The sequence below is a fragment of the Rhizobium sp. P2_G2 genome (genome assembly GCF_056403555.1).
Genome location: NZ_JBFUFF010000040.1, coordinates 1 through 57225 on the forward strand (window position 1 = coordinate 1; position 57225 = coordinate 57225).

At 60.6% G+C, this 57225-nt stretch carries 56 protein-coding genes; 26 read left to right on the forward strand and 30 right to left on the reverse strand.

Annotated features, from left to right (window positions below; genetic code table 11):
• The 4 genes from AC1D06_RS24125 to AC1D06_RS24140 form a co-directional block, all read right to left on the reverse strand.
• A partial coding sequence (locus AC1D06_RS24125; protein ID WP_477988342.1) for a hypothetical protein occupies nt 1-267 on the reverse strand: 267 nt, incomplete at its 3' end.
• A 21-nt stretch (nt 268-288) separates the two neighbouring features.
• Entirely contained in the window at nt 289-1125 is an 837-nt protein-coding gene (locus AC1D06_RS24130; RefSeq protein WP_477988344.1) for an AraC family transcriptional regulator, read from the reverse strand.
• 284 nt (nt 1126-1409) lie between these two features.
• Entirely contained in the window at nt 1410-1652 is a 243-nt protein-coding gene (locus AC1D06_RS24135; protein WP_477874398.1) for a hypothetical protein, read from the reverse strand.
• A 155-nt stretch (nt 1653-1807) separates the two neighbouring features.
• Nucleotides 1808-2689 carry a LysR family transcriptional regulator gene (locus AC1D06_RS24140; protein ID WP_477874400.1) on the reverse strand — a complete coding sequence of 294 codons (882 nt, stop codon included), beginning with the start codon at nt 2687-2689 and terminating at the stop codon, nt 1808-1810.
• Between the two features lie 259 nt (nt 2690-2948).
• Here AC1D06_RS24140 and AC1D06_RS24145 point away from each other — a divergent pair, with 259 nt between their 5' ends.
• From AC1D06_RS24145 to AC1D06_RS24200, 12 genes are all read left to right on the forward strand, one after another.
• The gene (locus AC1D06_RS24145; protein ID WP_477988345.1) at nt 2949-3377 is read left to right on the forward strand and encodes a hypothetical protein; all 429 of its coding nucleotides are present in this window, start codon (nt 2949-2951) and stop codon (nt 3375-3377) included.
• 96 nt (nt 3378-3473) lie between these two features.
• Nucleotides 3474-4142, forward strand: coding sequence for a response regulator transcription factor (locus tag AC1D06_RS24150; protein ID WP_477874404.1), 669 nt, complete (start codon nt 3474-3476; stop codon nt 4140-4142).
• The gene (locus AC1D06_RS24155; RefSeq protein WP_477988347.1) at nt 4135-5586 is read left to right on the forward strand and encodes a sensor histidine kinase; all 1452 of its coding nucleotides are present in this window, start codon (nt 4135-4137) and stop codon (nt 5584-5586) included. Before AC1D06_RS24150 ends, AC1D06_RS24155 begins: the two co-directional genes overlap by 8 nt.
• A 180-nt stretch (nt 5587-5766) precedes the next feature.
• A complete protein-coding gene (locus AC1D06_RS24160; protein WP_477874408.1) occupies nt 5767-6183 on the forward strand; it encodes a hypothetical protein in 417 nt (138 codons plus the stop codon).
• A gap of 150 nt (nt 6184-6333) precedes the next feature.
• A complete protein-coding gene (gene ccmI / locus AC1D06_RS24165) occupies nt 6334-7467 on the forward strand; it encodes a c-type cytochrome biogenesis protein CcmI (RefSeq protein WP_477988349.1) in 1134 nt (377 codons plus the stop codon).
• Entirely contained in the window at nt 7464-7916 is a 453-nt protein-coding gene (gene ccmE / locus AC1D06_RS24170) for a cytochrome c maturation protein CcmE (RefSeq protein WP_477988350.1), read from the forward strand. Before ccmI ends, ccmE begins: the two co-directional genes overlap by 4 nt.
• On the forward strand, nt 7913-9928 hold the full coding sequence (locus AC1D06_RS24175; RefSeq protein ID WP_477988352.1) for a heme lyase CcmF/NrfE family subunit: 2016 nt from the start codon (nt 7913-7915) through the stop codon (nt 9926-9928). Before ccmE ends, AC1D06_RS24175 begins: the two co-directional genes overlap by 4 nt.
• A complete protein-coding gene (locus AC1D06_RS24180; RefSeq protein WP_477988353.1) occupies nt 9925-10377 on the forward strand; it encodes a cytochrome c-type biogenesis protein in 453 nt (150 codons plus the stop codon). The genes AC1D06_RS24175 and AC1D06_RS24180 overlap by 4 nt, the downstream gene beginning before the upstream one ends.
• 188 nt (nt 10378-10565) lie before the next feature.
• Nucleotides 10566-12140: a Do family serine endopeptidase gene (locus AC1D06_RS24185; protein WP_477874418.1), complete on the forward strand. Its 1575-nt coding sequence runs from the start codon at nt 10566-10568 to the stop codon at nt 12138-12140.
• 80 nt (nt 12141-12220) lie between these two features.
• On the forward strand, nt 12221-12910 hold the full coding sequence (locus AC1D06_RS24190; protein ID WP_477874420.1) for a response regulator transcription factor: 690 nt from the start codon (nt 12221-12223) through the stop codon (nt 12908-12910).
• Nucleotides 12911-12914: 4 nt separating this feature from the next.
• Nucleotides 12915-14360, forward strand: coding sequence for a sensor histidine kinase (locus tag AC1D06_RS24195; RefSeq protein ID WP_477988355.1), 1446 nt, complete (start codon nt 12915-12917; stop codon nt 14358-14360).
• Nucleotides 14361-14386: 26 nt separating this feature from the next.
• Nucleotides 14387-17338: a bifunctional [glutamine synthetase] adenylyltransferase/[glutamine synthetase]-adenylyl-L-tyrosine phosphorylase gene (locus AC1D06_RS24200; RefSeq protein WP_477988356.1), complete on the forward strand. Its 2952-nt coding sequence runs from the start codon at nt 14387-14389 to the stop codon at nt 17336-17338.
• Here the strand turns inward: AC1D06_RS24200 and AC1D06_RS24205 are convergent, their stop codons facing one another.
• The 4 genes from AC1D06_RS24205 to pepN form a co-directional block, all read right to left on the reverse strand.
• Nucleotides 17339-18301 (reverse strand): calcium-binding protein, encoded by a 963-nt coding sequence (locus AC1D06_RS24205; protein ID WP_477874426.1) that lies wholly within the window; start codon nt 18299-18301, stop codon nt 17339-17341.
• Nucleotides 18302-18487: 186 nt separating this feature from the next.
• Nucleotides 18488-20788, reverse strand: a complete 2301-nt coding sequence (locus tag AC1D06_RS24210) for a sensor histidine kinase (RefSeq protein ID WP_477874428.1) — start codon at nt 20786-20788, stop codon at nt 18488-18490.
• Nucleotides 20789-21001: 213 nt separating this feature from the next.
• Nucleotides 21002-21706 carry a haloacid dehalogenase type II gene (locus tag AC1D06_RS24215; RefSeq protein ID WP_477988357.1) on the reverse strand — a complete coding sequence of 235 codons (705 nt, stop codon included), beginning with the start codon at nt 21704-21706 and terminating at the stop codon, nt 21002-21004.
• An 80-nt stretch (nt 21707-21786) separates the two neighbouring features.
• Nucleotides 21787-24435, reverse strand: coding sequence for an aminopeptidase N (gene pepN, locus AC1D06_RS24220; RefSeq protein WP_477988358.1), 2649 nt, complete (start codon nt 24433-24435; stop codon nt 21787-21789).
• A gap of 361 nt (nt 24436-24796) precedes the next feature.
• On the opposite strand from pepN, the gene AC1D06_RS24225 reads away from it, so the two are divergent.
• The gene (locus AC1D06_RS24225; RefSeq protein WP_477988359.1) at nt 24797-25744 is read left to right on the forward strand and encodes a DMT family transporter; all 948 of its coding nucleotides are present in this window, start codon (nt 24797-24799) and stop codon (nt 25742-25744) included.
• Here the strand turns inward: AC1D06_RS24225 and AC1D06_RS24230 are convergent.
• Entirely contained in the window at nt 25725-26870 is a 1146-nt protein-coding gene (locus AC1D06_RS24230) for an MFS transporter (protein WP_477988360.1), read from the reverse strand. The genes AC1D06_RS24225 and AC1D06_RS24230 overlap by 20 nt on opposite strands.
• A 66-nt stretch (nt 26871-26936) precedes the next feature.
• Here AC1D06_RS24230 and AC1D06_RS24235 point away from each other — a divergent pair, with 66 nt between their 5' ends.
• Nucleotides 26937-27575, forward strand: a complete 639-nt coding sequence (locus AC1D06_RS24235) for a DUF4291 domain-containing protein (protein WP_477988361.1) — start codon at nt 26937-26939, stop codon at nt 27573-27575.
• On the opposite strand, the gene AC1D06_RS24240 is transcribed toward AC1D06_RS24235, so the two are convergent.
• The 5 genes from AC1D06_RS24240 to AC1D06_RS24260 all read right to left on the reverse strand — a co-directional run bounded on the left by AC1D06_RS24240 (nt 27572) and on the right by AC1D06_RS24260 (nt 32333).
• Nucleotides 27572-28321, reverse strand: coding sequence for a hypothetical protein (locus AC1D06_RS24240; protein ID WP_477988362.1), 750 nt, complete (start codon nt 28319-28321; stop codon nt 27572-27574). The genes AC1D06_RS24235 and AC1D06_RS24240 overlap by 4 nt on opposite strands.
• Nucleotides 28322-28541: 220 nt before the next feature.
• Nucleotides 28542-29273, reverse strand: a complete 732-nt coding sequence (locus AC1D06_RS24245) for a hypothetical protein (RefSeq protein WP_477988363.1) — start codon at nt 29271-29273, stop codon at nt 28542-28544.
• Between the two features lie 38 nt (nt 29274-29311).
• Entirely contained in the window at nt 29312-30607 is a 1296-nt protein-coding gene (locus tag AC1D06_RS24250; protein WP_477988364.1) for an Hsp70 family protein, read from the reverse strand.
• A 287-nt stretch (nt 30608-30894) separates the two neighbouring features.
• Nucleotides 30895-31098, reverse strand: a complete 204-nt coding sequence (locus tag AC1D06_RS24255) for a hypothetical protein (protein WP_477874444.1) — start codon at nt 31096-31098, stop codon at nt 30895-30897.
• A 245-nt stretch (nt 31099-31343) separates the two neighbouring features.
• Nucleotides 31344-32333 carry a nitrilase family protein gene (locus tag AC1D06_RS24260; RefSeq protein WP_477988366.1) on the reverse strand — a complete coding sequence of 330 codons (990 nt, stop codon included), beginning with the start codon at nt 32331-32333 and terminating at the stop codon, nt 31344-31346.
• A 91-nt stretch (nt 32334-32424) separates the two neighbouring features.
• On the opposite strand from AC1D06_RS24260, the gene AC1D06_RS24265 reads away from it, so the two are divergent.
• On the forward strand, nt 32425-33297 hold the full coding sequence (locus AC1D06_RS24265; protein WP_477988367.1) for a LysR family transcriptional regulator: 873 nt from the start codon (nt 32425-32427) through the stop codon (nt 33295-33297).
• Nucleotides 33298-33539: 242 nt separating this feature from the next.
• A complete protein-coding gene (locus AC1D06_RS24270; RefSeq protein ID WP_477988368.1) occupies nt 33540-35201 on the forward strand; it encodes an electron transfer flavoprotein-ubiquinone oxidoreductase in 1662 nt (553 codons plus the stop codon).
• A 3-nt stretch (nt 35202-35204) separates the two neighbouring features.
• Here the strand turns inward: AC1D06_RS24270 and AC1D06_RS24275 are convergent, their stop codons facing one another.
• Entirely contained in the window at nt 35205-35579 is a 375-nt protein-coding gene (locus tag AC1D06_RS24275; protein WP_477988369.1) for a type II toxin-antitoxin system VapC family toxin, read from the reverse strand.
• Nucleotides 35576-35815 (reverse strand): type II toxin-antitoxin system VapB family antitoxin, encoded by a 240-nt coding sequence (locus AC1D06_RS24280; RefSeq protein ID WP_477988370.1) that lies wholly within the window; start codon nt 35813-35815, stop codon nt 35576-35578. The genes AC1D06_RS24275 and AC1D06_RS24280 overlap by 4 nt, the downstream gene beginning before the upstream one ends.
• Nucleotides 35816-35905: 90 nt before the next feature.
• On the opposite strand from AC1D06_RS24280, the gene AC1D06_RS24285 reads away from it, so the two are divergent.
• Together AC1D06_RS24285 and AC1D06_RS24290 are read left to right on the forward strand one after the other, a co-directional pair.
• Nucleotides 35906-37021 (forward strand): low temperature requirement protein A, encoded by a 1116-nt coding sequence (locus AC1D06_RS24285; protein ID WP_477988371.1) that lies wholly within the window; start codon nt 35906-35908, stop codon nt 37019-37021.
• An 80-nt stretch (nt 37022-37101) separates the two neighbouring features.
• Nucleotides 37102-37725: a L,D-transpeptidase gene (locus tag AC1D06_RS24290; RefSeq protein WP_477988372.1), complete on the forward strand. Its 624-nt coding sequence runs from the start codon at nt 37102-37104 to the stop codon at nt 37723-37725.
• Nucleotides 37726-37730: 5 nt separating this feature from the next.
• On the opposite strand, the gene AC1D06_RS24295 is transcribed toward AC1D06_RS24290, so the two are convergent.
• Nucleotides 37731-38129, reverse strand: a complete 399-nt coding sequence (locus tag AC1D06_RS24295; RefSeq protein WP_477988373.1) for a winged helix-turn-helix transcriptional regulator — start codon at nt 38127-38129, stop codon at nt 37731-37733.
• Nucleotides 38130-38231: 102 nt separating this feature from the next.
• Here AC1D06_RS24295 and AC1D06_RS24300 point away from each other — a divergent pair, with 102 nt between their 5' ends.
• Nucleotides 38232-39308, forward strand: coding sequence for a zinc-binding alcohol dehydrogenase family protein (locus AC1D06_RS24300; protein ID WP_477988374.1), 1077 nt, complete (start codon nt 38232-38234; stop codon nt 39306-39308).
• Between the two features lie 3 nt (nt 39309-39311).
• Here AC1D06_RS24300 and AC1D06_RS24305 read toward each other — a convergent pair whose 3' ends face one another.
• A complete protein-coding gene (locus tag AC1D06_RS24305) occupies nt 39312-39782 on the reverse strand; it encodes an Lrp/AsnC family transcriptional regulator (protein ID WP_477874466.1) in 471 nt (156 codons plus the stop codon).
• 132 nt (nt 39783-39914) lie between these two features.
• Between AC1D06_RS24305 and AC1D06_RS24310 the strand changes: the two genes are divergently transcribed.
• The 3 genes from AC1D06_RS24310 to AC1D06_RS24320 all read left to right on the forward strand — a co-directional run bounded on the left by AC1D06_RS24310 (nt 39915) and on the right by AC1D06_RS24320 (nt 43256).
• Nucleotides 39915-40817, forward strand: coding sequence for a DMT family transporter (locus AC1D06_RS24310; protein ID WP_477988375.1), 903 nt, complete (start codon nt 39915-39917; stop codon nt 40815-40817).
• 289 nt (nt 40818-41106) lie between these two features.
• Nucleotides 41107-42288 carry an MFS transporter gene (locus tag AC1D06_RS24315; RefSeq protein ID WP_477988376.1) on the forward strand — a complete coding sequence of 394 codons (1182 nt, stop codon included), beginning with the start codon at nt 41107-41109 and terminating at the stop codon, nt 42286-42288.
• A 65-nt stretch (nt 42289-42353) separates the two neighbouring features.
• A complete protein-coding gene (locus tag AC1D06_RS24320; protein ID WP_477874472.1) occupies nt 42354-43256 on the forward strand; it encodes a diacylglycerol/lipid kinase family protein in 903 nt (300 codons plus the stop codon).
• 33 nt (nt 43257-43289) lie between these two features.
• On the opposite strand, the gene AC1D06_RS24325 is transcribed toward AC1D06_RS24320, so the two are convergent.
• From AC1D06_RS24325 to AC1D06_RS24340, 4 genes are all read right to left on the reverse strand, one after another.
• Entirely contained in the window at nt 43290-44036 is a 747-nt protein-coding gene (locus AC1D06_RS24325) for a class I SAM-dependent methyltransferase (RefSeq protein ID WP_477874474.1), read from the reverse strand.
• Nucleotides 44037-44060: 24 nt separating this feature from the next.
• Nucleotides 44061-45563: an AMP nucleosidase gene (locus AC1D06_RS24330; RefSeq protein WP_477874476.1), complete on the reverse strand. Its 1503-nt coding sequence runs from the start codon at nt 45561-45563 to the stop codon at nt 44061-44063.
• A 75-nt stretch (nt 45564-45638) separates the two neighbouring features.
• Nucleotides 45639-45773 (reverse strand): hypothetical protein, encoded by a 135-nt coding sequence (locus tag AC1D06_RS24335; protein ID WP_477874478.1) that lies wholly within the window; start codon nt 45771-45773, stop codon nt 45639-45641.
• A 28-nt stretch (nt 45774-45801) separates the two neighbouring features.
• The gene (locus AC1D06_RS24340) at nt 45802-46002 is read right to left on the reverse strand and encodes a hypothetical protein (protein ID WP_477874480.1); all 201 of its coding nucleotides are present in this window, start codon (nt 46000-46002) and stop codon (nt 45802-45804) included.
• Between the two features lie 194 nt (nt 46003-46196).
• Here AC1D06_RS24340 and AC1D06_RS24345 point away from each other — a divergent pair, with 194 nt between their 5' ends.
• Complete coding sequence (locus AC1D06_RS24345; protein WP_477988377.1) at nt 46197-46673, forward strand: group III truncated hemoglobin; 477 nt, start codon at nt 46197-46199, stop codon at nt 46671-46673.
• Between the two features lie 430 nt (nt 46674-47103).
• Entirely contained in the window at nt 47104-47367 is a 264-nt protein-coding gene (locus AC1D06_RS24350; RefSeq protein WP_477874484.1) for a sel1 repeat family protein, read from the forward strand.
• Between the two features lie 123 nt (nt 47368-47490).
• Here AC1D06_RS24350 and AC1D06_RS24355 read toward each other — a convergent pair whose 3' ends face one another.
• From AC1D06_RS24355 to AC1D06_RS24365, 3 genes are all read right to left on the reverse strand, one after another.
• Nucleotides 47491-48609: a pyridoxal phosphate-dependent aminotransferase gene (locus tag AC1D06_RS24355; RefSeq protein ID WP_477988378.1), complete on the reverse strand. Its 1119-nt coding sequence runs from the start codon at nt 48607-48609 to the stop codon at nt 47491-47493.
• Nucleotides 48610-48771: 162 nt separating this feature from the next.
• Nucleotides 48772-49137: a PilZ domain-containing protein gene (locus AC1D06_RS24360; protein ID WP_477874487.1), complete on the reverse strand. Its 366-nt coding sequence runs from the start codon at nt 49135-49137 to the stop codon at nt 48772-48774.
• Between the two features lie 193 nt (nt 49138-49330).
• Nucleotides 49331-49702, reverse strand: a complete 372-nt coding sequence (locus tag AC1D06_RS24365; RefSeq protein ID WP_477874489.1) for a hypothetical protein — start codon at nt 49700-49702, stop codon at nt 49331-49333.
• A 393-nt stretch (nt 49703-50095) separates the two neighbouring features.
• Here AC1D06_RS24365 and AC1D06_RS24370 point away from each other — a divergent pair, with 393 nt between their 5' ends.
• Nucleotides 50096-51457: an MATE family efflux transporter gene (locus tag AC1D06_RS24370; protein ID WP_477988379.1), complete on the forward strand. Its 1362-nt coding sequence runs from the start codon at nt 50096-50098 to the stop codon at nt 51455-51457.
• Nucleotides 51458-51478: 21 nt separating this feature from the next.
• Here the strand turns inward: AC1D06_RS24370 and AC1D06_RS24375 are convergent, their stop codons facing one another.
• Nucleotides 51479-51892 (reverse strand): MarR family winged helix-turn-helix transcriptional regulator, encoded by a 414-nt coding sequence (locus tag AC1D06_RS24375; protein ID WP_477988380.1) that lies wholly within the window; start codon nt 51890-51892, stop codon nt 51479-51481.
• Nucleotides 51893-51976: 84 nt separating this feature from the next.
• Between AC1D06_RS24375 and AC1D06_RS24380 the strand changes: the two genes are divergently transcribed.
• Nucleotides 51977-52750 (forward strand): alpha/beta fold hydrolase, encoded by a 774-nt coding sequence (locus tag AC1D06_RS24380; protein ID WP_477988381.1) that lies wholly within the window; start codon nt 51977-51979, stop codon nt 52748-52750.
• Between the two features lie 116 nt (nt 52751-52866).
• Here the strand turns inward: AC1D06_RS24380 and AC1D06_RS24385 are convergent, their stop codons facing one another.
• The 4 genes from AC1D06_RS24385 to iolD form a co-directional block, all read right to left on the reverse strand.
• Nucleotides 52867-53106: a type II toxin-antitoxin system Phd/YefM family antitoxin gene (locus AC1D06_RS24385; protein ID WP_477988382.1), complete on the reverse strand. Its 240-nt coding sequence runs from the start codon at nt 53104-53106 to the stop codon at nt 52867-52869.
• 57 nt (nt 53107-53163) lie between these two features.
• A complete protein-coding gene (gene iolB / locus AC1D06_RS24390) occupies nt 53164-53961 on the reverse strand; it encodes a 5-deoxy-glucuronate isomerase (RefSeq protein WP_477988383.1) in 798 nt (265 codons plus the stop codon).
• Nucleotides 53962-54218: 257 nt separating this feature from the next.
• The gene (gene iolE, locus AC1D06_RS24395; RefSeq protein WP_477988385.1) at nt 54219-55136 is read right to left on the reverse strand and encodes a myo-inosose-2 dehydratase; all 918 of its coding nucleotides are present in this window, start codon (nt 55134-55136) and stop codon (nt 54219-54221) included.
• 90 nt (nt 55137-55226) lie between these two features.
• Complete coding sequence (gene iolD / locus AC1D06_RS24400) at nt 55227-57077, reverse strand: 3D-(3,5/4)-trihydroxycyclohexane-1,2-dione acylhydrolase (decyclizing) (protein WP_477874505.1); 1851 nt, start codon at nt 57075-57077, stop codon at nt 55227-55229.
• Nucleotides 57078-57225 lie beyond the last annotated feature (148 nt).

The following is a 57225-nucleotide window of genomic DNA, read 5'->3' on the forward strand; positions in this document are numbered from 1 at the left end:
GTGGTGGTCCACCTCCCGGCCCATTCGCTGCTTTTGCTTCATGTCAGCCTGTTCGAAGGCGGCGAGATCGAAGATGGGGAAGGCGGACATGAGACGCTCCGGAATGCTGGCGGAGCAGAATGTGCAGCCTCCGCAACGGCTTGTCCAGCCGTGATGAATAAAGTGCGGAGTGATCGGGTAGCGCCGGGCAATGGTCGACATTGCAACGCGATGATCGACCGGCCGTTGCGGCAATGAAGAACGATCGAACAAAGCGAGGGCTGTCAAAACCTCGCTCCTCTGGAAAGATCACTTCGCCTTCACCGGCATCCAGATCTCGAAACCGCCTTCGCCGGTCGCGGGATTGAACGATCGGCCATAATATTCGATCATCGGCTTCTCGTCGGCGACATAGGCCGATTGCGGCAGCCAGGTCATCCAGATCGTCGCGATGGTCGGCCGGATCAGTGTGATGTGGCCGGGCTGGCGGAACATCGCATAGGTCGCAGCCGGGATGGTGCGCGACGTCAATTCCCTAGGCAGGTCGGCAGCACTGGAGACTTCGATTCCGCACATATATTCACAGCCATCCTCCTCGCTATAAGAAAGCGAGGCACCATAGGCGGCGTGCTCCACGCCGTTCTGGATATGGGTATGCCAGGCGTTGAATTTCTCCCAAAGCGAGGGAATGCCGCCGATGTCCTTCGTGGCGAAGGTCTGCACCAGTCCTGCGAGCAGGATGGATTTGCGAGCTTCGATTTTCGGTTCGGCCAGTTTGATGTCGGGGGTGGCGTCCATGATCAGGGGCTCCGTCAGGTCAAGGTTTTCGTGGCTTCGGGCGTCGCGCACGCTTTCCGGCGTCACGCCGAAATGCTCGCGGAACGCCCGCGTGAAGGCTTCATGCGATCCATAGCCGGCATCGAGTGCCAGGCTCAGGATGTCGGGAACACCAAGCGCAAGCACACGCGCCGCTTCGGAAAGCCGCCGCGCCCGCTGGTAGCGCATCAGCGATTGGCCCGTGGCCGAGGTGAAAGCGCGCGTCATGTACGACGCGGTCACGCCCGCGCAACCGGCAATGCTGTCGAGCGTCATCGGCCTGCGGAGATTGCTTTCAACCTGCCAGATAGCTTTCTCGATGATGTTCATGCGCCGCCTTTCGTGTTCCGACGGGGAGAGAATTAGCCCGGTGAAACAGGGGCCGCTTGACCGTTCTTGCACTCAGGTCAGGATTTTTCGTTCTTGGACGGAAAATACTCGTGGCCGCAGACGCGATCCTCGTCAGCGTTAAAATGTCACTGCTCAAATAATTGGCAAAATGATCCTGCGCGGCAGACTACGCGTCTGCCTGATATAATATCAGCGACGACCCGTGCGGCAATCTCCGAGACGTCGTCAAAGAAGCTGTTTCCGCTCGCGTGAGCCGAGCTTGATCAGTAGAGCAGCCGGGTGGGGCGCTGGACGCTATAGTGCTGGCCGCTCTGCATATGATGGCAATCGACGCCCCGGGCGCAATCGGAGATCAGCTTTTCCAAAGGCGGCGACTGTACGCAATATCTCTCGCCTGACTGCTCGTAATGGCAAAGCAGCCCGCCATTGTGCCGATGGACGATATAGTCCGCGGCCGAGGCGCCGGCAGGCAAAACCAGGGCGATCAGGAATGCATATTTGAACACCAGCGAAATCCCTCTCAAAACTTTCGCGGAACCATACTTCGGAATTCTTTCAATTGCAAAGCCCCGCCGCCCAGGCGGGGAAATTTCGGCTCTCTGCTTCACGACTTCCCTCGATACATGCCGTCGTCAGTCGCATGTTCCTGCGGACCGGGTGATCATGCCTCGCGCTCGGCCATCGCCTCGAACGCCATCGCCGCCTGCGAGTGATAGTGCTCCTTGTGACGCAATAGATAAAAGGGGCGCGGGAGCACTGGCCAGTCTACTTCGACCAGCAGGCCGCCGCGTAGCGCTGCGGTCGCTGCACTGCGTGATGCGAGCGTCGCGCCGATGCCTGTGCGGACGGCGACCAGCACGGCTTCGTTGGTGGGGAGCACCAGCGGAATATCGAGCACGGCGCGATCGATGTCGTGCCTTTGCGTCAGCGTCTCGAAGGCAAGCCTGGTGCCGGAGCCCGGCTCGCGCAGCACCCAGGCCGTCTTCGTCAGATCGACGTCATCCCGGGGAAGAGTGGCCCAGACGTGGCTGGGCGCGACGACGATGATCATTTCGTCCGTGTCGACAATGCGCGAGGAGATGACCGGCCGATCGACCAGGCCTTCGACGATGGCAATCTCGCAATGACCAGCCTCGATCGCATCCGCCACTTCCTCGGTATTGCCGATATGAATATCGAGCGATATCCCGGGATAGGCGGTGTGATAGCGCACCAGGCGCGGCGGCAGCCAATAGCCGCCCACGGTCTGGCTCGCCCGGATTGAAAGTTCGCCGCGCTTCAGGCCGGCAAGATCGTTGAGCAGCGCTTCGGCGACGCGAGAGCGCGTCAGCACGGCTCGGGCTTCGTCGAGAAAGGCCCGGCCGGTCTGGTTAAGCACGATCGAGCGGCCGACGCGATCGAAGAGTTTCACCCCGTGGCGGCTCTCAAGCGCGTTGATCGCGGCGCTGACGGCCGATGGCGTCATGTTGAGCCGCTCGGCCGCACGGGTGATGTGGCTTTCAGAGGCGACTTCGATGAAGATGCGGAGTTGGTCAAGGGTCATGGTCGATCATGGCAAAATCGTCCAATTTTGTCGAATGATTTGCTTGCTATTGGTCGACGACCCGATTTGATATCTGTTGAATGATGGCAGCGGTCAATAGGGCGGATGCCTGCCCCACTTGCAGGCAATGATGCAGAAAGCGGCTCGATGACACGCTAACCCGCCAAACGCCGCAGCTTTGGCCACATTCATTTGCCATTCATTGTTGTTTCGCTAAATAGGGGTCAAGTTAAGTATTGTCACGGGACACGTGAAACCGATGATAACGAGAATAATAGCGTCGCTGGTCGGCGTGGCGTTGATGGTGACATCCGCCGCCGCGCAAGACTATCCAGACGACGACGACATGCCCCCGGACGCCGTGCCGATACGGCGCATGCACCAGGGCGATGGGATTCCCATCGGCCGTGTGCAGCCCGATGATGATGGCCTGCCGGTCGGTCGCATGCAGCCGGATGATGGCATCCCGCTCCGCCGCATGCAGGCCGAGGATGGCGTGCCCGTCGGCCGGATTCAGGGTGGCAACTGTCAGCGTGCGGTTCAGCAGGCGTTGCAGATGACCGGCGGCGAGCTTCTTTCCGTACGGCCTGCCCGCAATGGCAAGCCGATCTGTGCCGTCACTGTTCTGGTCATCAGTGCGAAGGGCCGGCCGCGCAAGGTGCGGCTCAGGGTGCCGATGGATTTCTGACCTGATTTGTGATCCTGGACAGTTTCAGCAAAGTTGGCACTGTGGTTTCGTCTGCGGACGTCCGGAACGAGTGTGAAGAGGCAGTGAGGAGAGGGCATGCGCATTTTAGTCGTCGAGGATGATCAGAACCTCAACCGGCAGATCACCGACACGCTGAAGGAAGCAGGCTATGTCGTCGATCAGGCTTTCGACGGCGAGGAAGGCCATTATCTCGGCGATTGCGAACCCTATGACGCCGTGGTCCTCGATATCGGCCTGCCGGAAATGGACGGCATCACCGTGCTCGAGAAATGGCGCGAGGCCGGCAAGAAAATGCCTGTGCTGATTCTGACGGCGCGCGACCGCTGGAGCGACAAGGTGGCCGGCATCGATGCCGGCGCAGACGACTATGTTACCAAACCGTTCCACATCGAGGAAGTGCAGGCGCGTCTGAGGGCCTTGATCCGCCGCGCCGCGGGCCACGCGACGTCCGAAATCATCTGTGGCCCGGTGAAGCTCGACACCAAGAGCTCCAAGGTCACCGTCAAAGGCGCGACGCTGAAACTCACTTCGCACGAGTTCCGGCTGCTTTCCTATCTCATGCACCATATGGGCCAGGTCGTGTCGCGCACGGAACTGGTCGAGCACATGTACGACCAGGACTTCGATCGCGATTCCAACACGATCGAGGTCTTCGTCGGCCGCCTGCGCAAGAAGATGGGCATCGACATGATCGAGACCGTGCGCGGGCTCGGCTATCGTATCCAGCCGCCTGCCAATGCTTAGAGAGCGGCTGAACTCCCTCACTGCCCGCATTCTCATCTATACCACGATCTGGTCGGCGGTCGGCGTGGTCATCATCGCCGTCGTGATTTCCACCCTCTATGAGCAGGGCGCCGAAAAGAGCCTGCACGACCTGCTGCGCGCCCAGCTGTTTTCCGCCATCAATTCGGTGTCGATCGATTCCTCGAGCCACAGGCTGACAGGCTCGCCGCAGATGAGCGAGCTCGGCTTCCAGCAGCCGGCCTCGGGCTGGTATTGGATCGTCCAGCCGGTCGGTGACTACAAGGCCGATCCGCTGACGTCGCCGAACTATTTCGGCGTGGCGGTGCCGTCCGTGACCAATGACGTGGCCCCCTTCAATTCACGCTTCGAACGCTATTATGCGACCGCCGACAGCGCCGGCAACCAGGTGCGTGTTGCCGAGGCCGAGATCAGCCTGGACGAAGAGCCGGCCGATGACATCGACCCGACCATGCCCAACAACAAGGAGCCTGTCTACCATATCGTCCGCTTCCGGATGATCGGCAATCACCGGGTCGTCGTCGAGGATGTCGCCGCATTCAACCGCAATCTCTACCTGGCGCTCGGTCTGTTCGGCGCCGGCTCGCTCGTGCTCAACATCATTATCGTCCTGCTTGGCCTGCAGCCCCTGGACCGCGTCCGCAACTCACTTGCCCGCATCCGCAATGGCGACGCCGAGCGGCTCGACGACGACCTGCCGCGCGAAATCCAGCCGCTTGCCCATGAGGTCAACGCGCTGATCGAGAGCAACAAGCGCGTGATGGAGCGCGCCCGCATGCAGGTCGGCAATCTTGCCCATTCGCTCAAGACGCCGATCGCCGTGCTGCTCAACGATTCCAGCCAGATGGCCGCGCCGCATGGCGATCTTGTCCGCAGCCAGGCGGAGATCATGCAGGGCCAGGTCCAGTCCTATCTCAACCGCGCCCGCATCGCCGCCCAGCGCGAGAGCATCCTGGCCCGCACCGAAGTCGAGCCGGTGCTGGAGCGGCTGGTGCGCGTGATGCGCAAGCTCAACCCCGACAAGACCTTTTCACTGGCGGTCAAAACCAGGGGTCTCAGGCTGGCGATGGAGGCGCAGGACCTCGAGGAGACGATCGGCAACCTCATCGACAATGCCAGCCGTTTCGCCAGGCGTAATATCCGTCTGACGGTGGCGGCGGCACCGGCCGCCACGCGTGGCACAGAGGTCTCGCGCAAGACCTGGGCTGTGCTGACAATCGAGGACGACGGCCCCGGACTCGAGCCTGACGAGATCAAGGAGGCCATGAAGCGCGGCAAGCGGCTCGACGAGAGCAAGCCCGGCACCGGCCTCGGTCTCTCCATCGTCTCGGAAATCATCTCAGAATATCAGGGCACATTCTCCCTGTCCCGGGCCGAAAGCGGTGGCTTGAAGGCGGAACTGGTGGTGCCTATGGTCGTTAATTAGCGTTGTTTGCGCGGGCAGGCTGTATAACGTAAACAGACGATATAATCTGTGAATCTTCCGTGCCATATTGCTGCCATGCCCGGACAGCAAGACGGGCACGGACGCGGTGAATGCCAATATTGTGAGATGATCCTGGGGGCGACCATTTCAAGTCGAATTAAACTCTCTCTAGCTCTGCTTATGTCGGCGCTCGCGGCCGGCTGCGCGACGACATCCGGCTCGACCAGGCTCGACAATACCGGCCAGCAAATCGCCGACAGCCAGGACGACGACAGCCAGCCGACGGATTCCGCCTTCTATATCCGGGCGCTGAATGGCGGCCTCGTGTCGCAGATCGCTGGTCTGAAGCTGTCGAAGAACGACAAGGCGCGGGCGCTGGAGGCGGAATATAAGGCGCTCGAAGCAACGCCGAGCGGCGACAAGGTCGTCTGGGACGGCGATGAGACGCATGGTGAAGTTGTCGCCGCTCCGCCATATCAGGTCGGCTCGCAGAACTGCCGCCAATATACGCATGCGGTCAGCGTCAACAGTGCCGCGCCGATGATGGCGCGCGGTGCCGCCTGCCGCAATGCGAATGGCAGTTGGACGCCGCTCTGACGCGCGCGGGATGGAAACCGATCCATGTTTCCACTTCTGCAGATTCCTTCCGCTGATTCTGGGCGAATCTATGCGGCTTATAGCCTCAAATTTCTGTTATTGTTGATCTCGCGCATTGGAATATGGGCAATGTTTGGGTAGAGGGACGGCATGTTCTGGTTTGTCGCTCTTGCCATGGCGGTGCTTGCCGCTCTTCTGATCTCGGCACCGCTCTTCCGGCCGCGGAAGGCCGATCCCGACTCGTCCAACGACGCCGAGGTCTATCGCGATCAGCTTTCCGAGGTCGATCGCGACGAGATGGCCGGCCTGATCGACGCCGACCAGGCCCGGCAGGCGCGCGCCGAGATCGCGCGCCGCCTGATCACCGCAAGCGAGCGCGGCGGCGAGGGGCTGTCGCGTGACCTGAAGCGACCGGCAGCGCTCATACTTGCGCTTTTCCTCTGTCTCATACTGCCGGCCGGCGGCTTTGCCATCTATCAGAGGATGGGCAGTCCCGCCGAGCCGGACGAGCCCTTGGCCGCACGGATGAAAAGCTCTGATCCGGACATCAACATCCTGATCGCCAAGACCGAGGACCATCTCGCTACCAACCCCACCGATGGCAGGGGTTGGGAGCTCCTCGCGCCGATCTACATGCGCCGCATGCGTGCCGACGATGCCGCCAATGCCTACCGCAATGCCATCAAATATCTTGGCGAAAATCCTGGGCTATGGGGCGCACTCGGTGAAGCTCTGACCGCCGGCGCGGACGGGCGCGTGAGCAAGGATGCGCGCACGGCGTTCGAAAAGGCACTTTCGCTCGATCCGAGCGACCCGCGCTCGCGCTTCTACGTGGCGCTCGCCGATGCCCAGGGTGGCGCGCTCGACAAAGCGCTCGCCGAATTCACTGCACTTGCCAAGGATTCGCCCGCGGATGCGCCGTGGCAGGGTGTCCTCAAGGCGCAGATCGATCAGATCACCGCGGCAAAGACCGCCAATGCAAAGGCGCCGGGCAATCCCGATGCCGCCGACATCGCCGCCGCATCGCAATTGAACGATCAGGACCGGATGCAGATGATCCGTACCATGGTCGAGACACTGGACGAACGGCTGAAGACCGACCCGAACAATTTCGAAGGCTGGATGCGACTGATCCGCTCCTATACCGTGCTCGGTCAACGGGACAAAGCCGCGGATGCGGTCAGGCGTGGCCTGAAGGCCTTCCCGGCAGACAGCGACAATGGCAGGGCGCTCGTGGCACTTGCCAGGCAACTGGGCGTTTCGATGGAGGCGACGACCGAATGACCCGCAAGCAGAAGCGTCTCTCCCTGATTGGCGGCGGTGTTGCCTTCCTGATGGCTGCGGTTCTGCTGGTGATGTTCGCCTTCAGCCAGTCGGTTGCCTATTTCTACGTGCCTTCCGATCTTGCCAAGGCGGCGCTGCCGGATGGTACGCGCATCCGGCTGGGCGGCATGGTCAAGCCTGGTTCCTGGAAGCGTGGCCAGGGCATGCATGAGAATTTCGAGGTCACCGACACCATCAACACGGTTTCCGTGACCTATACCGGCATCCTGCCGGACCTGTTCCGCGAAGGGCAGGGCGTCGTTGCCGAAGGCTTGATCAGCGGCAACCCGCCGGCTTTCAAGGCCGACACGGTGCTTGCCAAGCATGACGAGACCTATATGCCCAAGGACGTCGCCGACCGGCTGAAGCAGAAGGGCGTCAAGCTGGGCGGTCAGGAGGTGATCAAGTGATCGTCGAACTCGGCCATTTCCTACTGGCGCTGGCGCTGATCTCGGCGCTGGTGCAGGCGACCGTGCCGGCGCTGGGCGCCATGCGCAACGACAGCCGTCTGATGGAGCTCGCCTCGACCGGCGCGCTGACCACGTTCCTGTTGGTCGGTCTTTCCTATGCGGCGCTGACCTGGGCCTATGTCAGCTCGGATTTCTCTCTGGTGACCGTCTGGGAGAATTCGCATTCAAAAATGCCGCTGGTCTACAAGCTCTCCGGCGTCTGGGGCAATCACGAGGGATCGATGATGCTCTGGCTGCTGATCCTGGTTTTCTTTTCGGCCCTCGTCGCCGTCTTCGGCGGCAACCTGCCCAAGACCCTAAAGGCCAATGTCCTGGTCGTGCAGGCCTGGATCGCGGTTGCCTTCCTGCTCTTCATCCTGCTCACCTCCAATCCCTTCCTGCGCTCTTCCTCCATTCCCTCGCTGATACCGGCGCCGGCGGAGGGCCGCGATCTCAATCCGGTGCTGCAGGACCCGGGCCTCGCCATCCATCCGCCGCTGCTCTATCTCGGCTATGTCGGCTTTTCCGTCTGCTTTTCCTTTGCTGTCGCGGCCCTGATCGACGGCAAGATCGATGCCGCCTGGGCGCGCTGGGTGCGGCCCTGGACGCTGCTTGCCTGGATCTTCCTCACCTGCGGCATCGCCATGGGCTCCTACTGGGCCTATTACGAGCTCGGCTGGGGCGGCTGGTGGTTCTGGGACCCGGTGGAGAATGCCTCGTTCATGCCTTGGCTCGCCGGCACTGCGCTCCTTCATTCTGCTTTGGTCATGGAAAAGCGCGATGCGCTGAAGATCTGGACGGTGCTGCTCGCTATCCTGACCTTCTCGTTGTCCTTGCTCGGCACGTTCCTCGTGCGCTCAGGTGTGCTGACCTCGGTGCATTCTTTCGCATCCGATCCATCGCGCGGCATCTTCATCCTCTTCATTCTCGCGATCTTTATCGGCGGCGCTTTTTCGCTGTTTGCCTTCCGCGCCATGGCATTGGCGCCCGGCGGACTGTTTCAGCCCGTCTCGCGCGAGGGCTCGCTGGTTGTCAACAACCTGATCCTCGTCGTCGCCACGGGCGCGGTGCTGACCGGCACGCTTTATCCGTTGCTGCTGGAATCGCTCACCAACGAAAAAATCTCAGTTGGCCCGCCCTTCTTCAACATCGCCTTCGGCTGGCTGATGGTGCCACTGTTTATCGTGATGCCATTCGGGCCTCTGCTTGCCTGGAAACGCGGCGACATCACGGGTGCCGCGCGCAGGCTCCGCATCGCCTTCGTGCTTTCGCTTTCGCTGGCAATCATCGTCTGGAGCGTCGCCGGCAACGGGCCGATGCTGGCGATCATCGGCATGGCCGCTGGCCTCTGGCTGATCTTCGGTGCGGCAACCGATCTCTGGCACAGGGGTAATTTCGCCAAAGCCGGGATCCCGGGCGGCTTGCGGCGCATCGCCGGCCTGCCGCGCTCGGCGATCGGCACGGCGATCGCGCATGCCGGACTGGGCGTCAGCGTGCTCGGCGTAGTGATGGTCACCTCCTGGTCGATCGAGAACATTCTCGAAATGAAGCAGGGCGAAAAGACCGAAGTCGGCGCTTATACGGTGCGCTTCGATCGCGAGGTGCAGGATAAAGGGCCGAACTATCTCGAAGACGCCGCCGTCTTCACCATCCTGAAGGGCAATGCCGAAGTGGCGACCACCGAAAGCGCCAAACGCGTCTACACCGCGCGCCAATCCGCCACCACGGAAGCCGGCATCACCACATTTGGCCTGTCGCAGCTCTATCTCTCGGTCGGCGACAAGAGCGCCGATGGCAAACTGGTTGTGCGTATCTGGTGGAAGCCATGGATTCTCTGCGTCTGGGGTGGCGCCATCGTCATGGCGCTGGGCGGGCTCATCTCACTCTCCGATCGCCGACTGCGCGTCGGTGCGCCGTCGCGGCGTACCAAGACAGTGCCTGCGGAAACGAGCGCTTTCGGAGCGGCCGAATGAGGACGCTGCTGGCGATCATCTTCCTGTTGCTTGCAAGCCTGCCGGCCTACGCCGTCAATCCGGATGAGGTGCTCGCCGATCCGGCGCTCGAGGTGCGGGCGCGGGCTTTGTCGGCGCAATTGCGCTGCATGGTCTGCCAGAATCAGTCGATCGATGATTCGAATGCCGATCTCGCCCGTGATCTCCGGCTGCTCGTCCGCCAGCGCCTCAAGGATGGCGACACCGATCAGCAGGTCCTCGATTATCTGGTTTCACGTTATGGTGAATTCGTGCTGCTCAAGCCGCGGCTCAGCGAACATACGCTGCTGCTCTGGGGCATGCCGGTCTTCCTCGCCTTGGTAGGCGGGGTGATCATCGTGATTCAATTGAGCAAACGCCGGCGAACAGTGTCTGTCGCAGCACTCTCGAAAGAAGAGCAGGAAAAGCTCGACGCCATCCTGAAGCAATAGCTGGCAAGCGCTTCGTTTCGCATGTCTTTATCCCGAAACCGGTGGCCACTTTCGGGAGACATGCGTATTTCAGCACATTACGAAAAATTCATGTCCCGGAAAGGATGCCGCAAGGTGCGACATTTTAGAACTTTTCCATCCAGACGCGGTTCTTGACTGCACAAAGTTCCAATGGAAGGGAAGTGAAAATGACCGGTAAGATTGCCTCGCGCAAGTCGTTGATATCGATCCTCAAGGCCGGCACGATCGCCGGCGTTGCCGCCGCGGTGGTTGCCACCGGTGCGCCGCAGATGATGATCTCTGCCTTTGCCGCCCCCGTCGAAGTCAAGCAGGCCAACCAGGTTCCGAGCTTCGCCGATGTCGTCAGCGCCGTGACGCCTGCCGTCGTTTCGGTCCGAGTTTCCTCGCGCGCCACACCGGCTTCGAATGACGATGAAGATGGTTTCTTCGGCAATCCCGACTTCAATCAGCTGCCGGATAACCATCCTTTCAAGCGTTTCTTCAAGGAATTCGGCCAGAACCAGCAGGGCCAGCAAGGCGATGATGACCACTGGAAGAAATTCGGCAGCAACGGCAAGCCGCGCCTTCGTCCGACCTCACAGGGCTCCGGCTTCTTCATCTCCGAAGACGGCTATCTGGTGACCAACAACCACGTCGTCGAAGGTGGTGCTGCCTATACAGTGCTGCTCTCCGACGGCACCGAGCTCGACGCCAAGCTGATCGGCCACGACCCGCGCACCGACCTCGCCGTGCTGAAGGTCAATACCAATCGCAAGTTCACCTATGTGCAGTGGGCCGATGACAGCAAGGTCAGGGTCGGCGACTGGGTGGTCGCGGTCGGCAATCCGTTTGGCCTCGGCGGCACTGTGACGGCCGGTATCGTCTCTGCCCGCAGCCGTGATCTCGGTGGCGCCTATGATGACTATATCCAGGTCGACGCGGCCGTGAACCGCGGCAATTCCGGTGGTCCGAGCTTTAATCTGAACGGCGAAGTGATCGGCATCAACACTGCGATCTTCTCACCGAACGGCGCCAATGCCGGTATCGCCTTCGCCATTCCCGCTTCCGTCGCCAAGGACGTGGTTGCCAAGCTGATGAAGGGCGGTGACATCCATCGCGGTTGGCTCGGCGTCAAGATAGAGCCCGTGACCCAGGATGTCGCCGATTCGCTCGGCCTGCCGGAAGCAACCGGCGCGCTGGTCAACGAGCCGCAGGCTGGTTCTCCGGGCGAGAAGGCCGGCATCAAGGTCGGCGACGTTATCACTTCCGTCGATGGCCAAGCCGTCAAGGGCCCGAAGGAGCTGGCCCGCATGATCGGCTCGATGGATCCCGGCAAGACCGTCGATGTCACCCTCTGGCGCGGCGGCAAGTCGATGAACGTCAAGCTGACGCTCGGCACTCTGCCGGATGAGAACCAGATGGCCGACGCACAGTCGGGCCAGAACGCGCCGGATGACCAGCAGCAGTCGCAACAGCCGGATGACTCGCAGGTGGCCAAGACGCTCGACCAGCTTGGCCTCGAAGTTCAGCCGAGCGATGACGGCCACGGTGTGCAGGTGACCAGCGTCGACCCGAACTCGGATGCCGCCGACAAGGGCGTCAAGCCCGGCCAGAAGATCACCTCCGTCAACAATCAGGATGTGAATTCTGCCCGCGATATCCAGCGCCTGGTCCAGGCCGCCAGGAAGGATGGCCGCAAGAAGGCGCTCTTCCAGCTTGAAGACCAGACCGGCAACCGCTTCGTGGCACTCCCGATCGGCTGACCGACCGCTCACAAACCTATGAAAATCAAGGCCCTCTCCCTCAGCGGGAGGGGGCTTTCCGAAGGGATGTGTTCTCGCCTATGCTGCAGTCCATGAAGATTCTCATCATCGAAGACGATCTCGATGCCGCGAGCTATCTCGTGAAGGCATTTCGCGAGGCCGGCCATACGGTGGACCATGCGAGCGACGGCGAGAGCGGGCTCTTCATGGCATCCGAGAACAGTTACGACGTGCTGATCGTCGACCGCATGCTGCCGCGTCGCGACGGCCTGTCGGTGATCATCGAACTGCGCAAGAAGAATGTGAACACGCCGGTGCTGATCCTTTCCGCACTCGGCCAGGTCGACGACCGCGTCACGGGCCTGCGCGCCGGCGGCGACGACTATCTGCCCAAGCCTTATTCGTTCACGGAATTGCTCGCCCGCGTCGAAGTGCTCGGTCGCCGTCGTGGCATGCCCGAGCAGGACATGGTTTACAAGGTCGGCGATCTCGAACTCGACCGCCTGTCGCATGACGTCCGCCGCAGCGGCAAGGAAATCCTGCTGCAGCCGCGCGAATACCGCCTGCTCGAATATCTGATGAAGAATGCCGGCCAGGTGGTCACCCGCACCATGTTGCTCGAAAATGTCTGGGATTATCATTTCGACCCGCAAACCAATGTCATCGACGTGCATGTGTCGCGGTTGCGCTCCAAGATCGAGAAGGATTTCGACAAGCCGCTGCTCAGGACCATTCGTGGCGCAGGTTATATGATCAAGGACGACGCGTGATCCGATGGCGGTCCTGAGCTGGATCAACACCAGGCTTCTCAGTTCCCGTATCCAGACGCTTTACAAGAACACGGCCGTCCGCCTGTCCGCCGTCTATCTGTTGTTATTCTCCGCCTGCGCGGCGCTGCTCGTCTTCTACGTCACCTCGATATCCGAGTCCGAACTGCAGGCGCGGATGAAGGCCTCGATCTCCGACGAGATCGACGACCTCGACAGCGTCTATTCGCAAGGTGGGCTGGCGTCGCTCGTCAACCTGCTCGAGCGCCGCGCACACCAGCCGGGCGCCAACCTCTATGTCATTGCCGGCCCGAATGGCGAAATCCTTGCCGGCAACGTCGCAGCCCTTCAGCCCGGTGTACTCGACGAGGAGGGTTGGACGGACCGCCCCTTTCTCTATGAGCGCTTTGGCGAGAGCAAACGCGGCGGCAAACATGCGGCGATCGCGCATGTCTTCATCTTCGAGAACGGCATCCGGATTCTCGTCGGCCGCGATGTCGGCGAGCCGGAGAACGCGCGGCTCTTGGTCCGCCAGGCGCTGATGCTGGCGCTCGGCGTCATGGGCGTTGGTGCGCTGATCATCTGGTTTGCGATCGGCCGCAACGCGCTGCGCCGCATCGATCGCACGTCAGTCGCAGCGCAGAAGATCATGGATGGTGATCTTTCCGAACGCCTGCCGATCACCGGCGCCGGCGACGAGTTCGATCGGCTTGCCGTGTCGCTCAACGCCATGCTGGCGCGCATGGAGCGCCTGAATGAAGGGCTGCGGCAGGTCTCCGACAACATTGCCCACGATCTCAAGACCCCGCTGACGCGACTGCGCAACAAGGCGGAGAACGCGCTCGGCGGCGATCGCGATGCCCATGAATATCGCGGCGCCTTGGAAGAGGTGATTTCCGAGTCCGACCAGTTGATCCGTACCTTCAACGCGCTGCTGATGATCTCGCGCGTCGAGGCGGGCTCGGCTGCGGCGGAAATGTCCGACCTCGACCTGTCGGCGATCGTCGCTGAATTTGCGGAGCTTTACGAACCGGTCGCCGAGGAGGAAGGGCTCGAGCTGCGCCTTGCCATCGAACCCGACGTGGTGATCCGCGGAAATCGCGAACTCGTCGGCCAGGCGATCTTCAACCTGCTCGACAATGCGATCAAATATGGGGAAAATCCCGGCAACCCCGTCATTGAAATTTCCGTCGCCAAGACCGATACGCAAATCCGTCTCACCGTTGCCGACCACGGGTCGGGCGTGCCGGACGACAAGTACGAGGACGTCGTCAAGCGCTTCTATCGGCTGGACAAGAGCCGGTCCAAACCAGGCACCGGCCTCGGCCTGGCTCTGGTCGCCGCCGTCATGGAACTGCATGGCGGACGTATCGAGCTTCGCGCCACCGAGCCGGAGCAAAGCGAAAATCGAGGTCTTGCCGTCGATATGCTTTTCCCGCAGGAAAAGCCGTAAGGTAGACTTAGGCTGGAGGAGGACAGATGGCGGAACAGGCTGACAGACAACAGGCCGCCCGGCTCGCAGACCTCGAGGAGAGCCCGATCAGGCCGCTGAACGCGTCGGAAATCAAGTCCGTCAACGCCGATCTCAAGGATTGGGCGAAGACGGAGCCAGTGATCGCCGCGCTGCTTGCCGACGGCGGTCCGATGAAGGATTTTGTCACCGCCGCTTTCACTCTGTCGCCCTTCATCCGCGATATCGCCCGTATCAGTCCGCCGCTGCTCGCCGAGGCGCTGCAGAGCGATCTGCGCACGCTCCTCGGTGACGTTATCAATCATGTCCGGGCCAGTTGGACCGCGGCGAGCGAAGCCGAGCTGATGACGCTGTTGCGTAAGGCCAAGCGTCGGGCCGCCTTCCTGATCGCGCTCGGCGACCTCAGCCAGTTGATCGACGGTTCGGAAGCCACCCGTTGGTTGACCGATCTCGCCGAGGCAAGCGTCGCTGCCGCGATCGACCATTTGCTGCTCGCCGCCCATCACGGCGGCAAGCTCGTGCTCAAGGACGAGTCGCAACCGTCGCAAGGCTCCGGATTGATCGTGCTTGGCATGGGTAAGCTGGGCGGCCGCGAACTCAATTATTCTTCCGACATCGATGTCGTCGTGTTCTATGAGCCGGACGCCGAGATTCTCATCGACCCCGAGGACGGAACGGAAACCTTTGCCCGTATCCTTCGCCGCTTCATCCGTATCATGCAGGACCGTACCGGCGATGGCTACGTTTTCCGCACTGATCTGCGCCTCAGGCCGGACCCCGGCTCCACCCCACTCGCCATCCCCGTCGAGGCGGCGATGATCTATTATGAGGGCAGGGGACAGAACTGGGAGCGTGCCGCCTTCATCAAGGCGCGGCCGATCGCCGGCGACCTTGTGGCCGGTGAACAGTTTTTGCGCGAGCTCGTCCCTTTCGTCTTCCGCAAATATCTCGACTATGCCGCGATCGCTGACATCCACTCGATCAAGCGGCAGATCCACGTTCACAAAGGGCATGGCGAGATCGCCGTGAAGGGCCATAACGTCAAACTCGGCCGCGGCGGCATCCGCGAGATCGAATTCTTCGTCCAGACGCAGCAATTGATTGCCGGTGGCCGCATGCCGGAGCTCAGGACCAAGAGCACCGAAATTGCGCTGGTGGAATTGGAAGATGCGAAATGGATCGACAAGACGACGCGGATCGAGCTGACCGAGGCCTATTGGTTCCTGCGTTCCGTCGAGCATCGCATCCAGATGGTCAATGACGAGCAGACGCACAGCCTGCCGGCCACGGAAGCCGAATTGAAGCGCATCGCCTTCATGCTCGGCTTCGCCGATACGGCGTCCTTCTCGCAGCGGCTGACGTCGACGCTGAAGACCGTGGAACGGCGTTATGCGCGGCTGTTCGAACAGGAAAGCAAGCTCTCGTCGGACACCGGAAATCTCGTCTTCACCGGCCAGAAGGACGACCCCGACACGCTGGAAACGCTTGCTCGCCTTGGCTTTCAGCGCCCCTCCGATATGTCCCGGGTCATTCGCGGCTGGCACTATGGCCGCTATCGCGCCACCCAATCGGTCGAAGCGCGCGAGCGGCTGACCGAACTCATGCCGGAACTGCTGCGTATCTTCGGCCAAAGCCGTAGAGCGGACGAGGCGCTGCTTGCCTTCGACCGCTTCATCGCGGGCTTGCCGGCCGGCATTCAGCTGTTTTCGCTGCTTTCCTCCAACCCGTCTCTGCTTTCTCTGCTCGTCACCATCATGTCGGCGGCGCCGAAACTGGCAGAGATCATTTCCGCCAAGCCGCATGTCTTCGACGGCATGCTCGACCCGGCGCTGATTTCCGAACTGCCGACCCGCGGATATCTCGAGGAGCGGCTCACCACCTTCCTAGAAAGCGCCACCCATTTCGAGGACAAGCTTGACCGGTTGCGCATCTTCGCCTTCGAGCAGAAATTCCTGATCGGCATCCGCCTGCTGACAGCGGTGATCGAAGGTCGTGACGCGGCTCGCGCCTTCACCGATCTCGCCGATCTCGTCATCGTCGAAGCGCTCGCCGCCGTCCGCTCCGAACTAGAAGCGGTGCACGGCAAATATCCCGGCGTCGTCGTCGCCGTGATCGGCATGGGCAAGCTCGGCAGCCGCGAAATGACCGCAGGCTCGGATGTCGATCTGATCCTGCTCTACGACTATGATGACGAGGCGCTGGAATCGGATGGTCCGAAGCCGATCGACGCCAATCGCTATTTCTCCCGCATGACGCAGCGCTTGATCGCAGCGCTCTCCGCGCCGACGGCCGAAGGCGTGCTTTATGAAGTCGACATGCGGCTCAGGCCCTCTGGCAACAAGGGGCCGGTCGCCACGCGGCTGCGCACTTTCCGCAAATATCAGTTCGAGGAGGCCTGGACCTGGGAGCACATGGCGCTGACCCGGGCTCGCGCTGTCGCCGGTGACGAGGGGTTTGCCGGCGAGGCGGAGACAATCATCGCCGCGGTGCTAGACCAGGTGCGCGAGCCGAAGAAGGTCGCCCGCGACGTCGCCGAGATGCGCGACATGATCGACAAGGAAAAGCCCCCGAAAAATATCTGGGACGTCAAGCTGATCCATGGGGGATTGGTCGATATCGAATTCATCGCCCAGCACATATCGCTTCTCGCCCCACTCAAGGGATTCGACGCCGCCGGCCATGATGCCAACACCGAAGCGACGTTAAAACGTCTCGGTCCGGAATTCCTGGACTCTGCTGATCTCGACACTGTGCTGTGCGCACTTGAGCTCTATTCAAGCATTGCCCAGGTGGCACGGCTCTGCATCGACGGTCCCTTCGATCCCGAGGACGCGCCGGAAGGCCTGAATGAACTGCTCTGCCGGATCACTGACCTGCCGGACCTCGTCGTCCTCGAAGGCGAGATCAAGCGCTGCTCCGAGGCTGTGCGGAGGATTTTCAGGTCGACCGTCTCGCGCTGATCACATCACGAGGAATTCGAACTGATCCATGGTCAGTTTCGGCGCGCCGTCGATATGCGCGAGCAAAACCTGGTGCTCGTGCAGGGCGTTGTTTTCATCTCTGCTGTAGACGTCCATGAGCACAGAACCGGTCGAGTGGTCATAGGTGACAAAACGCCCGTATTTGTTGTTCTTGTCTGCCTGATCGAAATCACTGCGACTGAAGAAGCGACCGCTGTCGTAGGAGACATAATCGTTGATCGCACTGCCGCTACCCTGAACCCCGTCGCCATAGGCATTGTCCGGCGCGCGTGCAAACGTATCCTCGACGTCGAGAAAGGTCGCGTACTGGTCCGAGCGGATGATGATGGCGATCTTGTCCTGATGAGCGTTGAAGTCGGTCACCTCGGTATATTGATACGCGCCCTGGAAATGGAAGGCGAACACGTCGGCGCCATTGCCGCCGCTGACGGTGTTGTAGCCGGCGCCGGCGCTGAGATAGTCGTTGCCGTTGTCGCCGGACAGCGTGTCGTTGCCGTCCTGCGAAAAGATATAGTCATCGCCGCTCATGCCGTGGACATTGGCCGTGCCACTGCTGCAGATCGTTTCCATATTGTTAGTGCCGGCGATCTGCTGCTTGTCACTTGTCGATCCGACAGAGTAGATGATTTCCTCGACACCTGAGACCTTCATCACATTGGTCGCGGACTGCAGCATCGAAATCCGGGTGGCCGGCGTGATGTCGACGATCAGCGTGTCGAAATCGCTGCCGCCATCGATCGAGCTGCCGCGGGCAGGTGAGGCGCGGAGATTGCTGAGATTGACGGAGAAGCCGCTGATCAGGTCGTTGTCGGCGCCGGCTGAAATGCTGTCGCTGCCCCCTTGGCCGCCGTAAATCAGGTCGGCGCCGCGATTGCCCAGGATCGTGTCATCCGTCCCGGTACCGATCAGCGTATCGGAATAGCTCGACCCGAAAAGCTTCATGTGTCATCCTCAAATCAAGGCTGTTTAGCGTTGCCCAGCGGCATGTCGGCTGGCAAACCTCGACTTTGGAATGTGGATGAAGAGTCCTAATGTTCTGTAAACCGGAATCCAGCGATCCCGCTCGGTTTCCCGCATCGCTTGCCTTGGCACAGGCTGCAGCCTCGGATCGGCAGCCACCACCCGTCCTCAGATCCGGACCACGATGATTGTGCCCTTGCCCTCGCGCGAGTAGATTTTCATCTCGCCGCCATGGAGCTGCGTCAGCGAGCGGGAGATCGCCAGGCCGAGGCCCGAACCGCCCTGGCTCTTGGCATACTGGCTCTGCACCTGCTCGAAGGGCTGGCCGATCTTGTGCATGGCGGCCTTGGGGATGCCTATGCCGGTATCGGCTATGGTCAGGCAAATGCCGTCGGAGAGCTTCTTTGCCCGGACGATCACCCGGCCCTCGGGATTGGTGAATTTCACCGCATTAGAGAGCAGGTTGATGAGGATCTGTTTCATCGCGCGTCGGTCGGCGGAAAGCGTCAGGTCGCCGATGATCTTCTGCTCGACGGAAATGTTCTTGCGCTGCGCTGTCACGGCGATGAACCGCAGGCTTTCCTCGATCAGCACCGCCAGATTGGTCGGCTCACTCTCCAGTTTGAGATGCCCCGCTTCGATCTTCGACATGTCGAGAATGTCGCTGATGACGTTGAGCAGGTGCTTGCCGCTATCGTGGATGTCGCAGGAATATTCAAAATATTTGTCGCTGCCGAGCGGCCCGAACATCTGGTTCTGCAGGATTTCGGAGAAGCCGAGGATGGCGTTGAGCGGTGTCCTGAGCTCATGCGACATGTTGGCGAGGAATTCGGACTTGGCGCGGTTGGCGGCCTCTGCGCGTTCCTTTTCCGCCTGATAGGCAGCATTGGCGCTGGAAAGCTCGGCCTTCTGCCGCTCGAGTTTCATCCGAGAGGCCGAGAGATCGCCGATGGTGGCCATCAGGCGGCGTTCGGACTCGCGCAGCCGCTCCTGGTGGCGCTTCATCAGCGTGATATCGGTGCCAACAGAGACGAGACCGCCGTCATGGGTGCGGCGTTCGTTGATCTGCAGCCAGCGGCCGTCGGCAAGCTGCACTTCCATCGTCTGCGACTGGTGCTGGCCAGGATCGGGGTCGGCGAGCCGGCGCTCGATCACCGGCCGTGACGCGGCCGCGTAGACGATCATGCGTTCCGCGCCCGGCACCAGCGCATTGTCCGGCAGACCATAGGCTTGCTGGTAGTGCGAATTGCACATCACCAGCCGATCATTCTTGTCCCAGAGCACGAAGGCTTCGGAGGTGGATTCGATGGCATCCGCCAATCGCTGGTCAGCCTCGGCATAGCGCTGGGCGAGCTTGTGCTGCTCGGTCACGTCCATGGCGATGCCGATCAGATGCGCCCGCCGCGACGGTGAGCGGAGAATCTGCGCACGGGCGCGCAGCCAGACATAGTGGCCCGACGCATGACGCATGCGGAAAACCTGGTCGACCTGCATCAGGTCGCCGCGGGCAATGCCGCGCGCCAGCGCATAGATCGACTTGTCGTCTGGGTGCATCAGCCGCGCCATGTCGCCGAAGGAGAGCACGCCGTCGCGCGGCGCCATGCCGAGCATCTCGTACATCGACCGCGACCAGAAAAGCCGCCCATCGGTCATGTCGAAGTCCCAGAGACCGCAGCGACCGCGCGACAGCGCCGATTCTACCCGCATATTGGATTCGACAAACACCTCGTCGGCATCCCGCGCCCGCTTGGCCTGGGTGTAATAAGCATAGAGAACGACCAGGATGATCGCCGAAATACCGGTGAACAGGGTGACGTTGAGCGAGATTTCCTCGCGCCAGTGATCGGCGATCGCCGTCGTCGGCTTCATCGTCAACACGAAACCGGCTTTGCTTTCCAGCGGAATGAAGGAGACGAAATTCTCCATTCCGGCGATCATCAGCTTGCGCACCGGGTCGGTGTCGGACGGGTCCGCATAGAGGTCGGGCGCGATGCTCGGCAGATAACGGCCCTTGTAGAACTCGCTGTTTGCCGAAGCGGCGATGACGAAGCCGGTGGCATCGGCAACCAGGATCGCCATGTCCGGCCGGGCGTCGTCCTGCGGCAGAACGGAACGGATCAGCGCTTCGAGCGACGGTTCATTGCCATGATCGAGGAAAGTCGGGTGCGCGCCAAGCCGGCCGGACACCGCCGAGGCCGTAAGATGCGTTTCGCTCATGGACGCCTGTTCCATGCGGCTGGTCTCGCCATAGATACCGAAACCACGCGCAATCGCCACCACGAGCAGGAAAAGCGTGATCAGGATCGGTATGGAGCGCTTCAACAGCGGTTCGGCCCGCGCGATTTCCATCGCACCGGGCGAAATGAAACGGATCGCCTTCGCGCGAAAGCCGCGTTCCAGCCCGGACAATCCCTGAAAGCCGTGCCTGAGCCGGCTGCCGGTCACGCTTCCCCGCCGCGTATCCGTCATCTCTTCCGCCTTGATTCTTTTGCCGATTCGAGGCGCCGCTCGCCCGAATCAACGATAATGAATCATCGACGAATCACCTTGTCCAGAGTTCGCGTTTAACGCTTTTTTAAGGGTTTCAAATGACTCACATATTTTTTTGAACGCAAGCTCCAGTCATGCCGGCGCCAGGACAATAGTGGCCGGCGATGTGGACCGAGCATGGTGGCGCGGTCGTCAGCCCCAGCCGATCGACCTGAAATAGTCCGGAACCCGGTCCAGAGTTGGAAAGGTCCGGCCGGGACTGTAGTCGGCGGGCGGCTTGCGCCCGGTTCCCCGGTCGATCCAGATGCAACGGAATCCCATATCCCGGGCCGCGACCAGATCGAGATGCGGGCTGGCGCAGATATGAATGACCTTGTCCTTGGTGACGCCGATGGCGCGATGCGCATATTCGAAGATGTGCGGCGACGGCTTGTACCAGGTTGCCTGCTGCGCAGTGATCACCCGGTCGATATGCCCGCCCATCTGCGCGACATTTCCGGCGATGACGTCATCGTCGGTATTGGAGACGATGCAGAGCTTGAAGCCCATGGCCTTCAGGTCGGCGAGCGCGGCGACAACCTCGGGAAAGGGCGGCATTCTTGAAATGCCCGATGTCAGCACTCTGGCGTCATCGGCACGGCCCGGCAGCCCAAGCTCCACCAATGCCGATTGCAAGCCTGCCGCGGCCACCGATTTGAATGAGCGGTGCGGCTTCTCCGATTCCAGCTGATGCTCATATTTGTCGTAAACATGGATCAGCGTCGCGGCGTCCACCGCGTGACCGGGATATTTCGCCAGRATGGCATTGACGGCGGCAAGCAGGCCCTCATCCCACTGGATGAGGGTTCCATAGCAGTCGAATGTCAGCCATTCAGGTTTCGAACCGGGAAACTCCATCGGCGATCACCTCTCACGCCTCTCCGGAAGCGGCAGGATTGCGGGCGAAAGGGCACCGACTGGTCGGGAGCCCTCACGCGCTATGCCTTCAGCATCCGATCGATCAAATCCCGCACATCCGTCGACAGCGGCGCCGAACGTTCGATCGTCATCAGCGCGGCCTTGGCATGGCCGGCGCGTACCGGTTCCAGCGAGTGCCACGAGCGCATCGATGTCAGGATGCGCGCTGCGACCTGCGGATTGCGCTTGTCGATGGCGACGATCTGCTCGGCCAGGAACTGATAGCCGGCGCCGTCGGCGCGGTTGAAACCGGTCGGGTTCGACATGGCGAAAGCACCGATCAGCGAGCGCAAGCGGTTCGGATTGTTGGGCGCGAAATGTGGGCTCGACATCAGCGTCTGCACACGGCCGAGCGTTGCCGCAGCCGGTACGGTTGCCTGGATCGTGAACCACTTGTCGAGCACCAGCGGATTGCTGCGGAAGCGCGCCTCGAAGCCATCGATCGCGCCGACTGCAGCGTCGCTGTCGGGGAAACGATGCGCCAGCACCAGCAGCGCATGCGCCAGTTCCGTCATGTTGTCGGCAGACTCGAACAACTGGGTAGCGCGCTCCGGCCCCCTATCGCTGTAGGACAGCCAGGTCAGCGCCGCATTGCGCAGCGCCCGCCGGCCGGCACTGGCCGAGTCCGGATTGAACGCGCCCTCGCTCTTCAGCGAAGCATGGAGACCGGCGAGCGGTTCGGCGATGGCGCCGGCGACCGAACGCAAGATGCCGTCACGCGCCGCATGCACCGTATCGGTATTGATGTCGCTGCCGATCTCGCGGGCAATATCGGCCTCGGAAGGCAGAGCCAGCGCCTGCGCTCGGAAGGCGGGCTCCAGCGCGTCATTGACGGCGGTGGCGGAGAGGATCGAGATAAGCTGCGCGCTCGCCTCAGCCTGGCCGCCAGCCTCGATCGATTTCACCGCCGCCAGCAGGTCGCGCATCGCCAGCAGATTGATCGCCTGCCAGCGCGAAAACAGGTCGCCGTCATGCCGGGCGATATGGACGATATCTTCCGGCGATTGATCGAAATGCAGGTTGATCGGCGACGAAAAGCTGCGGTTTAGTGACAGCACCGGCCGCGAGGCAATGCCTTCGAAGGTGAAGGTCTGGCTGCGCTCGGTGAGATGCAGCACGCCCTCGGCGAACTCGCCGCCGGCAACCGCTGTGGGAACCGCCTCGTTGCCGTTGTCGAGCAGCAGGCCCATGGCGAGCGGGATGTGCATCGGCTGCTTGGTCGGCTGACCCGGCGTCGGCGGGATCATCTGCTCCAGCGACAGTTTCAGGCTCTTTTCGGCGGCGTCATAGGCGGCAGAGACCGACACCAGCGGCGTGCCCGACTGGTTGTACCAGAGCGAGAACTGGCTGAGGTCGCGGCCACTGACATCCTCAAAGCATTTGACGAAATCTTCGATCGTCACGGCTTGGCCGTCATGCCGGTCGAAATAGAGGTCCATGCCCTTGCGGAATGTCGGCCGGCCCAGCAGGGTAGCGATCATCCGGGTGACTTCGGAGCCCTTTTCGTAGACGGTCGTGGTGTAGAAATTGTTGATCTCGCGATAGACCTGCGGCCGCACGGGATGGGCCAGCGGCCCGGCGTCCTCGGCAAACTGCTCGGATTTCAGATGCCGCACCTCGGCTATGCGCTTGACCGGACGCGAGCGCTGGTCGGCGGAGAATTCGTGGTCGCGGAAGACCGTCAGGCCTTCCTTCAGGCAGAGCTGGAACCAGTCGCGGCAGGTGATGCGATTGCCTGTCCAGTTGTGGAAATATTCATGCGCGACGATCGCTTCGATATTGGCATAATCCTGGTCGGTCGCGATTTCGGGGTCGGCAAGGATGTACTTGTCGTTGAAGACGTTGAGCCCCTTGTTCTCCATCGCCCCCATATTGAAGTCGGAGACGGCGACAATCATGAAGATGTCGAGATCATATTCGCGGCCGAAGGCTTCTTCGTCCCACTTCAACGAACGCTTGAGCGCATCCATGGCATAGGCCGCGCGCGGCTCCTTGCCGTGTTCGACATAGATGCGCAGCTTGACCTCGCGGTCGTTCATCGTCGTGAACGTGTCTTCGACCACGCCGAGATCCCCGGCCACCAGCGCGAACAGATAGCTCGGCTTGGGATGCGGATCGAACCAGACGGCGAAGCGCCGGCCATCGCCATAGTCGCCGCCGCCGAGGAAATTGCCGTTCGACAGCATGACCGGATTGGCGGTGCCATCGGCGATGATGGTGATCGTATAGACGCCCAGCACATCCGGACGGTCCATGAAATAGGTGATGCGGCGAAAGCCTTCCGCCTCGCACTGGGTGCAATAGGTGCCGTTGGTGCGATAGAGGCCCATCAGCTTGGTGTTGGCTTCGGGATCGAGAATGGTTTCGACGGTCACTTCGAAGGTGACGCCGGTCGGCAGGTTGTGGATGACGAGTTGCCTGGCATCCACCACATATTGGCTTTCGTCGATCGCAATGCCATCGATCGCCACGGCTTTGAGCGTCAGTTCGTCGCCATCGAGGATCAGCGGCGCGTCCGCGGCCGCGCCGTCGCGGCGATGCATGAGCGAGCGCTGGATGACGAGCGTCTGCCTGGGGTCGAGCTCGAAGGTGAGATCCACCCGCTCCAGGATGAAATCGGTCGGGCGATAGTCTGCCAGATGGATGATCTGGCCGGCGTTGGCTTCCATGGCGCTTCCTGAATTGGCAAATGCCAATTTTCTGAGTTAGACGATTTCTCCCCGCGCCATTCCGCGTCTCTTTCGAAGCCGAAACAACGCCAATTTCCGGCGGCAACATATCCACCGTCCACTGAATATTTGTTTAAACTGTTCCAATTCAGCACGTCAAACGCGATTTCGCGTAACAATCAGCAACGATGGGCTGGCGGAGTGTGAAATACAATAGGCTCAGCCTCGATTTTGCGGGTTTTGGGCGGTTGCCGGGAAGCGGTGAATTCAGCATCGAGGATTGCATCTTTCGCTGGCCCCAACACGCCAAAGCCTCTAAGTTACACTGGATTCCCCATGCTTTGCCTACGCGGATGCCCTGATGGATAAGACGATCGCCAACCCCCTGCGTGGCATTGCCATGAAGGTCTGCTCGATCGTGCTGTTCGTCTGCATGTCGTCGCTGATCAAGCTCGGCGGCGAGGGGCTGGCGACGGGGCAGATCACTTTCTTCCGTTCGTTCTTTGCCATGTTTCCGATCATCGGCTGGCTGGCGCTGAGCGGCCGGCTGAACGGTTCGTTCCGCACCGCCAATCCCATCGGCCATTTCTACCGCGGCTTCATCGGCGTCAGTTCGATGGCGCTTGGCTTCTTCGGCATCGTCCACCTGCCGCTGCCGGAATATATTGCCATCGGTTATGCCCAGCCGCTGTTTGCCGTCGTGGCCGGCTGGCTGCTGCTCAGCGAAGTGGTGCGGCGCTATCGCTGGACGGCGGTCGCGATCGGCTTTATCGGCGTGGTGATCATCCTCTGGCCGCGGCTCCATGCGATCCGAAGCGGCACGCTCGGGCTGGGAGGCTCGCTCGGTGCGCTTGCTGTGCTAGCCGGAGCGGCACTTTCAGCGATCGCCATGGTGCATGTGCGGCAACTGGTGCGGACCGAGAACACGCCGATCATCGTACTTTATTTCTCGCTGTCATCGAGTTGCTTTTCGTTGCTGACGTTACCGTTCGGCTGGGTCGGGATGAGTCTGGCCTCAGCCGGGCTGTTGATTGCCGCGGGCTTCTTCGGCGGCGTCGGGCAGATCTTGCTGACGGAGAGCTATCGCTACGCGGACGTCTCCGCCGTGGCGCCGTTCGAATATACCTCGATTATCTGGGGCACGATTTCCGGCTATCTGCTGTTCAACGAACTGCCGGATGAGACACTGATCCTCGGCACCGCAATCGTCATCGGCTCGGGCATTTACATCATCCATCGTGAGCACCAGCGGCGCAGAGAATTGCTGGCAGCAACCGGGATTGTGAGTCCTATCGCACCGGACGCTTGAGGATGCGCCAGCCCGCATAGCCGCCATAAAACACGAACCCGGCCGCCAGCAGCAGCGGCAGGCCGCGGGCGCCGGCCATGGAAATTGCCGGGCCGGCGAGCAGCGGACCGACGATGACACCGAGCCCGTAGAGGACCGTGATGCCGCTCGAAATCCGCACATATTCACCTGGGCTTGCCATGTCGTTGGCATGCGCCACATTGATCGCATAGATCGGATAGATCACAGCGCCTGCGAAGAAGCCCGCGACATAGAGCGTGAATTCGTGGTGTCCGTCGAGCGTCGCCATCCAGAGCGTGGCAGCAACGCCGATCACGGCTGAGAGCACCATGACCAGCCGCCGGTCGATGAAATCGGAGAGCCGCCCAAGCGGAAACTGCGCCGCCATCGAGCCGAGCGTCACGGCGGCAATGATATTGGCGCCTCCGGTTTCGGAGAGGCCCGCCATCCGGGCGTAGACGACCGAGAAATTCAGCCAGGCCGCCGCGATGATGCCGGCAAGGAAGGTGCCGACAAAGGCGACCGGCGAACGCCGCCACAGTCCCGTCAGATCGAAGCCCACTTCCGTTGGCAGCGACGGCGACGATGCGGCCGAAAGCGAGATCGGAAAGATGCCGATGCAGAGCAGGATCGAAGCGATGATGAACAGGCTCGCCGTCATTGCGTCACCCCAGGCAGCGATATAGGGGCCGGCGATCGAGCCGGTCATTGCCACGAACATGTAGACCGAGAACATGAAGCCGCGATATTCGTTTTCCGACTTCTCGTTGATCCAGCTCTCCATGATCATGTAGCCGCCGGCAATGCCGAAGCCGAACAGGCCGCGGAAGAACATCCAGGCATAGGGGTTGGTCACCAGCGCACAGAGCAGCACCGAGATCGACATCAGCGCGATATAGGCGGCAAACACCCGCACATGGCCGGTGCGGCGGATGAATTTCGGCGTGATGAAGGACGAGAGCGTATAGCCCAGTGAATAGACGGCGCCGATCAGCGACAGGTCATAGGCCGTCCAGCCTTCGGCCATGGCGCGCAACTGCACGACATAGCTGGCGACACCGAAACCCGTCATGACGATGAAGATCGACAGCAACAAGGCGGAGACGGCGCGCAGGCTCTCGATCACGGGCACTTTCCTTTTGCGAAGCACCCTATCTTTACCTGATTGGCGCCGCCGTTCTATAATCCGGATATGACGAATGACAGATCAAATTGCGACAAGCAGACTATTCCCACCTACCAGATCCGGGCACATTTCAACGACGAGACGATCAGGGTCTACCAGGCCTACAGGGACGACATCGCCGACACCGCGCTCGCCAACGGCACATTCATCTCGCCGCCGTTCAGCATGAACCGGATGACCTGGATAAAACCGTCCTTCCTCTGGATGATGTATCGCTCCGGCTGGGCGCAGAAAGATCCAGGCCAGAACCGCATCCTCGCCATCGACATCACCCGCGATGGCTTCCAATGGGCACTCGACCATGCCGTGCTCAGCCATTGCCCGGAACATATGACACATGAGGAGTGGCGTGCACGCAAGGATGCCTCGCAAGTGGTGATCCAATGGGACCCGGAGCGCGATCTCCTGCACCGGCCGCTGCAGCATCGCACGCTTCAGATCGGTCTCAGCCCTGCGGCGGTGCAGCTTTATGTGAATGAATGGATCAGGAAGATCACGGATGTTACGGAACTTGCGATGAGAATGGGTGAAATGGTCAAGGCTGGGCGGTTGGACGAGGCGCGGGATTTGCTTCCCGAAGAGGCTCCGTACGCGGCAAGAATCGGCGACACCATAAAAATCCACTCGGAGAATGCTTCAGTTTAGGCCGATGCGGGCGTCGGCTGAAAAACGCCCGCGTCAACACCTTCTCCTTTCAGATAGTAGTGGCACAGGACCACTGACACGAGCGTCATGGCAAGCGACTGAACCAGGAAATTGGCCGCAATGATCGCCAGGTTGACCGGAGAGAGTGCGCCGCTTTCGATCACTGCGAGATCGGAGTGCAGCGCGAAGGCCAGAATGATGCTCGAGACTATCGCCAAACATGGCGCCAGAATAGATGGCGCTACCCAGGCGAGGATACGGAAGAAATATCGTAAGCCTCGCTTCACCGCCGCCTGCAAGCTCGTATTTTGGCGATATATTGAAGCCGGCATCCAAGTTCCGGCGATGCTTAGAGAAAGTATGAAGAGCGTAACAAAGACACAGGCGTACCGCACAACGTCGTAATCTGAAGGCATTGGGCCATTCTGCGAGCCGGATCGAGTCCAGATCAGGATCGGGATCGCAAAAATCATCGGTACGAATGTCAGCGCAAGTCCCTTTAGCACGAAACCGACAAAACCGCGATCGTAGGTTTTAGCAGCATCGCGATCGGTGAATTTTGCGCCGAACAATGCTGTGCGATGCACATAACGGGCAAAGAACAGCCATAATATCCCGGTGCCCGCGTTGTTACCGGATCCGATCACGCCAGCGTCACTGAGAGCGCTAAGCACCAGCAAAATCACCACAAAGAATAAATAGACCCACCAATTCGCGGCGATGATGGATACTGTTTTGGAAAGCAACGCATGGTCTCCCAAAAAGGGCGAGATATTAAGTACCTTCGGTCTCAGCAGTTGTCCACTGTGTCCGCCTACGACAACATCCGCCCCTCTTTTCGTTGCGTGCTACGAAACGGAACTGGTGGCGACAATCGGGCAACTCATGAAGGTCGCAGCGCCCGGCGCAGCTCCGTCCGAGATGCTGTACGGATAGAGCACATCCTTCCTATCAGCGCCAAGGCCATTAGTCCTGGACCGCAACAGGAACCACGGGAAGGGCAACGGTGCCAATGCCCTCCGCTTGCAGATAGTATTTCGTCAGAACGAAGGCGTAAACGATCATCAAAAAGGCACTCAAGGCCGCTTCCACAACGTAGAAAAGGTAGTCGACCACGAATTGATCCCAGCGGTCCATTTGCCAGTGCCGGCCAAGCGCCAATAGCCCATAAGGCAACGCGAATAACACGCACCGCCAGATCAAAGTGTAGAAAACGAGACGAATGAAAACAGGCAGAAATGTCTTGTTGCCGCGTACCGCGGCCGCGAGAAAGCGGGGGTTGACCTGATGGACCGCGGCTGGCAGCCAAGTTCCCAAATAGCTGAGGATGTAGCAAAGGCTGAGACTAAAAATTGCGTCGCCGAGAGGGTCAATTTCTGAATTCGAAATGGTGCCATTGTATCCGATCAGCAGGCTGGCTGTTGCGAACCCCCTCAAAAAAAGTGCAGTAACGATCAGCGAGGCCGCCTTCATCGCAAGCGTGAACCCGTCGACATTCGGCCGCGCGCCCAATTGGTTGCCGTAGAGAGCGGCTTCATATGCTTTAACTGCAAGCTGAGTCATCAATACCGGCATAAAGAAAAATGCCAGCATTGCGCCCATGAGTTGTGGGAGGTTTAAAAATACACCAGACGCAAGGACTATAGAGGTAAAAAGCAACCAATTTTCGCGGGCAACACCCACACCTTTCGAAACCATGAGCCCCCCTTCCGAGCCGATGGTTTCCACCTAGGCGTTTATTGATGCATTGTCCACTGCGTCTCATCCTCGCGTTCTCCGATCAGCGCCAGGCCATGCGCAATCGACAGCAATTCGCCGCCGCTCTCGATCTTGCTTGCATCGAACCGGTTCTCGAAAATCCGCCGCACCGCCGGCACGAAGGACGTGCCGCCGGTCAGGAACACCTTGTCGATTGCTGTTGCAGCGAGACCGGTTTTTTCCAGTACGTCGTCGAGCGCACCTTCCATCGCCCTGAGATCATCGGCAATCCAGGTCTCGAAATCCGCCCGCCGCAGCGTTCGCCGGCTCCTTTCGCCGAGCGGCGCGAAATAGAACTCGGTCTCTTCGGCCAGCGATAGCCGCATCTTCGCCGCCGAGACCGCCTGGTACAGCGGATAGCCTTCGTCATGCTCGACGAGATCGATGAAGGTTTCGAGTTTTTCCGGTTCGAGCGCAGTCCGAACCAGTCCCTTCAACTCCTGGAAATCCCTCAGCGTCTTGAAGATCGACAGCTGGTTCCAGCGGCCGAAATTGGCATAGTAATTCGACGGCACTTCGAGGATTTTGTCAAAGCTCTTGAAATGGCTGCCTTTGCCGATCTGCGGCGACACCAGGTTGTCGATGATGCGATAGTCGAACTGGTCGCCCGCCACGCCCACACCGGAATGGCCGACCGGCACGGCGCTCAACTTGCCGCCCTGCCATTCGAAACGGATGATCGAATAGTCCGTCGTGCCGCCGCCGAAATCGGCGACCAGCACGGTCGCGTCGCGTTTGAGCTGTTCGGCGAAATAAAAGGCCGCCGCCACCGGCTCATAGACGAAATGCACTTGCGGAAAACCGAAGCGCGACAGAGCCTTGTTATAGCGATCGAGCGCCAGCGCCTCGTCCGGGCTGGCGCCTGCGAATTTCACCGGCCGGCCGACGACGATGCGATGAAAATCCTTGCCCCAGTCCGACCCGGCATAGCTCGACAGCCGGCGGAGAAACGTCTCCATCAGGTCTTCGAAGGCAAAACGCTTGGCAAAGACAAGCGTGCCCTGGAACAGCGCGCTCGCCGCGAATGTCTTGATCGATTGCAGAAAGCGGCAATCGCCGGGATTGTCGATGAACTGCTGGATCGCCGCGGCACCTGCTTCGACATCCAGCTTCGAGGCGCCAAGGCGGCCATCTTTCATGAAGGAGAGACAGGTGCGCATGCTGTCGGAATGGCCGGCGGCGCTTTCAAATCCGATCGAGTGGGTGCCGTCGCCGCCGCGGACGGCGAGCACGGTATTGGTCGTGCCGAAATCGAGGCCGAGAGCGCTGGCCATGGCAAGTCTCCGTTTGTGACTGGAGCATATCCCCCGAACGTGGTTGCCGGTTTCGGGGCAGGGACATGCGCAAAAGCAAGTAGCCAAAGCATCGGTCGCGAATCTGGAAATCGCGGCGCGCTTCGGCGATGTGTGTGATCAATGCTGCGTCGCAGCAAGCAAGGCGCGCCTCATGCCACAGGAAGAGGCGAATGGCAACGCCTCATCGCCGCTGTCGGTCTGAACGCTCCGGCTTTAACCCTATCTGTCCTTTGGTATCAGGACGCAGGGAAGGAGGCATGGAAATGTCAGCGCCTGACGCGCCGGCCGATCAGGAAAACGACGATGCCGGCGACCGCCAGCAAGGCGCCGCGCCAAATCCATGGCGATTGGTTGATCATCGGGCTTGACGCCGGATAGGGGAAGACACCCGAGCCCTGGCCTATCCAGACGAGGCCCATCAGGAAGGCCAGTAGGCCAATAATGATGAGAATGATCCCGATTGCCCGCACGACGTCGTCCTCCAATATCGATGCGGCTAGTCATAAGCCTTGCGTCCTTGAATTCAATCGGCGGACCGCTCACATTTCCGCGACGTTCCACTTCTGTGCCCGATGCTACGAAAGAGTTGAACCCGTTGACGCAATGCTTATTGCAGAGGGACTTCAATGGCTGCTCGTTCCAGGCTAGATGCGGTCGCTGACGGTTTCCGCGAGGGCGGACATCATGAGCATAAAGCCTTCCCGCCGAACTGTGCTCATGGCGACGGGTCGACCTGGGAGCTGGAACGGGTCGGAGCTTCGGAAAAATGCGCGTCCATCGGCGAAAGGCCGCCGGGATTGGGTTCAGTCAGACAGCCGTAGAGTTCCGGGCGACGGCCGCGTATCCAGCGCTGGCCCGTGCATTTATCGAGCAGGCCAAGATCGAGTTCTGCACTCACCATTGCGTCGGCAGCCTGCCAAGTCTCGACGATGATCCGGCCATAGGGGTCCAAAATCATCGCATTGCCGGTGCGAACCTCGTCCTCGTCCAGGCCGACCCCGTTGCTGAAGACCAGGAACATGCCGTTGTCATGCGCGCGCGACGGCAGCCAGCGCATGAACCATTCCCGGCCATTCGGACCTCGGAATTCGGCTTCGATGGCGTCAGGATTGTCATGGCGGTTCAGCCATTTCTCGACCGGTATTCTCTTCAGGCCATGCGGGCTGGCGGAATGGCCGCCGCCCGCCTGATGCGGTGCGATCAGAATTTCCGCGCCGAGCAGGGCCGTTGCACGTGCATTTTCGACGAGATTATTGTCCCAGCAGATCAGGATACCCGCCCGGATACCCCAGGGCGTATCGAAAACCGTAAACCTGTCGCCGCTGGAAATCAGGCGATGCTCCCAGGCATGCAGTTTGCGATGGCAGTGAATCTGTCCGTCGGGCATGCAGACCGCATAGCTATTGTACAGCGCCTGATTTTCGCCGCGCTCCAACAGGCCGACGCCGATCGCAATGCCTTTTTCCCGCGCCAGGGCTGCAACGAAAGACACTGAGGGGCCGGAGAGCGGTTCGGCCAGCGCCTGCAGATCCGCGCCCTCGAGCTTCGGAACGTGCCAGTAGCCGCAGATGCACATCTCAGGAAAGACCACGAGATGGCTGCCCGCCTCGATGGCCTCCTGCGTGAAATGGACGATGCGCGAGAGATTATAGGCCTTGTCGTTAGCCCGATGCTGAAATTGCACGGAAGAGACTTTGAATGCCATGGCGATTGCTCCTGATCGATCCGGAGCGATTTGACCATAAGGGTATCGTTTCGTAAAATGGCATTTTCGACAGAAATTATTCGATAATCGAATGGAACTGAAGCTACTCCGCTCCTTCATCCAACTGATCGATACCGGCCATTATGGCAAGGCATCGGCAAAGCTGTTCGTCACCCAGTCGACGTTGTCCAAGCAGATACAGGCGCTGGAATCAGCCGTTGGTGGCCCGTTGTTCGAACGCGGTCGACATGGCGCGAAGCTCACACCTTTGGGCGAACTGCTGCAGCAGGAAGCGCGCGCTCTCCTGCGCCTCGGTGATGACATCGACATCAAGATGCAGCGCGCGATTGCCGGCCTGGCCGGGTCGCTCGATATAGGATTCGGCATATCGACGCTCGTCGTGGCACCGCAGTTGATTGCCGGCTTCCACACGACGACGCCGGACAGCCAGATAACGCTCAATGACCTGCCGTCACGGGAACAGCATCAGCGACTGCTCGATGGCCGGCTTGACGTCGGCTTTTGTCGGGCGCCGGAAAAGGTCGGCGAATTGTCGTTCACACCTGTCCTCGAAGAGCGGCTGGCATTGGTGCTTCCGCACGATATGAAAATGCCGTGCCAAAATCGGCTGACGGCGCTGAACGATCTCGGCTTTGTCGCGCTTTCGCCGCTGCGTGGCCCGGGATTGGACGCGCAGATCAGCCGCTGGTGTTCCACGAACGATTTCAAGCCGCGCATCATCCAGTATGCCGACGATATCCTGACGGTTCATGCCGTTGTTGCCGCCGGGCTGGGGGCAGCATTTTTACCCTGGCACGGCGTCAACGCATTGGCGGGCCGCACGCGCCAGGAGCCTCTTTCAGGCCCGGAATCGGCTTGGCCTGTCGGACTTTGCTGGCTCAAGAGGAGCACGAACGCTCTGTTGAGCCGTTTTGTCGATTATGTATCGCGTTCGCGAGCATAATCATGCGGATATTATTTCCGCTTGGTTGTCGGTACCAAGACCCCGGGGTGGCGGGCGTCTGTTTCCGCAGCCCCCGCACTTGACCTGTCGGCCGACGTGGCCACGACGACTTAGCCTCAAAACCACATGAAAACGCCGCATCCCGGCTCGACAATTCCAGGCGGATTTGACAAAAGACCCGATGGAAAAGAGGTGGGGCGCGCGGCAGGTCTGCCGTGTGACAACGACAACAAGGTGTGACGATGAGCGAAATGGACCTTCCCGAGCGCGAAAGCATGGAATTCGACGTGGTGATCGTCGGTGCGGGTCCGGCCGGATTGTCGGCCGCCATCCGGCTGAAACAGGTCAATCCCGAACTCTCCGTGGTCGTGCTCGAAAAGGGCGCTGAAGTCGGCGCCCATATCCTCTCCGGCGCTGTTGTAGACCCGATCGGCATCGACCGCCTGTTGCCCGGCTGGCGCGAAGAGGAAGGCCATCCCTTCAAGACGCCGGTGACCGACGACCATTTCCTCTTCCTCGGCCCGGCCGGTTCGATCCGCCTGCCGAATTTCATGATGCCGCCGCTGATGAGCAATCACGGCAATTACATCGTCTCGCTCGGCAATGTCTGTCGCTGGCTCGCCACCAAGGCCGAAGAGCTCGGCGTCGAAATCTATCCCGGCTTTGCCGCCACTGAATTGCTGTTCAACGAAGTCGGCGCCGTCAAGGGTGTCGCCACCGGTGACATGGGCATCGAGAAGAACGGTGAACCCGGCCCGAATTTCGCCCGCGGCATGGAACTGCTCGGCAAATACGTGCTGATCGGCGAGGGCGTCCGTGGTTCGCTGGCCAAGCAGCTGATCGCCAAATACAAGCTCTCCGAAGGCCGTGACGTGCAGAAATTCGGCATCGGCATCAAGGAGCTCTGGCAGGTCAAGCCGGAGAACCACAAGCCTGGCCTGGTGCAGCATTCTTTCGGCTGGCCGCTCGACATGCGCACCGGCGGCGGTTCCTTCCTCTATCATCTCGAGGACAATCTCGTTGCCGTCGGCTTCGTCATGCACCTCAATTACAAGAATCCCTGGCTCTACCCGTTCGAAGAGTTCCAGCGCTTCAAGACGCATCCGGCGATCCGCGGCACGTTCGAGGGCGGTAAGCGGCTGGTCTATGGCGCTCGCGCCATCACAGAGGGCGGCTATCAATCGGTGCCGAAGGTCTCCTTCCCGGGCGGCGCGCTGATCGGCTGTTCCGCCGGCTTCGTCAACGTGCCGCGCATCAAGGGCAGCCACAATGCGGTGCTCTCCGGCATGCTGGCGGCCGACAAGATTGCTGCGGCAATCGAGGCGGGTCGCGCCAATGACGAGCCGGTCGAGATCGAAAACGAATGGCGCAAGACTGACATCGGCAAGGATCTGAAGCGCGTCCGCAACGTCAAGCCGCTGTGGTCGAAATTCGGCACTCTGGTCGGCATCGGCCTCGGCGGCCTGGACATGTGGACCAACCAGCTGTTCGGCTTCTCCTTCTTCGGCACGCTGAAGCATGGCAAGACCGACGCGCAAGCACTGGAGCCGGCTGCGAACCACAATAAGATCGTCTATCCGAAGCCCGATGGTGTCCTGACCTTCGACCGGCTGTCCTCGGTGTTCCTGTCGAACACCAACCATGAGGAAAATGAGCCTGTCCACTTACAGGTCAAGGATATGGGCCTGCAGAAATCCTCCGAACTCGGCGTTTATGGTGGCCCTTCGAGCCGCTACTGTCCGGCCGGCGTCTATGAATGGGTGGAGAAGGACGGCCAGCAGGTCTACGTGATCAATTCGCAGAACTGCGTCCATTGCAAGACCTGCGACATCAAGGACCCCAACCAGAACATCAACTGGGTGCCGCCGCAGGGCGGTGAGGGGCCGGTCTATCCGAATATGTGATTATTAGTGGAGATAGGCAGGCATCGCGACGCCGAGCGATTGCGCCGCTGCGTGAAGTCTTTTGTCGCGTGTCCAGAGTTTGTGTGCCGGGGAAAGAAAGACGGACGCCAGCAGATGAGCGTCTACATAGCCGACACCTATGCCGAACAGGTTCTTGCCACGGATCATGAGGCGGACTTCGGGATCGTCCGCCACGCTTATCGCTGGCAGATCCGTTAGCGTTTCCATGACGTTGTCGTATCTGTGAATATGTCCAAGCGACAATTCACCGATAACGAATGGATGGATGATGACATTTTCTGCATCAAGCAAGGCTTGCAGATCATCATCGCCTGACCGGAAATGATCGACCCAAATGGAAGTGTCGACAAGGATCATTCCGGATCCACTGGAGCAAAACGTCGTCTGGGTGGAGCTTTAAGATCAGGCTCGCTACCCCCAAGCTGGGCTAGGCGCCTGGCGGCTTCCCGTTGGACAAGCGCCTCCAGTGCTACCCTGATCAAAGTCGGCGTTTCCACGAGCCCTGTATATTTACGTGCTTTTTCAAGCAACTCATCATCGATGGTTACAGTCGTTCGCATTTCAAATCTCCTTGGCATCAAAAATAGCATCATTTGATGTTATTTTCAATGCGCCCCCACGACTGGACACCTGCCGTGAAAACCTGTTCTCCTGCACCAAACCTGCCGATTCCGGATTCGCTCATGCCGCATGAAGCCTCCCCCGAATTCCGTGCCCAGACGATCGAACTCTTCTTCGACCTGGTCTTCGTCTTCGTCATCACCCAGATCACCCGCCTGGTCGAGCGGGCGCAAAGTGCAGTCGACCTCCTGCATGCCTTTGCGGTGCTGATGCTGATCTGGTGGATGTATGGCGGCTATATCTGGCTCACCAATCATGCACATACGCCGAAATCGATGCGGCTGGTGCTGGCGGCGGCAATGGTGGGGTTCCTGGTCATGGCGCTTGCCGTGCCCGCCAGCAATGGCGAAGCGCGGGTCGCCTTCGGCCTGGCCTATCTCTTCGTCGTGGTTCTGCATTTCGTCGCCTTCGCCTGGCGGGGTGGTGCCGAAGCGGCGCGGGCGATGTTCGCCATTGTGCCGTTCAATCTTGCAGCGTGTATTTTCGTCATCGTCGCCGGCCGCATCGATACGTCGTGGTCCTGGGTCCTGCTCTTGGGGCCGGCGGTGATCTACACCTATCTCTCCATCCGCAACACGGGCGAGGGGTTTTCGCTCAATGCCAGCCATTTCGTCGAACGGCACGGCCTGCTTCTGATCATCGTGCTCGGCGAGACCGTGATCGCCATCGGCAGCGGCCTGCAGGGGCAGACGATCGATGCCAGGATGATCATCAATCTTGCGCTCAGCGTCATGCTGATTGCCGGCCTCTGGTGGACTTATTTCGACGTCGACGATGCGCGCGCCGAGCATATCATGGTGCATTCCGACAATCGTCTGCGCACCCGGATCGCCATGTTCGGCTACACCGCCTGCCATCTCGTCATGATTGCCGGCCTGGTCATGGTCGCGGCCGGGCTACGCTCGGCGGCGGGTGTCACTGGCCAGCATCGTCAGGACCTGCTTCTGCTACTGGGCAGCGCGGTCTACCTCGCAGGCCATGCCATTTTTCGGCAGGTGCTGGGTGTCAGGCCGGTCGGCATCCGGATGGCCGCTGCGGCTCTGCTGGCTTTGCTCGCCTGGCTGGATCCGGGGCTGCGAGAAGCCTGGCTGATCGCCCTGGTCGTCGTCATCCTCGTGGTGATCCCAGCCTTGGAGGCAACTGCCGAGCGGCGCAATGAAGGTCGGTTGAACCCATGATTTCGCCAGCCCGCTTAACCCGGCATTAACCATAAATCCTTAATTTCGGCAGCATAAACCGAATGTTAAGGATCCTTTCGATGACGATTTCGCGGCGCGGCCTTATCTTTGGTCTCGGTGCTACCGCACTTCTCGCAGGCTGCGCCACCGATCAGTCTGCCCAGCGCGCCAACTATGCTGCCCGCCCGGATGAGGAACATCCGATGCCGGCCATGCCGCTCGAAAAGATCAAGCCCGAGCTCCGCCGCACGGAGGTCGACTACGCCACGGCCTACCCTGCCGGCACGATCGTGGTCGACACCCCGGCGCGGCGGCTATACTTGGTCGAAGGCGATGGTAAGGCAATCCGCTATGGCGTCGGCGTCGGCCGCGAGGGCATGGCGCTCAGCGGCGACGCCTATATCGGCCGCAAGGCCGAATGGCCGAGCTGGACGCCCACGCTCAACATGCAGCACCGCGAGGAGCGTTATCGCAAGCTCGCCGGCGGCCTGCCCGGTGGCCTCACCAACCCGCTTGGAGCCCGGGCGCTCTATCTCTATCGCCATGGCAACGACATCCATTTCCGCATCCACGGTACCAACCAGCCTGAATCGATCGGGCTGGCCATGTCCAGCGGCTGCATCCGCATGCTCAACCATGATGTCGTCGATCTCTACAATCGCGTGCCCGTGGGAACGCATGTCGTGGTGATCCAGGCAAGCTGAGCCGATCAGGCTGCCTTCGCACTGTCGATGATCTTGCTGCCCGGCAGCCGCACCTGCTGCTCACCTTCAGCGCAGAAAACATGTGCACGACCCCAGTCATGCAATGCCTTGATCACCGGCTCCAGGCTGCGGCCGACCGGAGTCAGCGCATAGTCGACATGCGGCGGCACGACCGGATGGACGGTGCGCGAAATCAGCCCGGCCTCCTCCAATTCCCTGAGTTGCTTGGTCAGCATGCGCTGCGTTACCGCCGGCGCCTTGCGGCGCAATTCGTTGAAGCGCAACGTACCGGACAGAAGGTGGAAGAGGATCACACCMTTCCATTTGCCGTCGAGGAAAGTCAGTGTCGCCTCCACCGGGCAGCCGGGGAAATTCTCGACAAGCTTGGCACGCGGGCGGGACATGACAGTATCCTTTTTGGTACTATATACAGAATTTGTGCATTCTTGCGGCTTTCGATCCTATCCGCCACATAGCTCTCACGCAATCGCCCAAGGAGAGACCTGATGCGCGCCGTTGTCTATGAGAACCCGCAACCCATTTCCGTTGAGACCTCGCTGATCGATGTCGACCTGCCGAAGCCGACCGCTGCAGGCCACGACATCCTCGTCGAGGTCAAGGCGGTCTCGGTCAACCCGGTCGACACGAAGGTTCGCGCGAGCCGCAAGCCGGAACCCGGACAATATGTGCAGCTCGGCTACGACGCTGCCGGCATCGTACGCGAGGTCGGGCCGGACGTCAGCCTCTTCAGGCCGGGCGACGAGGTCTATTATGCGGGCGTTATCAACCGTCCCGGCACCAATGCCGAATTCCATCTCGTCGACGAGCGTATCGTCGGACACAAGCCGAAAAGTCTTGGTTTCGCCGAAGCTGCTGCACTGCCGCTGACGGCGATCACGGCGTTCGAAATGCTGTTCGACCGGCTGCGGATCACTGCGCTTGTGCCTGCGCCGAAGGATGCGATTTATAGGATGCTGATGGATCAGTTCCACATATCAGCAAGAGTGCCGGGAGCAGCCAATGCCATCGTCATCATCGGCGCCGCCGGCGGTGTCGGTTCGATCGCGGTGCAGCTCGTCCGCGCGTTGACGGATCTCACGGTCATCGCCACTGCGTCGCGACCCGAGACATTTGATTGGATAAAGTCGCTCGGTGCCCATCATATCGTCGACCATTCGAAATCGCTTCCGGAGCAGGTCGCCGCACTCGGCATCGGCGCACCTAGTTTCATCTTCTCGACCACCCATTCCGGCGAACACCTGCAGGCAATCGCCGAGCTTATCGCGCCGCAGGGGCGCTTCGGCCTGATCGACGATCCAAAGGTGCTCGACGCCAATATCTTCAAGCGCAAGGCAGTGTCGGTGCATTGGGAACTGATGTTCACGCGGCCACTCTACGGCACGCCGGATATGATCGAGCAGCACAAGCTTTTAAATGTCGTCGCCGACCTCGTTGATGCGGGCAAGGTCAAGACCACGCTGGGCGAGAGTTTCGGCACGATCAATGYCGCGAACCTCAAGCGGGCGCATGCGCAGGTCGAAACGAGCAAGACCAAGGGCAAGATCGTTCTCGAAGGGTTTTGAGGCTCACCCTCGCGGCAATTTCAGCGGCCCCGCCGTCTTCACCGCACGGATGGCGAAATTCGAGCGGATATCCGCGACGCCGGGCAGTGCCAGCAATGTATCGAGCAGCAGCTTCTCATAGGCCGGCAGATCGGCGACCACGACTTCGGCCAGGAAATCCGCCTGGCCGGAGATCAGGAAGCAGGACACCACTTCCGGAATGGCAAGCAGCGCCCGCTGATGTTCCTGGGCATTCTCCTTGGAATGCCTGTCGACCTTGATCTCGACGAACACCGTCAACCCCAACCCAACCTCCTTGCGGTCGATATCGGCGCGATAGCCGCGGATCACACCGGCCTGTTCGAGGTTGCGGATGCGCCGCAAGCAGGGCGAGGGCGAGAGATGCACGCGCTCGGCAATGTCGACATTCGTCGCCCGGCCATCGTCCTGCAAGGCTTCGAGGATGGCAAAATCGAATTCATCCAGTTTTGGCATGTTTGCAAATCCTGTCGCTTCATATTGGCATGATATTGCGCTATGGGCCAATTCACAAGCATAATGCGCAAGGACATGCCTCGGCTCTCTGGCCTATTCTTTCTTCAGTTCCAAAGAGGAAAGGCGACCACCATGGCAACCATCGTTTCATCGGAAAGCATTCGTAGCAAAACCGCTCTTGGCTACGTGGCGGCCGGCATCACGGTCGCCATCTGGGCATCCTGGCTGGTGGTGACGCGGCATTCTGCCAATATCCATCTTGGGACCATCGAACTCGGCCTCTGCCGCTTCGGCATTCCGGCAATAGCACTTGCCCCTGTCTGGCTGAAACATGGCATCCTGCCGAAGGGCGTGCCGTTGCCGCTGCTGGCGGTCATGGTGTTGGGCTCGGGTGCCTTGTTCTTCCAGGTCACCGCCAGCGGCATTCATTCTTCCCAGGCCGGCTTTTCCGGCGTGCTGCTCGGCGGCGCCATGCCGTTTGCGACGGCGCTGATCGGCATCTTCGTCTTCCGCAGCCGACTCGACGCGACGCGCTATCTCGGGCTGGCAGCGATTTTCTGTGGTTCGCTGGCGCTCTTGCTACCACACGTTTTCACTGGTGGCGTGGATTGGAACGGCGTGCTGATGATCCTGGCGGGCGCATCGCTATGGGGTGCCTATACTCATGCCTTCCGACAGTCCGGCCTTGCACCGCTGCATGCCAGCGCCGTCATCGCCTTCTGGTCGCTGGTCATCCATGTCGCGCTGGCCGCAATCCATGGCGTCGACTTCAGCCATGTGTCGCTTTCGGAAAGCGGCCTGCAGCTTGTGAGCCAGGGCGTGCTCTCCGGCCTTGTAGCGACCTTCACCTATGGCGTCGCCGTCAAATCGCTCGGCGGTATTCAGGCCGCTGCCTTCACGGCTTTGACCCCTGTGCTCGCCGTATTCGGCGGCGCGGCCATCCTCGGCGAACAGGCAGGCACTTCGCTCTATATCGCCGCGGCGCTCACCTGCATCGGTGTCCTGCTTTCAACCGGCCTGTTTTCTCGTCGCTGAACCACGAAGGATGGCGCCCACCCAGGCGCCATCCTTCTGTAAACGTTTCTTAACATTGCGTAGATTTTAGTGTGCGGCGCACAAATTGCTTTACGGACCACTGATAATAAGGTTATAAATCATTTGAGCCGTACCCATCCTCCCAAGCATCCGGCGAACGGCTTTCCATCATCATCATGAAGGTGCGTCCGGCATCGGCCAGGATGTGCCTGCCCGTTTTCGAAAGCCCCTGTCCGTGACCGACTGCACGCTCTCCGAGTCGTCCCCCGCCGTCCAAGATCCGGCGCCCTTGACCAAATTCCAGGTTTTCCTGGTGATCGTCGCGCTCGCTTGCGGCGGTTTCGGTATCGGCACCGGCGAATTCGCCATTATGGGCTTCCTGCCGGACGTGGCAAAGACTTTCGATGTCAGCGAGCCGCAGGCCGGCTGGGTGATCAGCGCCTATGCGCTGGGCGTGGTCATCGGTGCGCCTGTTATCGCCATGCTGGCGGCACGGCTTTCCCGCCGCAATCTGCTTCTGTCGCTGATGGCCTGGTTCTTCATCGGCAATACGCTGAGCGCTATCGCACCGAATTTCGGCTCGTTTTTCCTGCTGCGCTTCCTCACCGGCCTGCCGCACGGCGCCTATTTCGGCGTCGCCTCGCTGGTCGGCGCCTCGATGGTGCCGTTCCACATGCGGGCGCGCGCTGTCGGCTGGGTGATGCTGGGTCTGACGATCGCCACGCTCGCCGGAACGCCGATCACCGCCTTCTTCAGCCAGTTGCTCAATTGGCGCGCGGCCTTCCTCTTCGTCGGCGGCATCGGCGCGCTGACCGTGGCGCTCATCTGGGTTTACCTGCCGAAGGACGAAGTCGAGGAGGGGGCCAGTGTCGCCCGCGAACTCGGCGCTCTCAAGCGGCCGCAGATCTGGCTGACGCTCGGCATCGCCGCGGGCGGCTTCGGCGGCATGTTCGCGATCTTCAGCTATATCGCCTCGATCACCACCGACGTGGCGCATCTGCCGGTGACGACGATCGCGCTGATCCTGGCGCTGTTCGGCGTCGGCATGAATGTCGGCAATATCGTCGGCTCAAAAATGGCTGACATATCGCTGATGGGCACGATTGGCGGCGTCATCGCCATCAATGCGGTGGTCATGGCGCTCTTCGCGCTGACCGCCTCCAATCCCTATATGCTCTGCCTGACCGTCTTCCTGATCGGCTGCGGTTTCGCCGCCGGCCCCGCGGTGCAGACGCGGCTGATGGACGTCGCCGCCGATGCGCAGACGATCGCCGCCGCCTCCATGCATGCTGCCTTCAACATCGCCAATGCCATCGGCGCATGGCTCGGTGGCTTGGTGATCGCCTACGGCTTTGGCTATGCGGCGACCGGTTATGTCGGCGCAGCACTTTCGATTCTCGGCCTCTGCGTTTTCGCTGGTTCGCTTTATCTCGATCGGCGCGGCAGCCGGATGGCGCTTCCGGCCACTTGATGATCGGCATTTGAAACCCCAATTGCCTGGCGAACGTTGTTGGTCAGGCAACTGGGGAACTCTGCATGAAGATGATTGCTGTCTTGAATCGGGAAGGCGGGACCTTCCGGACGACGGATATGCAAGCCTATGCCGACAGGGCAAGGCAGGTGTTCGCCGATGCCGGCGATGAATTGGAGATCATCGTCTGCACTGGCAAGGACATGCGCGAGGTGCTCGAGCGCACCGCCCGCCGCGACGATATCGGCGCAATCATCGCCGGTGGCGGCGATGGCACGATTTCGGCGGCGGCGGGCATTGCCTGGCGCAACGGCATGCCGCTCGGCGTCATCCCTGCTGGTACCATGAACCTCTTCGCCCGATCGCTGAGACTGCCGCTCGACATCTGGTCCGTGCTGGATGTCCTTGCCAGGGGCGAGATTCGCAATTGCGATATCGGCAGCGCCGATGGCCGCGCCTTCGTCCACCAGTTCTCAGTCGGCATGCACGCGCGCCTGGTGCGCTATCGCAATGCGCTGACCTACAATTCCCGTTTCGGCAAGATCGCTGCCAATATCAGAGCCGCGGTCGGCGTGATGATGAACCCGCCGCAATTCGAGATCGAATTCGACGTTGACGGCCACCGGGAACAGCGGATGACATCGGCTGTCTCGGTGTCGAATAATCCGTTCGGCCAGAACGGCCTGATGTTTTCCGACGATCTCACGAGCGGCCATCTCGGCATCTACATTGCCGAACCGCTACGGCCAGCGACCGCGACCAAACTCGCCATCGACATTCTGCGCGGAAAACTCAGGGAAAATGCTACGGTCACCGAGATGAAGGCCAAGGCAGTCGACCTGCATTTCCCGCGCGTCTATCGGGCGGCAAACTATGTGCTCGACGGCGAACTTGTGCCACTTGGCAGGAAGGTGTCAATCAAGCTGCATCCGGGCGAATTGAAAGTGATCATGCCGCGGGACGCTTGACGGACGCTTCGGTCCACCCTGGCGGTCACAAGCTCACGCCGAGAGACCGCCGACAGGAATAATCTCTTTTGAGGCCATCTGCCATGGCGCTCCATGCCAATTGCCCAGCCACCGCTCCACTTGCAGCCCTGCCTCGTGCAGCAACTCCGCAAGTTTGTCCTTCTCTATGAACCGTATCTGCGATGAAGCGGAGAGTGTCTTTCCGATTGACGCGATTTCATAGAATGTCTGATAGGTCGCGATCGCAGTCGCCGGATCGTACTCAACATCATTCCAGGCTCTGACTTCGCCATAGGCCGGATGCGTCACCATCCGCTCCGACGCCTCTGGCGTCCAAGTCTCCCAGGCCCGGTAGGCCGGGTTGCGCGTATCGAAGACAAAGCGACCGCCCGGCGCCAGATGCGCGGCTATGGTCTTCAGCACCTTGAGCGCGTCATCGTCGGTGAGAAACACCTGGAATGCATGGCCGGTCAGCAGCACGAGGTCGAAGGTTTCTCCCAGCCGCACGTCCTGGGCTGCTGCCTCGACCCAACGCACTTTTTCACCGTCTGCACGGCTGCGCGCGACATCAAGCATGGCGCCGGCAGGGTCGACACCAACGACATGCCGTCCGCCTGCCAGCATGGCCGCGAGTTGCCCGGTACCGCAGCCAAGATCGAGCACGGACGTTGCACCTCCGGCTATCTCGACGCAGAAGCTGAAATCGTCCCAGACGCCGTTCTCGATGTCATAGAATTCGACCAGGCTCGGGTCCCGGTAAAGCGGATCGTCGTCGGTCATGGTCGTTCGAGCCTGCTGCCGATATTACTGGAAGGCCGTCTCGAAGAAGCTTCTGAGCTTGCGCGAATGCAGCTTTTCCGACGGCATGTCCGAGAGCTTTTCCAGCGCCCGGATACCGATCCTGAGATGCTGAGCCACCTGGCTCTTGTAGAAAGCCGTCGCCATGCCCGGCAGCTTCAATTCGCCATGCAGCGGCTTATCCGAGACGCAGAGCAGGGTGCCATAGGGCACGCGGAAGCGGAAGCCATTGGCGGCGATCGTCGCCGATTCCATGTCGAGCGCAATGGCGCGCGCCTGCGACAGGCGTTTCACAGGGCCGCTCTGGTCGCGCAGTTCCCAGTTGCGGTTGTCGATCGTGGCGACCGTGCCGGTGCGCATGATGCGCTTCAATTCCCAGCCTTCATAACCGGTGATCTCGGCCACGGAATCCTGCAGCGCCTGCTGCACTTCGGCGAGCGCCGGGATCGGCACCCAGACCGGCAGGTCGTCATCGAGCACATGGTCTTCACGCATATAGGCATGCGCCAGCACATAGTCGCCAAGCCGCTGGCTGTTGCGCAGGCCGGCGCAATGGCCGAGCATCAGCCATGCATGCGGACGTAGCACCGCGATATGGTCGGTGATCGTCTTGGCGTTGGAGGGGCCGATGCCGATATTGACGGCCGTGATACCGCCGTGGCCCTTCTTCTTCAGATGATAGGCTGGCATCTGCGGCAGGCGGGTGGCCGGAAGGCCCTCGGTCGGCTCCGCATCGCCTGCCTTGGTGACGAGGTTACCCGGTTCGACGAACGCGGTGTAGCCATTGCCGCCCTCGATCATCTGCTGACGCGCCCAGGCGCAGAATTCATCGATATAGAACTGGTAGTTCGTGAACAGCACGAAATTCTGGAAATGCTCGGCATTGGTGGCGGTGTAGTGGCTCAGCCGCGCCAGCGAATAGTCGATGCGCTGCGCCGTGAACGGCGCGAGCGGCCTGGGCGCTCCCGCCGGCGGCTCATATTCGCCATTGGCGATTTCGTCGTCGGTGGTGGAGAGATCGGGCGTGTCGAAGAGATCGCGCAACGGTACGTCGATCGTGTTGGCCGCAGACGCTTCGACATGCGCGCCTTCCTGGAAGGCGAAATGCAGTGGGATCGGCGTCGTCGATTCGGTGACCGTTATCGGCACGTTATGGTTTTTCAGCAACTGGCCGACTTGTTGCTTGAGATAGTGGCGGAACAGTTTTGGCCGGGTGACCGTGGTCGAATAAAGGCCTGGCTCGCTGAGGAAACCATAAGGCAGGCGGGTATCGACCTCGTCATATCGTAGAGGCGCCATGCGGACTTCCGGATAGAAGGCGCGGTAGCGTCCGAGCGGTACCGCCCCGCGGGTGACGTCCGCAAACGCGTTGCGCAGGAAGGAAGTATTGCGCTCGTAGAGCATTTCGAGCGTATCAACCGCTTCGGCCGGGGTCGTGAACGTAGCCGGTTGGAAAGGCTCGGGTGTGTGGATATCGAAGACGGAATGAGAAAGGATTCGCTTAGCCATGGGCCATTATAAAGAGCTGTTCATGACAATCAAACCGGCGTGAAGCCGATTTCAGCGATTTTTCTCGGAAAAACGTTATTGCATCGCAACCGAATGCAGCGCAGCCATAATCGCCAGATTGGCCACGACTTTGCCGAATGCGGGAACGAAGGGCAGCGAAACCAGCGGCAGTGCCACTGCCAGGCGTCGTATGGTCGTAATGATCTTCATGGCCTTTTCTTCCGTCCCGTCATGCATGTCAGAGTTCCGTGCGGCACTGGCCGCCATCTAGCTGCGGGCAGGGATGATCGGCGCTGAATGTAACGCTCCGGCCCGGCCGCTCGTGTTGTTCGACGATCGTCAGCAGACCGACGGCGAACAATGCTGCCGACAAGCAGATGATAGTGAAGCGCCGCATCATGATGGTCATTTCGGTCAATGTTCCCTTGGCATGTGCCATTCTTGAACACTTCTATACTGGCGTCTGGCTGAACTGCTTCTGAGAGGTGCATTCATGAGGCGTTCAGAATGATTGCCGGCGCATGGTAGGGTTGCATTCACCCGCTGTGGAGGAATGCGCAGTGGCAGCATCCGTCAGGACGACCTATATGCAGGCAGGTTGCGATCGCCGCAGCGGATCAGAAGGCGGAAGACATGGACGAGAATGACAGGCGCGCGCGCATGATGGCTGAGCGGATTGCCGAGACCGGCATCGACGAGGCCATGCTCGAACGTCTCGTCCGCAACTTCTATGGCCGGATCCGGGTGCATGCCGTGCTCGGCCCGATCTTCAACGCGCGCATTCATGATTGGGAACATCACATGCAGCGCCTGACTGCCTTCTGGTCGGCCGTGGCGCTGGCAAGCGGCGCCTATAGTGGCAGCCCGATGCAGAAGCATCTCGACCTGCCGGTCGATGGTCGCCATTTCGACCTCTGGCTCGATCTGTTCCGGAAGACGGCTGAGGAGATCTGCCCGCCCCAGGCGGCCGAGTTTCTCATGGGCCGTGCCCGCCGCATTGCCGAAAGCCTGGAACTCGCCATCGCCGTTCAGAACAAGGTGATGCTGGGCAAGGATGAGCGCCTGAGGCGCCCCGATGCCGACGTCTTCCTGCCGGAAGCGACCGTCTGAAACCTTACTACTCCCATGCTGGATCCCTGCGCGCCCGATGGCGGCTGCGCGACTTTCTGCCCGCTGGATGCTGCGAAACAAACGCGCGTCGGGGTGCCTGATGATTTTGTGGTGAAGAAACCGCTAAAACCGCAGGCTGAAAATTCGGTAAAATTCTTTGCGAAATCCGCTCATTCCAGGCTTTTCGATGCTTAACAAAAACCCAAGTTTACCAAGCATTTGAACTTTGTTTTCGGCAAATTAAGCATGCATTTTAAGCGAGTATTGAAAGCCATGCTGCATATTAAAACCCATAAGAAGCGCGGGAAAAACCGCCATCTGGAGAGAGATCGAGAACACGCGAAGCAAGGCGGACCGATCATCTCCTGAGCCTCTCAAGGCAAGACAGGGACAGACGTTAAAACAACGAATTCAGCCAAGGGACGAAAAAATGGCACGATACGAAATCAGCAACATGGAAGCGGCAATGGGCGGCGAGACGCAGGCCGACGTCTTCTGTGAAATGGGCCTCATGTATGCGACCGGCCGCGGTTGCAACCTCGATCTCGTCGCAGCCCATAAGTGGCTCAACATCGCCGCAATCAAGGGCTCCGAACGCGCCGCCCTGCTGCGCGCCGATCTCGGCCGCTCGATGAGCAAGACCGAACTCGCCAAGGCGCTGCGCGCTGCACGTGAGTGGATGACGGTTCATTGAGTAAGGGAAAGCGAATAGTCAGTAGCGAATAGCGAGTAGTTGATTTCTGTTACGGCCCCAAAGTAACCGTCTTCTATTCGCTATTCGCTATTCGCTATTCGCTATTCGCTATTCGCTATTCGCTCACATATTCCCCAACCGCTTCAACACCTTCGGCAATGCCTCCTCGAACAGATCGAGTTCCGGCGTCGGCCCGACGCTGACGCGAATGCAGCGGTTGAGCGGCGCCACTCCGGGCATGCGGATGAACACGCCTTCCTCCATCAGCCCGTCGACGATGGCGCGCGAATAGACGCCGTCGCGACCGCAATCGACAGTGACGAAATTCGTCGCGGAGGGCAGGGGGCTGAGATCATTGGCGCGCGCAATCGTGCCGATCCGATCCCGCGCCGCGGCAATCTTCCCCAAGACCACGCCGAGATAGGCCTGGTCATCGAGTGCGGCGATTGCGGCCGCCACGGCGATGCGGTTGAGGCCGAAATGGTTGCGGATCTTGTCGAATGCCTTTGCCGTGTCGTCCGCCGCGATCACATAGGCGATGCGCGAGCCCGCCAGGCCATAGGCCTTGGAAAAGGTGCGGGTGCGGATGACGTTCGGCCGATCGAGGAGCGCCTCGGCGGGCGGAATGATCCCGGCCGGCGCCGTTTCGCCATAAGCCTCGTCGAGGATCAGCATCGTCGTCTCGGGCAGTGCGCGCGCGAAGGCCAGAACCTCTTCGGACCGGATGGCGCTACCCATCGGATTGTCCGGGTTGGCGAAATAGACGAGCGGCGCGTTCTCGCGCTGCACGGCCTCCAGCAGGCCTTCGAGATGCTCGTGGTCATCCTTGTAGGGCACCGTCACCAACTGCCCGCCGAAGCCGACAACATGATAGTTGAAGGTCGGATAGCCGCCGAGTGAGGTCACGACCGGCATGCCCGGCTCGATGATCAGCCGGACGATTTCGCCGAGGATGCCGTCAATGCCGGCGCCGACATTGATCTGCTCGCGCGAAACACCGTGATGACGGGCGATCGCCTCTCGCAGCTCGAAATTCTCGGGATCGGTATATTTCCACGTCTCCTCGACCGCTGCGATCATCGCCGCCTTGACCGTAGGCGAAGGACCGAAGCCGCTTTCATTGGCGCCGATGCGCGCCTTGACCTTGAGATGGCGATTGCGTTCGATCGCCTCCGGCCCAACGAACGGCACGGTCGTCGGCAGGTCGCGGGCAATGGCGGTAAAGCGTGGAAATGCTGGCATGAGGGTCCCCCGATTCACAGGGGCGACCATAAGATATTCCGGGAGGGGCGGGAAGCGCTTCGCGCATGTCTCCCGAAAGTCGCCACCGGTTTCGGGATAAAGACATGCGCAATAACAAAGAGCTGAAGCGCTGTGAGCGATCCCTGGAGATCGCGGGGCGGCTCAGCGCGTCAGGAAGTCGTTGCGGATGATCGCCGACAGCACATGTTCGGCGATCGGCTTGATGAAGCGCACCCCGACACGTTCGCCGGTGCGGTAAACTTCTGCGCAGCCGATCCGCTCCTCACCGCCAAGGAAGGTGAGGTAATAGTGATCCGGCAGGCCGATCGTCGTGTGCACATGGATGCCGGCGCCACCGCGGGAGATGTCCATTACCTGACATGTCCGCGAGGTCATCCCGGAAAGGCCCGGATTGATCGCCAGCAGGCTGCCTGGTTTGTTGACCGTGAACCGCTCGTAGCGGCGCGCTTCGAGGCCAGGTTCGACATGGATCGAGTTGGGCGTCATATCCGGAGCAACGTTGGCCATGTTTGGTTCTCGCTTTGGGTTAGTCCAAAACTGGCACGGAAAATTTGAGAGGCTCTGAATAAGCTATTTAAAATCCTAGCGAATTGCACTTTTATGCATTTTTGGCAAATATTCGTGGCGTCAAACGAAGCACAAATGAAAGCCGCCCTGCAGATCGGACAGGGCGTCTTTTCAATGAAAGTGTCGGTCGAGGCTATTCCATCATCTCGGTTTCGAGCGAGGCGACGCCGGTGATCGATTGCTGGAAGCCGGGGTCGAGGAACATGTTGAACTTGATCATCATCCGGTCGCCTTCGCGGCGCACTTCCGTGGCGCCGATCTCTTCGGTCGAGCCCAGGATGATGAGGAAGAAATTCCGCGGCAACATGATATAGGGGCCTATATTGATCAGCGCGCCGGCGCAGGACAGGCTTTCGATCAGGCAGTTATACTTTTTCTTGATCGTCAAGTGCGGGGCGACTGGAATGATCGTCCCCGGGCGATCAACCCGAAACTGCCGAAAGCTGCGCTTCGGATTGGAGATCATCATCCTGTCGTTGAAATCCTTGAAATGATGTAACTGCATTGCGGGTGTCTCCTTTCCTGGGTTTACGGCAAGCATAAGGCGCTGAGATTTAAGCAAGATTGAACGGCAAGGGTTTATTGGCGGCGCGGTTAATCCTCGATGAATGCAACCGGTCGTATTCGAGTGAATCGCGCTCGGTCGGATATGCTGTCGCGTAGGTGACTTGACACTTGCCGGCTCCTGCGTGTATCAGCCCGCTCCGGTTGAGGCGCCTGCCGCTCGCGAGCTCTGCTCATGGTGAAGTCCTCGGTTTGTTTTTGCGCATGTCGTTATCCCGAAACGAGGGACCGCTTTCGAGCGACATGCGGCAGAGACTGAAATGCCCTGAACGTCCAACGGGACGGCGGCAATGCGAGCCCCCCATCGGATCCCAAGGATTTTCGTGAGGCACGCATGTCCACTCAAAACATCTTCCTGCATGGCAGCCTGAGCCGGCTCTTTGTCCGCACGGCGGCACCGATCGTCCTGATCATGGTTATCAACGGCCTCTATGTCGTGGCCGACGCTTATTTCCTTGGCGTCTACGCAGGCGCCGCGGCGCTGTCGGCGGTCACGCTCATCTTCCCCATGATGATGATGCTCTACGCTCTGCAAACACTGGTCTCCAACGGCATGGCCAGCATCCTGGCGCGGGAGCTCGGGGCGGGGCGACGCGACGACGCGCGCCACACCTTCACAGGCGCGCATCTGCTTGTGATGGCGGTGGTGATTGCCGTTTACTTGCTCTACTGGCTGTTCGGCCGCGCGCTGATCGACATCGGCGCGGCCGGCGCCCCCGCCGTGGCGGGAAATGCCCGGATCTTCACGGGCATCATGGTCGGTTTCGCGCCACTCTCGTTCCTCCTGTCGCTCAACATCGACGCTTTGCGCTGCGAGGGCCGGCTCGGCTTCATGACGATCGCGACAATTTCGGCGACGGTGCTCAACATCGTCTTCAACTGGCTGTTCATGGGCGGTCTACACTGGGGCGTGGCGGGTTCGGCTGTTGGCACTGTGCTGGCGCAAACGATCTGCCTTGCGGCGATCGCGATTTTTCGTTGGCGCAACCCCGCTGCGCTGAAACTTGCGCGTCCCGGGCCGGTGCGCGAATGGCGGGCGATGCTGGCGCTCGGTGCGCCGACCAGTCTCGGCCTCATGGGCATCTCGCTGGTCTCGGCATCGATCATCGCCAATATCCGTCTCTGGGAGCTGGACCACTATGTCGAGACGATCGCTGCCTATGGCGTGGTGACCCGCATCCTGACCTTTGCCTATCTGCCGATGATGGGCATCAACATCGCCTTCCAGACCATCTGCGGCAATAATTTCGGTGCCGGGCTGAAGGAACGCACCAACGGCATTCTGAAGATCGCCCTTATGACGGCTGTCATCTATTGCGGTCTGGTGCAAGTGATCTGCTTCCTGTTCTCGGCGCATTTCGGCGCTGCCTTCGTCAGTGATCCGAAGATCATCGCCGAGACGGCACGCATCCTGCCATGGACGACCGCCGTTTATGTGCTCTGCGGTCTACCCGTCGTGCTGTCCGGCTATTTCCAGTCGATCGGCGACGCGCCACGGGCCGGAATCCTCGGCCTGTYGCGCACCTATCTGTTTGCGATCCCGCTGGTCTTCATCCTGCCGCATCTGTTCGGGGAACAGGGTATCTGGATGGCGGCACCGACGGCGGATATCGCCATGGTCGGGCTGATCGCGGTGGTCTTGGCAGTCAATGCCGGTCGGCGAGGATGGCGGTTCGGCGTGCTGCAACCGGTGTGAGAGCCGGAGCAGCCAAGCTTTTCAGCCTTGCGGCAGCAGCCGAGTGAGCAGATCCGACAGAATCTGGCGCTCGGCTCCGTCGAGCGAAGCAAAGCCAGCGCCGGCCACGTTTGAATGGATTTCCACACCCCGCAGGTAAAGCGATCTGCCGAGCGGGGTCAGTTGCAGTGCCATCGCCCGCCCTGCACCGCGCTGCCGCTCGATCAGGCCGCGCTGTATCAGCCGCGTGGTCAGCGTTCCGAAAGCCTGGTCGGAATTGAAGGTCAGTTGCGCCAGCCGATGCTGCGAGCCGCCGGGATTGCGCTCGATCTCGCGCAGCGCATTCCATTGGACCAAACTCACGCCCAAAGGTTCCAGCGCCGCATCGAGCAGTCGATGCTGGCGATCCTGAATGCGCTTGATCAGAAGCCCCAAATGTTCAGGCGTGCTTAACATATAAATATATTTATATAAATAGGTTGATTATGTCAATCGTCGCTAAGAGGTTTTGCTGTGCAAACATCCGTAAGGTCATTGAATATGCCGGCCGGAAACGTGGCGCTGCATATTGCCGAAACCGGAGCGGGACGCCCTTTCCTGCTGCTGCACGGTGGCGCCGGTCCTGCATCGATGCGAGGATTGGGAGAGGGGCTGTCGCAGATTGGTTCTGCGATCCTGCCGACACACCCCGGCTTTGATGGCCGGCTGAGGCCGTCCTGGCTCACGTCTATCCGGCAACTGGCAGAGATTTACACCGCTCTGCTGGCAGAGATTTACACCGCTCTGCTGGAGGAGATGGACGTGCGGGATGTGACCGTCATCGGCAATTCCGCCGGCGGTTGGATCGCAGCGGAGATGGCCTTGCTGGACGCATCACGTATTGCTGGCATCGTCCTGATGAACGCCGTCGGCATCGATGCCGATCTCTTGGGGCAGCCGATCGTTGATCCGATGGTCGTCTCAGCGGAAAAGCGGGCAGCACTCGCCTTCCACGATCCCGCCTCCTTTGCCATCGCGCCGTCTGGACCGGACGCCGCAACTGCCATGGCGGAGAACCAGCGCACGCTGCGCGTCTATGCGGGCGAGCCCTTCATGCATGATCCCACACTACGGGGACGATTGGCAGACATGGCGTGTCCGGCCCTGCTACTGTGGGGCGAAAGCGACGGCATTGTCGATCTCGAATACGGCAAGCGTTTTGCTGCCGCTGTCCCTGGCAGCCGTTTCGAGATTGTCGAGCGCGCGGGTCATTTCCCGCAGATCGAGCAGCGGGACGAGGTATTGCAAAGGATCGGTGCGTTTGCACGGGAGTGAGTGGCGTAACTGTCGCAGCTTGAGTAATCACTCATGCCGTTGATGGAATGGAGACTTGGGATGCCTGTGGTTGGCTAAAAAGCGTGGGTCAACAGATACGTCGAGCACGAAGGGCATCAATCGCGCCCTTCCCAGTCGAGCAACTCTTCCTCGCTCATGGGCTCAAGAAAATCCGGAGCCGGTTCCGTCAGCACATGCTTGAGAATGCCGGACTTAAACCTGCCGGTTTTTTGCGGGATCGGAACGATTTCAGCAACAGGCCTGCCTCCCTGTTCGACAATAACTTCCTCCCCGCGCCGGGCGAGGTCGATAAGCTCGATTAATTTCTTTTCAGCTTCTTCGACTGAAACGCGCATAATACCTCCGAAATCTCCGAAGATACTATCAGCAAGCTGTCGAGACTAAAACCCAGCTCACGCCTTGAGCAGCCACTCATGCTCCGGCTGGTTATGGAACTTCCACACCCGCTTCGGCCCAGCCATGACATTGAGATAGTAGAGATCATAGCCATGCACGGTGGCGCAAGGGTGATAGCCCTTCGGCACCAGCGTCACGTCGCCATTCTCGACCGCCATGGCCTCGTCCAGCGATCGGTCGTCGGTGTAGACGCGCTGGAAGGCAAAACCCTGCGGCGGGTTCATGCGGTGATAATAGGTTTCCTCCAGCAGGCTCTCGTAAGGCAGGTTGTCCTGGTCGTGCTTGTGCGACGGATAGGAAGAACTGTTGCCGTTTGGCGTGATCACCTCGACCACCAGCAGCGAATGAGCGGAATTGTCGTCCTCCGGCATGATATTGGTGACCAGGCGGACATTCGAGCCCTTGCCGCGATTGAACTGCGGATGGGTGCCCGGCGGGATCAGCTTGGTCTTGAAATCGCCGCCCCCCGGCGCGGAGCAGACGGCGAGTTCGAGATCGGACTCGGCAGTCACCGACCAATGCGAATGGGCGGGAACGTAGAGCGCGTAAGGCGCGCCTTCGAACGGGCTCATCCGCTCGCCGAGCGTGCCGAAATCCTGAGCATCAACTGAGGTTTTTCCTTTGCCGGAGACCCAGACGAGGCAGACTTCGCGATCGCCGGTGTCGCCTGAGGCGGTCTCGCCGGGTTTCAGCTTGTTCATGTCGAAGCCGACATAGGTCCAGCCGGCGGTCTCGGGCGTGACATGCGTGACGCGGCCACTTGTGCCTTTGGGTTTGACGAGCAGGTTCGGCATCGGCTGTTCCTTTTCCAAACGTTGTTGCCGTGAGGTTTACCCCTCACCAAGCGCGGCCAAGCGATCGGCTACGCCTCTCGCGGCCTTGCTATCCTCTCCCGCAAGGGGAGAGGCAGGGTGCCACAATTGTCGTCCTCACTTGAGGCAAGGCAGTGCGGCGAGTTTTCCTCTCCCCTTGCGGGAGAGGATACGAAGGCCAGGTGAACGTAGTGAACCTTTGGCCGAAGTTGGTGAGGGGTGCAATCGCCCCCCCCGTCTCACCCCTTCGGGAAACCCTCGGTCTCCACAGTATACCCCGCAGCCGTCATAACCCGCATCAACTCCGCATAACCGATCTCGGCCATCTTCTGCGGCGGCGCCTTGCGCGGATCCTGTTCCGCCTCGACGACGAACCAGCCTTCATAGCCATAATCGGCGAATTTCTGCACGATGGCCTTGAAATCCAGCGAGCCGTCGCCCGGCACGGTGAAGGCGCCAAGCGCCACAGCATCGAGGAAAGACTGGCGGCTGCGGTCCAGACCGTCGATCACCGGCTGGCGGATATCCTTCACATGCACATGGTTGATGCGGCCATGATGGTTGTCGATCGCGCGCAGCACATTGCCGCCGGCGAACGCCAGATGCCCGGCATCGAGCAGGAGCGGAATACCTTCGCCGGAATTGTGCATGAAGGCATCGAGTTCCGGCTCGGTTTCCACCACGGCAGCCATGTGGTGGTGATAGGAAAGCGGCATGCCCTGCTCGGCGCACCATTCGCCGAACTGGGTCACCTTGCGGCCATAGGCCTTCATCTCGTCGTCCGAGAGACGCGGCTTGGTAGCCAGCGGCTTGGAGCGGTCACCCTGGATGGAGCGGCCGACTTCGCCATAGACGATGCAGGGCGCGTTGACCGCCTTGAACAGCTCGATCATCGGCGCGATGCGATCCTTGTTGGCCGCAAGCTCCTCATTGACCAGCGTGCCGGAGAACCAGCCGCCGCAGAGCGTCACGTCGGCGGTGCGCAGGATCGGCAGCATCTCGCTGGGATTGTTGGGAAAACGGCGGCCCTGCTCCATGCCGGTAAAGCCGGCGCTGCGCGATTGCCGCAGGCATTCTTCGAGCGACACGTCATCGCTCAGTTCCGGAAGGTCGTCGTTCCACCAGGCGATGGGCGACATGCCGAGTTTGGCTTTCATCAATAGTCTCCTTGAGGCGCGTCGTTGGAAGGCCGGCAACCGGTCTTCCAACGACAGTCATATGAAATCTTCCTGGTCTCCGCGCGGCGCTCAGCCGATGCTCTGCGCCGCAAGCGCCTTGATATAGGCCTCACGCGCCGTGTTGACCTGCTCGCGCGGGCTGACTTCCGGCACCGCCACATCCCACCAATGGCCGCCGGCCTGGGTAGTGATCAGCGGATCGGTGTCGATGACGATCACCGTCGTGCGGCCATTGTCTTTCGTGTCCTTCAGCGCCTGCTCCATCTCGGCGATCGAGCCGACTTTCAGCGCCACCGCACCCATCGCCTCGGCATGCTTGCGGAAATCGATATCCGGCATTTCCTCGTGATGGGAGTCCTTGAGCAGATTGTTGAAGTTGGCGCCGCCGGTGGCCATCTGCAGCCGGTTGATGCAGCCATAGCCACGATTGTCGAGCGTCACCACGGTGATCTTCTTGCCGAGCATCACCGAAGTCGACAGTTCCGAATTCAGCATCATGTAGGAGCCGTCGCCGACCATGACGATGACATCGGCATCCGGCCGGGCGAGCTTGACGCCCAATCCGCCGGCAATCTCATAGCCCATGCAGGAGAAGCCATATTCCATGTGATAGCTGCCCGGCGAGGTCGCGGGCCAGAGCTTGTGCAATTCGCCCGGCAGGCCACCCGCGGCACAGACCAGCACCGTGTTTTCGCCTGCGCGGGTGCGGGCGACGGCGCCGATCACCTGCGCGTCGGAGGGCAAGGGCGCGTTGGTCGGAGCCAGCGCCTTTTCGGCCGAGGCCATCCACTCGGCCTTGAGGCGCGCAGCCTCTTCCTGCAACCCGGCCGAGGCTTTCCAGCCGCCGAGTGCCGACGTCATGACCGAGAGGGTGTTCCGGGCATCGCCGACGACAGGCAGCGCATTGTGCTTGGCGGCGTCGAAGCTGGCAACATTGATGCTGACGAACTTCACCGTCTCGTTCTTGAAGATCGCCCAGGAACCGGTGGTGAAATCCTGCAGCCGGGTTCCAACCGCGATGACGACATCAGCCTTTTCCACCAGCGCATTGGCCGCCGACGTGCCGGTGACGCCGACCGAACCCATCGAGAGCGGATGCCGCTCGTCGATAGCCGATTTGCCGGCCTGGGTTACGGTGACCGGAATGCCGTGGCGCTCGGCGAATGCCTGCAGCGCCGCCGTGGCGCGGGAATAAAGCACGCCGCCACCGGCAATGATCACCGGCGTCTTCGCGGACTGAATTGCCGCGACCGCCGCCTCTATTTCGCCGTCGTCGGCATGCTGCCGGCGGAGAGACCAGACCTTCTCCTCGAAAAAGCTTTCCGGATAGTCGAAGGCCTCGGCCTGCACATCCTGGCAGAGCGACAGGCAGACGGGGCCGCAATCGACTGGATCGGTCAGCACCTGCATCGCGCGGCGCAGCGCCGGGATGATCTGCTCGGGCCGGGTGATGCGGTCGAAATAGCGGGTAACGGGCCGGAAAGCATCATTGGCCGACAGCGTGCCGTCCTGGAAACTTTCGATCTGCTGCAGTACCGGATCGGGGGCACGGTTGGCGAAGACGTCGCCGGGGAGGAACAGCACCGGAATGCGGTTGACATGTGCGACGCCGGCTGCGGTCACCATGTTGAGCGCTCCGGGGCCGATCGAGGTGGTGCAGGCCATGAAGCGCTGGCGGAACGCGGCCTTGGCGAAGGCGATGGCCGCATGCGCCATGCCTTGCTCATTGTGCGCGCGATAGGTCGGCAGCTCCTGGCGTACCTGGTACAGCGCCTCGCCCATGCCAGCGACATTGCCATGACCGAAGATCGCCCAGACGCCGGCGAAGATCGGCAATGTCTCGCCATCGACCACCGTCATCTGCTTTTTCAAGAAATGCACGATGGCCTGCGCCATCGTCAGCCGGATCGTCTTGCCCATTGTGCTTCCTCCCGCATCGTTTGCGTCGCGGTTTAAGTTCGTTCGTCTTCAATCTCGTTGTGTCGGCGGCGGCGAATTCACCCCTCACCAACTTCGGCCAAGGGTTCGCTTAAGCTTACCCGGCCTTCGTATCCTCTCCCGCAAGGGG

Bases quoted from the DNA above. Each gene is read 5' to 3' on its own strand.
- AC1D06_RS24130 (WP_477988344.1), bottom strand. From the start codon at position 1,125: ATGAACATCATCGAGAAAGCTATCTGGCAGGTTGAAAGCAATCTCCGC.
- AC1D06_RS24140 (WP_477874400.1), bottom strand. From the start codon at position 2,689: ATGACCCTTGACCAACTCCGCATCTTCATCGAAGTCGCCTCTGAAAGC.
- AC1D06_RS24145 (WP_477988345.1), top strand. From the start codon at position 2,949: ATGATAACGAGAATAATAGCGTCGCTGGTCGGCGTGGCGTTGATGGTG.
- AC1D06_RS24150 (WP_477874404.1), top strand. From the start codon at position 3,474: ATGCGCATTTTAGTCGTCGAGGATGATCAGAACCTCAACCGGCAGATC.
- AC1D06_RS24155 (WP_477988347.1), top strand. From the start codon at position 4,135: ATGCTTAGAGAGCGGCTGAACTCCCTCACTGCCCGCATTCTCATCTAT.
- AC1D06_RS24160 (WP_477874408.1), top strand. From the start codon at position 5,767: ATGTCGGCGCTCGCGGCCGGCTGCGCGACGACATCCGGCTCGACCAGG.
- ccmI (WP_477988349.1), top strand. From the start codon at position 6,334: ATGTTCTGGTTTGTCGCTCTTGCCATGGCGGTGCTTGCCGCTCTTCTG.
- ccmE (WP_477988350.1), top strand. From the start codon at position 7,464: ATGACCCGCAAGCAGAAGCGTCTCTCCCTGATTGGCGGCGGTGTTGCC.
- AC1D06_RS24180 (WP_477988353.1), top strand. From the start codon at position 9,925: ATGAGGACGCTGCTGGCGATCATCTTCCTGTTGCTTGCAAGCCTGCCG.
- AC1D06_RS24185 (WP_477874418.1), top strand. From the start codon at position 10,566: ATGACCGGTAAGATTGCCTCGCGCAAGTCGTTGATATCGATCCTCAAG.
- AC1D06_RS24190 (WP_477874420.1), top strand. From the start codon at position 12,221: ATGCTGCAGTCCATGAAGATTCTCATCATCGAAGACGATCTCGATGCC.
- AC1D06_RS24195 (WP_477988355.1), top strand. From the start codon at position 12,915: ATGGCGGTCCTGAGCTGGATCAACACCAGGCTTCTCAGTTCCCGTATC.
- AC1D06_RS24200 (WP_477988356.1), top strand. From the start codon at position 14,387: ATGGCGGAACAGGCTGACAGACAACAGGCCGCCCGGCTCGCAGACCTC.
- AC1D06_RS24205 (WP_477874426.1), bottom strand. From the start codon at position 18,301: ATGAAGCTTTTCGGGTCGAGCTATTCCGATACGCTGATCGGTACCGGG.
- AC1D06_RS24210 (WP_477874428.1), bottom strand. From the start codon at position 20,788: ATGACGGATACGCGGCGGGGAAGCGTGACCGGCAGCCGGCTCAGGCAC.
- pepN (WP_477988358.1), bottom strand. From the start codon at position 24,435: ATGGAAGCCAACGCCGGCCAGATCATCCATCTGGCAGACTATCGCCCG.
- AC1D06_RS24225 (WP_477988359.1), top strand. From the start codon at position 24,797: ATGGATAAGACGATCGCCAACCCCCTGCGTGGCATTGCCATGAAGGTC.
- AC1D06_RS24235 (WP_477988361.1), top strand. From the start codon at position 26,937: ATGACGAATGACAGATCAAATTGCGACAAGCAGACTATTCCCACCTAC.
- AC1D06_RS24245 (WP_477988363.1), bottom strand. From the start codon at position 29,273: ATGGTTTCGAAAGGTGTGGGTGTTGCCCGCGAAAATTGGTTGCTTTTT.
- AC1D06_RS24250 (WP_477988364.1), bottom strand. From the start codon at position 30,607: ATGGCCAGCGCTCTCGGCCTCGATTTCGGCACGACCAATACCGTGCTC.
- AC1D06_RS24260 (WP_477988366.1), bottom strand. From the start codon at position 32,333: ATGGCATTCAAAGTCTCTTCCGTGCAATTTCAGCATCGGGCTAACGAC.
- AC1D06_RS24265 (WP_477988367.1), top strand. From the start codon at position 32,425: ATGGAACTGAAGCTACTCCGCTCCTTCATCCAACTGATCGATACCGGC.
- AC1D06_RS24270 (WP_477988368.1), top strand. From the start codon at position 33,540: ATGAGCGAAATGGACCTTCCCGAGCGCGAAAGCATGGAATTCGACGTG.
- AC1D06_RS24275 (WP_477988369.1), bottom strand. From the start codon at position 35,579: ATGATCCTTGTCGACACTTCCATTTGGGTCGATCATTTCCGGTCAGGC.
- AC1D06_RS24280 (WP_477988370.1), bottom strand. From the start codon at position 35,815: ATGATGCTATTTTTGATGCCAAGGAGATTTGAAATGCGAACGACTGTA.
- AC1D06_RS24285 (WP_477988371.1), top strand. From the start codon at position 35,906: ATGCCGCATGAAGCCTCCCCCGAATTCCGTGCCCAGACGATCGAACTC.
- AC1D06_RS24290 (WP_477988372.1), top strand. From the start codon at position 37,102: ATGACGATTTCGCGGCGCGGCCTTATCTTTGGTCTCGGTGCTACCGCA.
- AC1D06_RS24305 (WP_477874466.1), bottom strand. From the start codon at position 39,782: ATGCCAAAACTGGATGAATTCGATTTTGCCATCCTCGAAGCCTTGCAG.
- AC1D06_RS24310 (WP_477988375.1), top strand. From the start codon at position 39,915: ATGGCAACCATCGTTTCATCGGAAAGCATTCGTAGCAAAACCGCTCTT.
- AC1D06_RS24320 (WP_477874472.1), top strand. From the start codon at position 42,354: ATGAAGATGATTGCTGTCTTGAATCGGGAAGGCGGGACCTTCCGGACG.
- AC1D06_RS24325 (WP_477874474.1), bottom strand. From the start codon at position 44,036: ATGACCGACGACGATCCGCTTTACCGGGACCCGAGCCTGGTCGAATTC.
- AC1D06_RS24330 (WP_477874476.1), bottom strand. From the start codon at position 45,563: ATGGCTAAGCGAATCCTTTCTCATTCCGTCTTCGATATCCACACACCC.
- AC1D06_RS24335 (WP_477874478.1), bottom strand. From the start codon at position 45,773: ATGAAGATCATTACGACCATACGACGCCTGGCAGTGGCACTGCCGCTG.
- AC1D06_RS24340 (WP_477874480.1), bottom strand. From the start codon at position 46,002: ATGGCACATGCCAAGGGAACATTGACCGAAATGACCATCATGATGCGG.
- AC1D06_RS24345 (WP_477988377.1), top strand. From the start codon at position 46,197: ATGGACGAGAATGACAGGCGCGCGCGCATGATGGCTGAGCGGATTGCC.
- AC1D06_RS24350 (WP_477874484.1), top strand. From the start codon at position 47,104: ATGGCACGATACGAAATCAGCAACATGGAAGCGGCAATGGGCGGCGAG.
- AC1D06_RS24355 (WP_477988378.1), bottom strand. From the start codon at position 48,609: ATGCCAGCATTTCCACGCTTTACCGCCATTGCCCGCGACCTGCCGACG.
- AC1D06_RS24360 (WP_477874487.1), bottom strand. From the start codon at position 49,137: ATGGCCAACGTTGCTCCGGATATGACGCCCAACTCGATCCATGTCGAA.
- AC1D06_RS24365 (WP_477874489.1), bottom strand. From the start codon at position 49,702: ATGCAGTTACATCATTTCAAGGATTTCAACGACAGGATGATGATCTCC.
- AC1D06_RS24375 (WP_477988380.1), bottom strand. From the start codon at position 51,892: ATGTTAAGCACGCCTGAACATTTGGGGCTTCTGATCAAGCGCATTCAG.
- AC1D06_RS24380 (WP_477988381.1), top strand. From the start codon at position 51,977: ATGCCGGCCGGAAACGTGGCGCTGCATATTGCCGAAACCGGAGCGGGA.
- AC1D06_RS24385 (WP_477988382.1), bottom strand. From the start codon at position 53,106: ATGCGCGTTTCAGTCGAAGAAGCTGAAAAGAAATTAATCGAGCTTATC.
- iolB (WP_477988383.1), bottom strand. From the start codon at position 53,961: ATGCCGAACCTGCTCGTCAAACCCAAAGGCACAAGTGGCCGCGTCACG.
- iolE (WP_477988385.1), bottom strand. From the start codon at position 55,136: ATGAAAGCCAAACTCGGCATGTCGCCCATCGCCTGGTGGAACGACGAC.
- iolD (WP_477874505.1), bottom strand. From the start codon at position 57,077: ATGGGCAAGACGATCCGGCTGACGATGGCGCAGGCCATCGTGCATTTC.